Origin of the sequence: Methylorubrum rhodesianum (genome assembly GCF_014199985.1) — a bacterium.
Classification (GTDB): Bacteria; Pseudomonadota; Alphaproteobacteria; order Rhizobiales; family Beijerinckiaceae; genus Methylobacterium; species Methylobacterium rhodesianum.
On the sequence record NZ_JACHOS010000018.1, the window covers coordinates 57,245 to 113,296 of the forward strand.

50 protein-coding genes and 1 tRNA gene (1 of these 51 running past the window's edge) are annotated in these 56,052 nt (G+C 69.4%); 24 read left to right on the top strand and 27 right to left on the bottom strand.

Going from position 1 to position 56,052, the window contains the following annotated elements:
• The 5 genes from HNR01_RS22230 to HNR01_RS22250 form a co-directional block, all read left to right on the top strand.
• A protein-coding gene (locus HNR01_RS22230) for an ammonium transporter (protein WP_183669888.1) crosses the window boundary here: on the top strand, positions 1–1,111 show its 3' portion. 386 nt of this gene lie to the left of the window's left edge; the window shows 1,111 of its 1,497 coding nt (coding positions 387–1,497); its start codon lies beyond the left edge, outside the window; it ends in the stop codon at positions 1,109–1,111.
• A gap of 342 nt (positions 1,112–1,453) precedes the next feature.
• Positions 1,454–2,710, top strand: coding sequence for an outer membrane beta-barrel protein (locus HNR01_RS22235; protein ID WP_017485449.1), 1,257 nt, complete (start codon positions 1,454–1,456; stop codon positions 2,708–2,710).
• Positions 2,711–2,962: 252 nt separating this feature from the next.
• Complete coding sequence (locus tag HNR01_RS22240) at positions 2,963–5,575, top strand: DNA translocase FtsK (protein ID WP_183669890.1); 2,613 nt, start codon at positions 2,963–2,965, stop codon at positions 5,573–5,575.
• A gap of 149 nt (positions 5,576–5,724) precedes the next feature.
• Positions 5,725–7,875 (top strand): TonB-dependent receptor, encoded by a 2,151-nt coding sequence (locus tag HNR01_RS22245; protein WP_183669892.1) that lies wholly within the window; start codon positions 5,725–5,727, stop codon positions 7,873–7,875.
• A gap of 453 nt (positions 7,876–8,328) precedes the next feature.
• A complete protein-coding gene (locus HNR01_RS22250) occupies positions 8,329–10,296 on the top strand; it encodes a PAS domain-containing HWE histidine kinase family protein (RefSeq protein ID WP_183669894.1) in 1,968 nt (655 codons plus the stop codon).
• A gap of 19 nt (positions 10,297–10,315) precedes the next feature.
• Here HNR01_RS22250 and HNR01_RS22255 read toward each other — a convergent pair whose 3' ends face one another.
• The 4 genes from HNR01_RS22255 to HNR01_RS22270 form a co-directional block, all read right to left on the bottom strand.
• Positions 10,316–10,639, bottom strand: coding sequence for a hypothetical protein (locus HNR01_RS22255; RefSeq protein ID WP_183669896.1), 324 nt, complete (start codon positions 10,637–10,639; stop codon positions 10,316–10,318).
• Complete coding sequence (locus HNR01_RS22260; RefSeq protein ID WP_183669898.1) at positions 10,636–12,951, bottom strand: FdhF/YdeP family oxidoreductase; 2,316 nt, start codon at positions 12,949–12,951, stop codon at positions 10,636–10,638. The genes HNR01_RS22255 and HNR01_RS22260 overlap by 4 nt, the downstream gene beginning before the upstream one ends.
• Positions 12,952–13,348: 397 nt before the next feature.
• Positions 13,349–14,425, bottom strand: a complete 1,077-nt coding sequence (locus tag HNR01_RS22265; protein WP_183669900.1) for a quinone-dependent dihydroorotate dehydrogenase — start codon at positions 14,423–14,425, stop codon at positions 13,349–13,351.
• Positions 14,422–14,772, bottom strand: a complete 351-nt coding sequence (locus HNR01_RS22270) for a DUF952 domain-containing protein (protein WP_183669902.1) — start codon at positions 14,770–14,772, stop codon at positions 14,422–14,424. Before HNR01_RS22270 ends, HNR01_RS22265 begins: the two co-directional genes overlap by 4 nt.
• A gap of 223 nt (positions 14,773–14,995) precedes the next feature.
• Here HNR01_RS22270 and HNR01_RS22275 point away from each other — a divergent pair, with 223 nt between their 5' ends.
• Positions 14,996–15,628 carry a S24 family peptidase gene (locus tag HNR01_RS22275; protein WP_017485457.1) on the top strand — a complete coding sequence of 211 codons (633 nt, stop codon included), beginning with the start codon at positions 14,996–14,998 and terminating at the stop codon, positions 15,626–15,628.
• Between the two features lie 12 nt (positions 15,629–15,640).
• On the opposite strand, the gene HNR01_RS22280 is transcribed toward HNR01_RS22275, so the two are convergent.
• The 9 genes from HNR01_RS22280 to HNR01_RS22320 form a co-directional block, all read right to left on the bottom strand.
• A complete protein-coding gene (locus HNR01_RS22280; protein WP_183669904.1) occupies positions 15,641–15,970 on the bottom strand; it encodes a DUF6949 family protein in 330 nt (109 codons plus the stop codon).
• Between the two features lie 148 nt (positions 15,971–16,118).
• A complete protein-coding gene (locus HNR01_RS22285; protein ID WP_017485459.1) occupies positions 16,119–16,334 on the bottom strand; it encodes a DUF3126 family protein in 216 nt (71 codons plus the stop codon).
• Positions 16,335–16,469: 135 nt separating this feature from the next.
• Positions 16,470–17,330, bottom strand: a complete 861-nt coding sequence (gene cysE, locus HNR01_RS22290) for a serine O-acetyltransferase (RefSeq protein ID WP_183669906.1) — start codon at positions 17,328–17,330, stop codon at positions 16,470–16,472.
• A gap of 257 nt (positions 17,331–17,587) precedes the next feature.
• Positions 17,588–18,535 (bottom strand): helix-turn-helix transcriptional regulator, encoded by a 948-nt coding sequence (locus tag HNR01_RS22295; RefSeq protein ID WP_017485461.1) that lies wholly within the window; start codon positions 18,533–18,535, stop codon positions 17,588–17,590.
• Between the two features lie 246 nt (positions 18,536–18,781).
• Positions 18,782–20,443, bottom strand: coding sequence for an ABC transporter substrate-binding protein (locus HNR01_RS22300; RefSeq protein WP_183669908.1), 1,662 nt, complete (start codon positions 20,441–20,443; stop codon positions 18,782–18,784).
• A complete protein-coding gene (locus tag HNR01_RS22305) occupies positions 20,440–22,725 on the bottom strand; it encodes a sensor histidine kinase (protein ID WP_183669910.1) in 2,286 nt (761 codons plus the stop codon). The genes HNR01_RS22300 and HNR01_RS22305 overlap by 4 nt, the downstream gene beginning before the upstream one ends.
• 121 nt (positions 22,726–22,846) lie before the next feature.
• Positions 22,847–23,050 (bottom strand): hypothetical protein, encoded by a 204-nt coding sequence (locus HNR01_RS22310; RefSeq protein WP_153876053.1) that lies wholly within the window; start codon positions 23,048–23,050, stop codon positions 22,847–22,849.
• Between the two features lie 11 nt (positions 23,051–23,061).
• The gene (locus HNR01_RS22315) at positions 23,062–23,379 is read right to left on the bottom strand and encodes a hypothetical protein (RefSeq protein WP_153876054.1); all 318 of its coding nucleotides are present in this window, start codon (positions 23,377–23,379) and stop codon (positions 23,062–23,064) included.
• Positions 23,380–23,552: 173 nt separating this feature from the next.
• On the bottom strand, positions 23,553–24,314 hold the full coding sequence (locus HNR01_RS22320; protein WP_017485466.1) for a response regulator: 762 nt from the start codon (positions 24,312–24,314) through the stop codon (positions 23,553–23,555).
• 373 nt (positions 24,315–24,687) lie between these two features.
• Between HNR01_RS22320 and HNR01_RS22325 the strand changes: the two genes are divergently transcribed.
• Positions 24,688–26,514 carry an ATP-binding response regulator gene (locus HNR01_RS22325; RefSeq protein WP_183669912.1) on the top strand — a complete coding sequence of 609 codons (1,827 nt, stop codon included), beginning with the start codon at positions 24,688–24,690 and terminating at the stop codon, positions 26,512–26,514.
• A 19-nt stretch (positions 26,515–26,533) separates the two neighbouring features.
• Here HNR01_RS22325 and HNR01_RS22330 read toward each other — a convergent pair whose 3' ends face one another.
• The 3 genes from HNR01_RS22330 to HNR01_RS22340 all read right to left on the bottom strand — a co-directional run bounded on the left by HNR01_RS22330 (position 26,534) and on the right by HNR01_RS22340 (position 30,936).
• Positions 26,534–27,277, bottom strand: a complete 744-nt coding sequence (locus HNR01_RS22330; protein ID WP_183669914.1) for a Crp/Fnr family transcriptional regulator — start codon at positions 27,275–27,277, stop codon at positions 26,534–26,536.
• A 128-nt stretch (positions 27,278–27,405) separates the two neighbouring features.
• Positions 27,406–28,623, bottom strand: coding sequence for a PepSY-associated TM helix domain-containing protein (locus HNR01_RS22335; RefSeq protein ID WP_183669964.1), 1,218 nt, complete (start codon positions 28,621–28,623; stop codon positions 27,406–27,408).
• A 99-nt stretch (positions 28,624–28,722) separates the two neighbouring features.
• Complete coding sequence (locus tag HNR01_RS22340) at positions 28,723–30,936, bottom strand: TonB-dependent siderophore receptor (RefSeq protein ID WP_183669916.1); 2,214 nt, start codon at positions 30,934–30,936, stop codon at positions 28,723–28,725.
• Positions 30,937–31,240: 304 nt separating this feature from the next.
• On the opposite strand from HNR01_RS22340, the gene HNR01_RS22345 reads away from it, so the two are divergent.
• The 3 genes from HNR01_RS22345 to HNR01_RS22355 all read left to right on the top strand — a co-directional run bounded on the left by HNR01_RS22345 (position 31,241) and on the right by HNR01_RS22355 (position 33,300).
• Positions 31,241–31,741, top strand: coding sequence for a hypothetical protein (locus tag HNR01_RS22345; protein ID WP_017485471.1), 501 nt, complete (start codon positions 31,241–31,243; stop codon positions 31,739–31,741).
• A gap of 213 nt (positions 31,742–31,954) precedes the next feature.
• Positions 31,955–32,560: a sulfite oxidase-like oxidoreductase gene (locus HNR01_RS22350; protein ID WP_183669918.1), complete on the top strand. Its 606-nt coding sequence runs from the start codon at positions 31,955–31,957 to the stop codon at positions 32,558–32,560.
• Positions 32,561–32,565: 5 nt separating this feature from the next.
• Entirely contained in the window at positions 32,566–33,300 is a 735-nt protein-coding gene (locus tag HNR01_RS22355) for a ferredoxin reductase (protein ID WP_210313522.1), read from the top strand.
• Positions 33,301–33,519: 219 nt separating this feature from the next.
• Here the strand turns inward: HNR01_RS22355 and HNR01_RS22360 are convergent, their stop codons facing one another.
• Entirely contained in the window at positions 33,520–33,894 is a 375-nt protein-coding gene (locus HNR01_RS22360; protein ID WP_183669923.1) for a TIGR02300 family protein, read from the bottom strand.
• 158 nt (positions 33,895–34,052) lie between these two features.
• Positions 34,053–34,319, bottom strand: a complete 267-nt coding sequence (locus tag HNR01_RS22365) for a hypothetical protein (RefSeq protein ID WP_153876082.1) — start codon at positions 34,317–34,319, stop codon at positions 34,053–34,055.
• A gap of 426 nt (positions 34,320–34,745) precedes the next feature.
• Here HNR01_RS22365 and aroA point away from each other — a divergent pair, with 426 nt between their 5' ends.
• Both aroA and cmk read left to right on the top strand, forming a co-directional pair.
• The gene (aroA, locus tag HNR01_RS22370; protein WP_183669926.1) at positions 34,746–36,107 is read left to right on the top strand and encodes a 3-phosphoshikimate 1-carboxyvinyltransferase; all 1,362 of its coding nucleotides are present in this window, start codon (positions 34,746–34,748) and stop codon (positions 36,105–36,107) included.
• On the top strand, positions 36,104–36,769 hold the full coding sequence (gene cmk / locus HNR01_RS22375) for a (d)CMP kinase (RefSeq protein ID WP_153876060.1): 666 nt from the start codon (positions 36,104–36,106) through the stop codon (positions 36,767–36,769). The genes aroA and cmk overlap by 4 nt, the downstream gene beginning before the upstream one ends.
• A 13-nt stretch (positions 36,770–36,782) precedes the next feature.
• Here the strand turns inward: cmk and HNR01_RS22380 are convergent, their stop codons facing one another.
• Positions 36,783–37,103, bottom strand: coding sequence for a DUF167 domain-containing protein (locus HNR01_RS22380; protein WP_183669928.1), 321 nt, complete (start codon positions 37,101–37,103; stop codon positions 36,783–36,785).
• 447 nt (positions 37,104–37,550) lie between these two features.
• On the opposite strand from HNR01_RS22380, the gene HNR01_RS22385 reads away from it, so the two are divergent.
• The 4 genes from HNR01_RS22385 (at position 37,551) to HNR01_RS22400 (ending at position 42,876) form a co-directional block, all read left to right on the top strand.
• Positions 37,551–39,665, top strand: coding sequence for a putative bifunctional diguanylate cyclase/phosphodiesterase (locus HNR01_RS22385; protein WP_183669930.1), 2,115 nt, complete (start codon positions 37,551–37,553; stop codon positions 39,663–39,665).
• Positions 39,666–39,931: 266 nt separating this feature from the next.
• Positions 39,932–40,007, top strand: a tRNA-Thr gene (locus tag HNR01_RS22390).
• A gap of 269 nt (positions 40,008–40,276) precedes the next feature.
• Complete coding sequence (locus HNR01_RS22395) at positions 40,277–41,560, top strand: alpha/beta hydrolase (protein ID WP_183669932.1); 1,284 nt, start codon at positions 40,277–40,279, stop codon at positions 41,558–41,560.
• A 50-nt stretch (positions 41,561–41,610) separates the two neighbouring features.
• The gene (locus HNR01_RS22400; protein WP_183669934.1) at positions 41,611–42,876 is read left to right on the top strand and encodes a glycosyltransferase; all 1,266 of its coding nucleotides are present in this window, start codon (positions 41,611–41,613) and stop codon (positions 42,874–42,876) included.
• A gap of 42 nt (positions 42,877–42,918) precedes the next feature.
• Here the strand turns inward: HNR01_RS22400 and HNR01_RS22405 are convergent, their stop codons facing one another.
• Positions 42,919–43,695 (bottom strand): creatininase family protein, encoded by a 777-nt coding sequence (locus HNR01_RS22405; protein WP_183669936.1) that lies wholly within the window; start codon positions 43,693–43,695, stop codon positions 42,919–42,921.
• Positions 43,696–43,859: 164 nt separating this feature from the next.
• On the opposite strand from HNR01_RS22405, the gene HNR01_RS28175 reads away from it, so the two are divergent.
• Entirely contained in the window at positions 43,860–44,279 is a 420-nt protein-coding gene (locus tag HNR01_RS28175) for a PAS domain S-box protein (protein WP_246417610.1), read from the top strand.
• Complete coding sequence (locus tag HNR01_RS28180) at positions 44,201–44,794, top strand: GGDEF domain-containing protein (RefSeq protein WP_375373203.1); 594 nt, start codon at positions 44,201–44,203, stop codon at positions 44,792–44,794. Before HNR01_RS28175 ends, HNR01_RS28180 begins: the two co-directional genes overlap by 79 nt.
• Here HNR01_RS28180 and HNR01_RS22415 read toward each other — a convergent pair.
• Positions 44,778–45,161 (bottom strand): CsbD family protein, encoded by a 384-nt coding sequence (locus tag HNR01_RS22415; protein ID WP_183669938.1) that lies wholly within the window; start codon positions 45,159–45,161, stop codon positions 44,778–44,780. The genes HNR01_RS28180 and HNR01_RS22415 overlap by 17 nt on opposite strands.
• A gap of 135 nt (positions 45,162–45,296) precedes the next feature.
• Entirely contained in the window at positions 45,297–45,500 is a 204-nt protein-coding gene (locus HNR01_RS22420) for a CsbD family protein (protein WP_183669940.1), read from the bottom strand.
• 291 nt (positions 45,501–45,791) lie between these two features.
• On the opposite strand from HNR01_RS22420, the gene oxlT reads away from it, so the two are divergent.
• The 4 genes from oxlT to HNR01_RS22440 all read left to right on the top strand — a co-directional run bounded on the left by oxlT (position 45,792) and on the right by HNR01_RS22440 (position 50,599).
• Positions 45,792–47,102, top strand: coding sequence for an oxalate/formate MFS antiporter (gene oxlT / locus HNR01_RS22425; protein WP_026105675.1), 1,311 nt, complete (start codon positions 45,792–45,794; stop codon positions 47,100–47,102).
• A gap of 11 nt (positions 47,103–47,113) precedes the next feature.
• Positions 47,114–47,890 (top strand): fumarylacetoacetate hydrolase family protein, encoded by a 777-nt coding sequence (locus HNR01_RS22430; RefSeq protein WP_017485487.1) that lies wholly within the window; start codon positions 47,114–47,116, stop codon positions 47,888–47,890.
• Positions 47,891–48,008: 118 nt separating this feature from the next.
• Positions 48,009–49,016, top strand: a complete 1,008-nt coding sequence (locus tag HNR01_RS22435) for a 2-dehydropantoate 2-reductase (RefSeq protein WP_017485488.1) — start codon at positions 48,009–48,011, stop codon at positions 49,014–49,016.
• A gap of 2 nt (positions 49,017–49,018) precedes the next feature.
• Complete coding sequence (locus HNR01_RS22440; protein ID WP_183669942.1) at positions 49,019–50,599, top strand: acyl--CoA ligase; 1,581 nt, start codon at positions 49,019–49,021, stop codon at positions 50,597–50,599.
• 575 nt (positions 50,600–51,174) lie between these two features.
• Here HNR01_RS22440 and HNR01_RS22445 read toward each other — a convergent pair.
• From HNR01_RS22445 to HNR01_RS22460, 4 genes are all read right to left on the bottom strand, one after another.
• Positions 51,175–51,456, bottom strand: coding sequence for a hypothetical protein (locus HNR01_RS22445; protein WP_017485491.1), 282 nt, complete (start codon positions 51,454–51,456; stop codon positions 51,175–51,177).
• Entirely contained in the window at positions 51,457–51,684 is a 228-nt protein-coding gene (locus HNR01_RS22450; RefSeq protein WP_153876070.1) for a hypothetical protein, read from the bottom strand.
• Positions 51,685–51,827: 143 nt separating this feature from the next.
• A complete protein-coding gene (locus HNR01_RS22455) occupies positions 51,828–52,193 on the bottom strand; it encodes a hypothetical protein (protein ID WP_026105676.1) in 366 nt (121 codons plus the stop codon).
• Positions 52,194–52,302: 109 nt separating this feature from the next.
• Positions 52,303–53,523 (bottom strand): MFS transporter, encoded by a 1,221-nt coding sequence (locus tag HNR01_RS22460; RefSeq protein ID WP_183669944.1) that lies wholly within the window; start codon positions 53,521–53,523, stop codon positions 52,303–52,305.
• 118 nt (positions 53,524–53,641) lie between these two features.
• On the opposite strand from HNR01_RS22460, the gene HNR01_RS22465 reads away from it, so the two are divergent.
• Positions 53,642–54,544: a LysR substrate-binding domain-containing protein gene (locus tag HNR01_RS22465; protein ID WP_183669946.1), complete on the top strand. Its 903-nt coding sequence runs from the start codon at positions 53,642–53,644 to the stop codon at positions 54,542–54,544.
• On the opposite strand, the gene HNR01_RS22470 is transcribed toward HNR01_RS22465, so the two are convergent.
• A complete protein-coding gene (locus HNR01_RS22470) occupies positions 54,528–54,917 on the bottom strand; it encodes a tautomerase family protein (RefSeq protein ID WP_183669948.1) in 390 nt (129 codons plus the stop codon). The genes HNR01_RS22465 and HNR01_RS22470 overlap by 17 nt on opposite strands.
• 179 nt (positions 54,918–55,096) lie before the next feature.
• Here HNR01_RS22470 and HNR01_RS22475 point away from each other — a divergent pair, with 179 nt between their 5' ends.
• Positions 55,097–55,987 carry an HpcH/HpaI aldolase/citrate lyase family protein gene (locus HNR01_RS22475; protein WP_183669950.1) on the top strand — a complete coding sequence of 297 codons (891 nt, stop codon included), beginning with the start codon at positions 55,097–55,099 and terminating at the stop codon, positions 55,985–55,987.
• Positions 55,988–56,052: the final 65 nt, after the last annotated feature.

Consider the following 56,052-nt stretch of genomic DNA (forward strand, 5'->3'; position numbering starts at 1 on the left):
CTCGGTCGCCGCCACCTTCTCCAACGGCGTCGTGATCCCCGAATACGTCTATATCTGCTTCCAGATGACGTTCGCGATGATCACGCCCGGCCTCATCGTCGGCGCCTTCGCCGAGCGGATGAAGTTCTCGGCGCTGGTCGTCTTCACGATCCTCTGGGTCACCCTGATCTACTTCCCGATGGCCCACATGGTCTGGTACTGGGGCGGTCCGGACGTCTTCGCCGACGCGGCCCGCAAGCTCGCCGCCGCCGGGGGCGAGGCCAATGCCGCGGCCAAGGCCGAGTACGATGCGGTGATCGGCGATGCCGGCATGCTGTTCAAGTGGGGCGCCCTCGACTTCGCCGGCGGCACCGTCGTTCACATCAACGCGGGTATCGCTGGCCTCGTCGGCTGCCTGATGCTCGGCAAGCGCATCGGCTACGGCCGTGACCTGCTCGCCCCGCACTCGCTGACCATGACCACGATCGGCGCCTCGCTCCTGTGGGTCGGCTGGTTCGGCTTCAACGCCGGCTCGAACCTCGAGGCGAACGGCACCACCGGTCTGGCGATGATCAACACCTTCGTCGCCACCGCCGCCGCCGCCGTGTCCTGGCTGTTCGTGGAATGGGCCGCCAAGGGCAAGCCGTCGCTGCTCGGCATGCTCTCGGGCGCCATCGCCGGCCTCGTCGCCGTCACCCCGGCCGCGGGCTTCGCCGGCCCGATGGGCTCGATCGTGCTCGGCCTCGTCGCGGGCGCCGCCTGCTTCGTGATGTGCTCCACCGTGAAGAACGCGCTCGGCTACGACGACTCCCTCGACGTGTTCGGCGTGCACTGCATCGGCGGCATCATCGGCGCCCTCGCCACGGGCATCCTGGTCTCGACCGACCTCGGCGGTGCCGGCATCCCCGACTACACCACCAAGCCCGGCGAGCTGACCCTCGGCGCCTACGACATGATGGCTCAGCTCATCGTTCAGGCGAAGGCGGTCGGCTTCACCATCCTCTGGTCGGGCATCGGCTCGGCGATCCTCTACAAGCTCGTCGATCTGACGATCGGCCTGCGTGTGACGCAGGAGGAGGAGCGCGAGGGTCTCGACATCGCCGATCACGGCGAGCGCGCCTACAACTACTGAGTGCTGGCCCGCCAGTACGGCGGATCCCGGTGAAAGGAGGCCTCGGCGCGTCGCGCCGGGGCCTTTTTTTGGCCCGGTCAGCTGAGTCGGGCTTGGCCGTCATATGTCGCCGCCTCGGCGTCCCGTGGCCTTTTGGTTAATTGATCGTGAAGATGACAGCCGATTTTCGCGGAAAAGTTGACACCCGCCGGCCCCGAAAATGTTGCCTCAACGCAACATTTTCCGCGCACAGGTTGCTGTGGCTCGAAACTGATTAAAAATTGGGCACTTGCGCAAAACTTCATTTTGCGGCGCGGCGTCGAGTTCGGCACCTTGGCCGTATCGAACTTGGGGCTGACCGCAATGACAATCAAAACAAAGCTTCTGGCCGCGGGCGCGGCACTCTCCACGCTGAGCGCCACCGCACTGCCGGTTCTCGCCGCCGACATGCCCGCCGCCGCACCGGCGCCTGTTGTCGTCGAGGAGCATTGTAAAGCTGCGATCTCGACCCCGACCTTCGGCGGCCTCATCAAGGCGAACCCGAACCCGGCCTGCTTCGTCACGGGACTGGGCGACATCTATGTCGGCGGCGCGATCACCGGCTTCGCCTATTCCCAGACCAACGCCTTCGGCATTCTCTCGCCGAGCGCCGAGCAGGACCGCTACGGCCGCGTCGATTTCACGAACCTCCAGGGCTGGATCCAGAAGGCCGACGGCCCCCTGCAGTTCTACGTCCATGCCGGCCTGTACTCGATTCCGGCGCTCGGCCTGCCGCTCTACTCCTCGTTCGAGCAGACCCAGTCGCTGTTCGGCCCGGTGCCGGTCGCCTTCGGCAAGTGGCAGATCAACGATGAGTGGTCGATCCAGGCCGGCCGGATGTTCACCAACATCGGCTCCGAGCTGCTGTTCTCCTACCAGAACCTCAACATCTCCCGCGGTCTGGTCTTCAACCAGGAGAACTTCATCAACCAGGGCGTTCAGGTGAACTACGCGAGCGGTCCGTTCGCGGCGGCGGTCTCGGTGAATGACGGGTTCTACTCGGGCGAGCTGAACTGGGTGACCGGCCTTGCCACCTACAAGATCGACGACTCGAACACGATCGGCATCAACGGCGGCACGCATTTCAGCGACTTCGATTCCTCGACCCGCAGCCCGCGCTTTCAGTTCGCGACGATCAACTCGCTGCAGAACAGCAGCATCATCAGCGTGAACTACACCTACGCCAACGGGCCGTGGATCATCTCGCCGTACTTCCAGTACACCAACGTCGCGCGCAAGGATAACTACTTCAGCCCGATCATCGGTGGTGAGACCTGGGGCGGCGCGCTGCTCGCCGGCTACGCCTTCAACGAGAACTTCGGTCTGGCCGGCCGCGTCGAGTACATCGCGCAGTCGGGCACTCGCTTCGACACCCTGAGCGCGACCAGCCTCCTGTACGGCCCGGGCAGCTCGGCCTTCTCGTTCACGATCACCCCGACCTTCACCTGGGACCGCTACTTCGTCCGCGGCGAGTTCGCGACGGTGCAGGCCTACGACGTCACCCCCGGCTTCGGCTTCGGACGCGACGGCACCAAGCGCTCGCAGGAGCGCTACCTGGTCGAGACCGGCTTCACCTTCTGAGGGACGCGCCGATCCGCCTGCGGAAGCCGGATCGCACGAAACCGGACTTGGTCCAATCTGGGAAGCCTCGGAGAAATCCGGGGCTTCCTGCATTTCCGGGCAGGGCCGGACGATCGCCTGAAGACGTCGCGCACCGGCAGACGGGCGATGTCGAGCGCTGCGGGCGGTGTCCGCTTTGTGGGACCCACTTAGCCCGCCGTTAACCGCCCCGCATTAGCCTTACCGGATCGTTGACACCGGACCGGTTTGCGCATGCGTTCCCTCCGCCGTTCCGCGTCGCCCTATGACACCTTCGTCGACAGCCTGCGGCCCTTCCTGGCCAAGCGGCTGACGGAGTGCGGCGGCCTGATCCTCTTCACCGGTGCGGTCGCTCTGACCGTCGCTCTGGCGACGTGGTCGATCGACGACCCGAGCCTCAACCACGCCACCGACCAGCGGGCGCACAACGTGCTCGGGCGCCCCGGCGCTGTCGTCGCCGATCTCGCCATGCAGCTCCTCGGGCTCGGCTCAATAATGCTCGCGCTGCCGCCTGTGCTGTGGGGCATGCGGCTGATGCGCGAGCGCGACCTGCCGCATGGGGGCGTGCGCCTCGCGCTGTGGATCGTCGGCGTGCTCTGCGCGAGCGCGGTCGCGAGCGCGGTGCCGGCCACGGCCCGCTGGCCTCTGCCCACCGGCATGGGCGGCGTGGCCGGCGACGCGCTGCTTGCCGGCACGCGGATGCTGGTCGGGCCGCTGGCGAGCTTCGCCGGCTTCCTGTTCGCGGCGATCGCCATCCTCAGCCTCACCGCCGCCTGCCGCGTGACCAAATCGGACTTCGAGGAGGACGAGGAGGAGCCCTACGCTGCGCCGCGCTCCGCGCCCCGTGCCGGCCGGGCCGCGGCCCACGAGGAGCGCCACGATTCCGACGAGCCGAGCCTCGGCATCCTGTCGCTGGGTGCGCTCGCCCAGGCCGTCATGCGCGGCCGGGCCTCTCTGCGCACCAAGCTCGAATCCTGGCAGGCGCCAGCCGACGAGGGCGAAGGGCTCGCCTATGCCGGCGCCTCGCCCGCACTCGCCGCCCGCCGGGCCTTCGCCGACGCGGATGACGCGCCCTGGGCGCCGCAGGCGCGCGAGCGCGCCGCCGCAACGGGCCGGCACGAGCCGCAATTCGAGCCGGAGGACGATGACGCCGACGAGGTGCCCGTTCGAACCGCTCCGCTGCGGGCCGCACCGGTCGCTGGCGAGACCGACGATCCCGCCGTCGAGCCGCCCACCCGCGTCTCGCGTCCGCTGCCGCAGACCCCGGCGGCGCGCCCGCGTCCGGCCGACCCCCGCCCGGAGGCCGGCGAGTACCGGCTGCCGGCTCTGGAACTCCTCGCCCGTCCGCGCGACCCGGCGCCCGGCTCCGAGGTCTCGGCGGAGGCGCTGGAGCAGAACGCCACCATGCTGGAGGCGACGCTGCAGGACTTCGGCGTGCGCGGCGACATCCTGGCGGTTCGCCCCGGCCCCGTCGTCACCCTCTACGAGCTGGAGCCGGCCCCCGGCACCAAGTCGAGCCGCGTCATCGCGCTCGCCGATGACATCGCCCGCTCGATGTCCGCCGTCTCCGCCCGCGTCGCCGTCGTGCCGGGCCGCAACGCGATCGGCATCGAGCTGCCGAACACCAAGCGCGAGACGGTTTTTCTGCGCGAGCTGCTGGCCTCGGTCGATTTCGTCGAGACCAAGCACAAGCTCGCCCTGTGCCTCGGCAAGAACATCGGCGGCGAGCCGATCATCGCCGACCTCGCCCGCATGCCGCACCTGCTGGTCGCCGGCACCACCGGCTCGGGCAAGTCGGTGGCCATCAACACCATGATCCTCAGCCTGCTCTACCGCCTGAAGCCGGAGGAGTGCCGCCTGATCATGGTCGATCCCAAGATGCTGGAACTGTCGGTCTACGACGGCATCCCGCACCTGCTCTCCCCCGTCGTCACCGACCCGAAGAAGGCGGTCATCGCCCTCAAATGGGCCGTGCGCGAGATGGAGGAGCGCTACAAGAAGATGTCCAAGGTCGGCGTGCGCAACATCGACGGCTTCAACGCCCGCCTCGAAGAGGCCCGCGCCCGCGGCGAAGTGCTGACCCGGACCGTCCAGACCGGCTTCGACCGCACCACCGGCGAGGCGGTCTACGAGGACGAGGTCATGGACCTCAACCCGCTGCCCTACATCGTGATCGTGGTCGACGAGATGGCCGACCTGATGATGGTGGCGGGCAAGGACATCGAGGGCGCGATCCAGCGGCTGGCCCAGATGGCACGCGCGGCGGGCATCCACCTGATCATGGCGACGCAGCGCCCGAGCGTGGACGTCATCACCGGCACGATCAAGGCGAACTTCCCGACCCGGATCTCCTTCCAAGTGACGAGCAAGATCGATAGCCGCACGATCCTGGGCGAGATGGGCGCCGAGCAGCTGCTGGGCCAGGGCGACATGCTGTTCATGGCCGGCGGCGGGCGCACGACGCGCGTGCACGGGCCGTTCTGCTCCGACTCCGAGGTCGAGACCGTGGTCGCCCACCTCAAGCGCCAGGGCCGGCCCTCCTATCTCGAGGCCGTCACGGCGGAAGAGGGCGAGATCCCGGCCGGCGCCGCTTCCCCCGAGGACGGTCCCGTCTTCGATGCCGGCCAGTTCGGCGGGGGGGAGGGGGCCGACCTCTACGAGCAGGCGGTGGCCGTGGTGCTGCGGGATAAGAAGGCCTCGACGAGCTACATCCAGCGCCGCCTGCAGATCGGCTACAACCGGGCCGCCTCTTTGATGGAGCGGATGGAGACCGAAGGTCTCGTCGGTCCGGCCAACCACGCCGGAAAGCGCGAGATCCTGGTGGAGGCCGAGCCGCAGGACTACTGACGCGACGCTCACCATCACATCGAATCATCGCCCGGCGCGCCGCCCTCGAACGAGGGCGGCGCGCTTTCGCGTTTCGGCGGCGCGTTCTCCCTCGACAACGGCTACGCTTGAAAATATAGCATCAGCTATAAGTTCGAGTGAGAGGTCTTATGTCGAGGAAGCGCTATGGACTCGGCTGCTGGACCGGGATCGGTGCCGGGCTGGGCATTGCCGGTCTCGCCGCGTCGCCGCTCCAGGCCGAGGAGGTATCCCTGGACGAGATCAGTGTGACGTCTGACAAGCCGGCAGGGCGACAGGGCACGGGCTCGGCACGGGATCCGGCCGGCTCGGCCGGCGTGCTTCCGGTGATGACCGACCGCTTCTCCACCGTGACCGTTGTTTCCGGGGCTGAGCTCGCCCGCTCGCAGCCGACCTCGCTCGGCGAAGCCCTGTTCGACAGACCGGGTCTGTCGGCGACCACCTTCGCGCCGGGCTCGGCCTCGCGGCCGATCATCCGTGGCCTCGACAATCACCGCGTCCGCATCCTTGAGAACGGCACCGGGGTGCAGGACATGTCGGATCTCGGCGAGGACCACGCCGTTCCGATCAACCCCTTGATCAACGACCGGATCGAGGTGATCCGCGGGCCGGCCGGCCTGCGCTACGGATCCCAGGCGGTCGGCGGCGTCGTCTCGGTGGAGAACAACCGCATTCCGACGAGCATTCCGCCGGGTGGTAGCGCCGGCCGGGTGACGACCGGCTACTCGGCCGTCGATAACGGCCGCAACGTTGCCGCGACCGTCGATGCCGGCAGCGACCACGTCGCCGTCCATGCGGATGCCTTCAGAAGCGCGGCGGACGACTACAACACGCCGCTCGGCATCCAACGCAACTCCTTCAACGAGTCCCAGGGCGGGGCCTTCGGCACCTCCTACCTGTTCGACCGCGGCTTCGTCGGCCTGTCCTTCAGCCACTTCGATTCGGTCTACGGCATCCCCGGCCTCGGATCCGCGTCGCAGCGGACCCGTCTCGATCCGGTGCAGGACAAGCTGCAGGCGCGCGGCGAGTACCGTCCGCTGGACGGGCCTTTCGCGGCGATCCGGTTCTGGACCGGCGGCTCGAACTACCGGCACAACGAATTCGGCACCGGTCCGAACGGCGTCGAGGGGATCGAGGCGGTGTTCAAGAACCGCGCGGTCGAGGGGCGGATCGAGTTCGACCACGTGCCGGTCGAGACAGCTCTCGGCACTTTGACGGGCCAGCTCGGCATCCAGGCCGACCGGCGCAAGCTTCGCATCTCGGGCGCGGAAGGGGGATTGCTGCGCCCCACCGATACGCGGGTCCAGGCGGCCTATCTCTTCGAGGAACTGGCGCTCGGCGGCGGCCTGCGCTTCCAGGCGGCGGGCCGCGTCGAGGGCAACCGCGTCGCCGGTACTCAGGCGCTGTTCCCCTCGGACTTCCTGCCCGATGGTCCCGGCGACGAGCCGGTGGAATCGCGCCGCACCCGCCGCTTCGCCCCGAAGAGCGCGAGCTTCGGTGCGCTTCAGGACTTGCCCCACGGCTTCGTCGCGAGTCTGACCGGCTCCTATGTCGAGCGCGCGCCGACCTCGCCCGAGCTGTTCTCGCGCGGGCCGCACGAGGCCTCCGCCACCTTCGAGATCGGCGACCCGAACCTCAAGCTGGAGCGCGCCCGCACCGTCGAGGTGGCGATCCGGCGGGCCGACGGGCCGTTCCGCCTCGACGCGACCGGCTACGTCACGCGCTACACCGGCTTCGTCTACAAACGCCTGACCGGCTTCACCTGCGGCGACACCTTCGGCAGCTGCGGCGTCGGCGGCGGGGATCTGCGACAGGTCGCCTACTCGCAGGCCGGCGCCACCTTCGCGGGCGCCGAGATCGCCAGCCAGATCGACCTCGTGCCGGTCGGTGACGGGTTCGCCGGCCTCAGCGCCCAATACGACTTCGTGCGGGCGCAATTCGACGACGGCAGCTTCGTGCCCCGCATCCCGCCCCACCGCGTCGGCGGCGGCGTCTTCCTACGGGCGGACGGCTGGTTCGCCCAGGTCAGCCTGCTCCATGCCTTCGCACAGACGCAGACGGGCGCGCTGGAGACGCCGACGCCCGGCTACAACGACCTCAAGGCGGAGATCGCCTACAGCCGCCCGCTCGATCCCGCGGTCCACGGCCTGAGCGAGGTGACGCTGGGCCTGCGCGGCACGAACCTGCTCGACGACGTGATCCGCAACGCCGCCTCCTTCCGCAAGGACGAGGTGGTGCTACCAGGGCGCAACCTGCGGCTCTTCCTCACGGCACGGTTCTGACGGAGGCGATCGGACGATCGGTGCCGGCGCATCGGCCCGAGGAGTACCGGCTTTCGAACGGGACGATGCGGCAACCCGAGGCGAGCATGCCGTCGCATCAGACGAGCGACCCGGTCTCGCCCGGGCGCCGCCACGTCGAGCGGTCAGCCTTCCCTGTAAGAGCGTAGAAGACCGAGAGCTGGCGGCCGTGCGGTACGGTCATGAGCGTTTGCTGGGATACTCTCGCCGATTATTTTCCTCATACGTCGTCGATGTGTGGTATTATTCTTCGATCGCAGGCAAATCGCTTCACCATGCCGGAGGCTGTCGAGGGTATACGGCGCCGTCGTGCCTCGCGAACATATTGCCTCTATTGGACGATTGTGGAATGCGGTGGTGGTCTTGGTGCGACTCAGAACGTCGTCACCCTCCCACGCGCGGAATTCGGTGTCGGCAATTGTGCAGGGGTGCAGGATGGATGGGGATGGCAGCCCACCTGCGCAGCCGATCCGCGGCGAGATGGCCGAGCGGATCCGGGCGTATGACTGGACGGCGACGGCTCTGGGGGGCGCGGAGACGTGGCCGCCGAGCCTGAAGGCCACGATCAGCCTGATCCTGGGATGCGGCTTTCCGATGATCGCGCTCTGGGGCCGGAATCTGATCCAGGTCTACAACGACGGTTATCGCGACCTGATGGGGCTGAAGCATCCGGCCGGGCTCGGACAGCCGACCCGCGCGTGCTGGCCCGAGGTCTGGCACATCAACGGACCGATCTACGAGCGGGTCTGGCGAGGCGAGACCTTCACCTTCGAGGACGCGGTCTACCCCCTGACCCGTTCGGGGAGCCTCGAGGACGCGTGGTTCACCCTGACCTACAGCCCGCTGCGGGACGATTCCGGCGAAGTGGCCGGTATCCTAGTCACCCTGTTCGAGACCACGGCCCGCGTGCTGGCGGACCGCGCCCTGCGCGAGAGCGAGGCGCGCTTCCGGGCCGAGCTGGAACGGCAGGTCCAGGAGCGCACGGCGGAGCTTCAGGCGAGCCGCGACCTGCTCAAGGCAACCATGGACAGCTCCATGGACATGATCCAGGTCTTCGAGGCCGTGCGCGATGCCTCGGGCGAAATCGTCGATTTCCAGTGGCTCCTCAACAACCATACCTCCGAGAGCCGCTACGGCGAGGTGTCCGGGCAGAGCCTGCTGGAGCGGAATCCGGGTGTGGTGCAGGAGGGCATCTTCGACACCTTCAAGCGCGTGACCGAGACCGGCCAGCCATCGATGGCGGAGCGCCGCTACGTCCACGAGCAGTTCGACGGCTGGTTCTTCCAGTGCGCGGTGAAACTCGGCGACGGGGTCGCCACCACCACCAAGGAGATCTCGGCCTGGAAGGCGGCGCAGGAGGAGGTGTTTCGGCTTCGCGACGAGATCGCCCAGGCGGCCCTGCACGAGAGCGAGGAGCGCTTTCGCGCCCTGGCCCGCCTCATCCCCGTTCTGCTGTGGCGCTCCGACGAGACGGGGCAGCACAACTCCCTCAACGAGGCCTGGCTCGCCTATACCGGACAGACCTTGGAACAGTCGCAGGCCGGCGGCTGGATCGATGCGATCCATCCCGACGACCGCGCGAAGGCGGGCCAAGTCTTCCGCGCCGGGCGCGAGCAGCAGCGGCTGATCGAGGTGCAGCAGCGCATCCGCCGGCACGACGGACATTACCGCTGGTTCCTCGTGCGGCAGGCGCCGATCGTCGATGCGGAGGGGCAGGTCACGCAGTGGATCGGTGCGGCCATGGACATCCATGATCTGCACGATCTGCAGGAGCGCCAATCCGTCCTCGTCGCCGAGTTGCAGCACCGCACCCGCAACCTGCTCGGTGTCGTGCGCTCGATCGCACACCAGACCATGGTGCAAACTGGCCCGACCGAGCGCTTCCGCGAGCAGTTCAACGATCGGCTGGCCGCTCTCTCGCGGGTCCAGGGATTGCTGTCGCGCTCCGAGCAGGAGCCGATCACCCTGCGCACGCTGATCCGGACCGAGCTGGAGGCGCTCGGCGGCGGTGACTTCGCCGACCGGATCCATGTCGCCGGCCCGCTGGTGCGCCTGCGCAAGGCGTCGGTCCAGACCCTCGCGCTCGCCGTGCACGAACTCGCCACCAATGCCCGCAAGTACGGCGCCCTGACGACCGAGAACGGCCGTCTCTCGGTGACGTGGCGCGCCGACAGGGATGCGTTCGGAGGCGGAAGCCTGCTGGTCGAGTGGATCGAGGAGGGTATCCGCCGGCCGCGCGACGCGCAGAGCCGGATGCGGCGCGGTTACGGACGCGAGTTGATCGAGCGGGCAATGCCTTACGCGCTCAACGCCAAGACCCGCTACGAACTCGGCGAGACGCGGCTGCTCTGCGCCATCGAACTGCCGCTGGGCGAGCGGTTCGGCGAAATGAGCACGGCGTAACCGCGGCCTGCGCCGGGCCTCAAGCCGCGAGCGCCGTCAGCACCGCGCTGCCGGTCGCGCTCGCCTCGTAGCGGGTGCGCTGGGTGCGGGGGTCGCGGGCGGTCACGGTCAGTAAGGCGTCGCCGGTGAGCGTCTCCACCGCGCGCAGCACAAGGGCGTGCTCGACACCGAAGATGCGGGCGAAGCTCCGGCTGTCCGCGGCGAGCTCGAGATGCAGGCCGGCGAGGATGCCGGCCTCCAGCAGGCTCAGCTCCGGACGCAGGGCCGCGATCGTGTCGGTCGCGGCGAGGAAGGTCTCGGCGTCGGCGGCCGGCTCGCTCGCGCGGCCTTTCCCCTCGCTCACGCCGCCTTGCCCACATCATTCGCGGCGCGGGCGCGCACCTGGACCAGCACCGACTTGGAAGTCGGTGTGTCCGAGAACTCGCCGAAGGCCGAGAGCGGAACCAGCACATTGAGTTCCGGATAGTAGCCGGCGAGCGAACCGCGGGGCATGTCGAAGGGCACGAGTCGGAAATCCTCCGCCACCCGCTCGACGCCGTCCTCGGCATGGACGCAGACGAGATCGACCCGCTCGCCCGCCCGCGCCTTCAGTTCGGCGAGGTCGTCCGGATGAGCGAACACCACCCGGCGCTCGCCGTAGACGCCGCGGTAGCGGTCGTCGAGGCCGTAGATCGTGGTGTTGTACTGGTCGTGGCTGCGGAAGGTCTGCAGCACGAAGGTGTCGCCCTGCCGGCTCGCGCGCTGGTGCTCTGTGGCGACGGGGAGCGGCCCACTCGAAAAGCCCGCGCGGCCGGTGGCCGTCTCGAACACGCGCTCGGCGGCGAGGTTGCGCAGCATGAAGCCGCGGGGACGGCGCACGCGGGTGTTGAAGCCGGCAAATCCCGGGATCGTCCGCTCAATGAGGTCGCGGATCAGGTCGTAATCGTCGGCGAGCGCGGCCCAGTCGATCCGCTCCGAGCCGACGGCGGCGGCGGCCATGCCGGCGATGATGCCGATCTCCGAGCGAAGCTGCGGCGAGGCCGGCTTGTTGATGCCGCCCGAGCCGTGGACCATGCTCATCGAATCCTCGACGGTCACGATCTGCACCTTGCCCCGGCTGTTGCGGTCGATCTCGGTGCGGCCGAGGCAGGGCAGCAGATAGGCGACCCGGCCCGGCACGAGATGCGAGTGGTTGAGCTTGGTCGCGATGTGGACGGTGAGCTCGCACCCGCTCAGCGCCTTCTCCACCAGCCGGGTATCCGGCGTCGCGCGCACGAAGTTGCCGCCGAGCCCGATGAAAGCCTTGGACGAGCCGTCGAGCATCGCCCCGATGGCGCCGAGCACGTTGTGGCCGTGCTGGCGCGGCGCGTTGAGCCCGAATTCGCGGTCGAGTGCTTCGAGGAGCGCGACGGGCGGCTTCTCGTTGATGCCGACGGTGCGGTCGCCCTGCACGTTGGAATGGCCGCGCACCGGGCACAGGCCCGCGCCCGGCCGGCCAATATGGCCGCGCAGGAACAGCAGGTTGGCGATCTCGCGGATCGTCGCCACCGAGTGGCGGTGCTGCGTCACGCCCATCGCCCAGGTCGCGATCACCTTGTCCGCCCCGAGGTAGACGTCGGCGGCGGTCTCGATCTCTTCGCGGGTCAGGCCGGACTGATCGAGGATCGCGTCCCATTCCGTCGCCTCGACCGCGGCGCGATAATCGGCGAAGGCGCTGGTGTGGGCGGCGATGAAGGCGTGGTCGAGAAGCGAGGGCCTGCCTGCCGCGAGCGCCGTCGCATCGCGGGCGAAGACGGCCTTGGCGATGCCGCGGAAGGCCGCCATGTCGCCGCCGGGCTTGGGCTGGTAATAGTGGCTGGCGATGGGGCGGCTCGCGCCCCGCAGCATCTCGACGCTGTTCTGCGGATCGGCGAAGCGCTCCAGGCCGCGCTCGCGCACGGGATTCAGCACCACGACCCGGGCACCCCGCTCGGCGGCCCGGCGCAGGTCGCCCAGCATACGCGGATGGTTGGTGCCGGGGTTCTGGCCGACGACGAAGATCGCGTCCGCCTTCTCGAAGTCCTCGAGCAGCACCGTGCCCTTGCCGATGCCGATCGCCTGGGTGAGGGCGATGCCGCTCGCCTCGTGGCACATGTTCGAGCAATCGGGGAAGTTGTTGGTGCCGTAGGCCCTAGCGAAAAGCTGGTAGAGGTAGGCCGCTTCGTTCGAGGCGCGGCCGGAGGTGTAGAACTCGACGCGGTCGGGGTCGAGGCCGCGCAGGATCGCACCGATCTCGGCGAAGGCTTCGTCCCAGTCCACGGGGCGGTAGGTGTCGCTCTGCGCGTCGTAGCGCATCGGATGGGTGAGGCGGCCCTCGCTCTCCAGTGCGTAGTCGGTCCAGCCCCGCAGCTCCGCCACCGGATGCTTGGAAAAGAAGCGCGGCGTCACGCGCTTGTCGGTGGCCTCCCAGGAGACCGCCTTCACGCCGTTCTCGCAGAACTCGAACGAGGAGCCGTGGGCCGGGTCGCCCCAGGCGCAGCCGGGGCAGTCGAAGCCGTCGGGCTGGTTGGCGCTAAGCAGGGCCCGCGCGCCGGAGAGCGGGGCGCGGCTGCCGAGCAGGAACTTGCCGCAGCTCTTCAGCGCACCCCAGCCGCCCGCGGCGGAAGAGCGCTTGGGTAAGCCTTGCGAACGGTCCATCCGAGAGCCCGATCTTCGCGATGTGGGAGATGTTTCGGACGATCCGCTGCCGCCGCCTCGCCCCCCGGCGGGTGCGCGGTCTCGGACCCCGTCGCAATGACGTAACATCTCGCAGATGCGAGTGGATGCGTGGCTGATGATGGGGGAGGTATTCTCTCCGCGCAAAGCAATTTAGCTCAATTCCAGAAGGTGCCTATTTCTGGAATGGCTCAAGGATCATTCTGTCGAGAGCGAGATGCGATCGCTCGGAAATTTGATGCGTTGCAACAAAATGCCGAGAGCAAGAAACTGCGTCAGATCGTGCTCGCACGGCGCGGCAGGACGCGATCTCGCCGTGCTCCCCAACCCGCTTCGCCGATGCCTCGCGAGACGGGTCGAGACATCGGCCGATCCCGGGTCAGGCGGTCCGCGCGAGTTCTGCCGCGTCCCGCCCGACGACCGGCGCGAGGCGCGTCAGGCCTTCCGCCCGGAGCCGCTGGCTCAGGCCGCGCTTGATCGTGCCGACCAGGCCCGGCCCCTCGTAGACGAGGGCGGAATAGAGCTGGACGAGGCGCGCGCCGGCCCGAATCTTGGTCCAGGCGGCCTCGGCCGAATCGATGCCGCCGACGCCGATCAGCGGGATCCGGTCGCCGACGCGGAGATAGGTCTGGGCGAGGAGCCGCGTCGCCGGACCGAACAGCGGCCGGCCGGACAGGCCGCCGGTCTCCTTCGCCAGCACGGATTCCGTCAGCGTCGCGGGCCGCGCGATCGTGGTGTTCGAGACGACGAGGCCCTGAATGCCGCGCCGGAGCGCCGTCGCCGTCATGGCGTCGAGACCTTCGAGGGCGAGGTCCGGGGCGATCTTGAGCAGCACCGCCGCGCTCGATCCGCTGGCGTCGCGGGCGGCGACGACGCGGGCCAGCAGGTCGTCGAGAAAGGCCTCGCCCTGAAGGTCGCGCAGGCCCGGCGTGTTGGGCGAGGAGACGTTGACGGTGATGAAGGCGACATGCGGCGCGAGCCGCGCGGTGCAGGCGACGTAGTCGGCGAGCCGATCCCCCGATTCCTTGTTGGCGCCGATATTGACTCCGACGATCCCGTCGCGGCCGGCGCGGGCCTTGAGCCGGTCGGCCACCACGTCGAGCCCCTCGCTGTTGAGGCCGAAGCGGTTGATCACTGCCCGGTCGCGGGAGAGCCGGAACACCCGCGGGCGCGGGTTGCCGGGCTGAGGACGCGGCACCACTCCGCCGACCTCGACGAAGCCGAAGCCGAGACCGAGCAGCGCGTCGGCCACCCGCGCGCCCTTGTCGAACCCGGCGGCGAGGCCGACCGGATTGGGAAAGCGGCGCCCGAACAGCTCGACGGCGAGCGCCGCATCGTCGGCCGGCGGCCGGCGCGGCGGCAGCAGCGAAAGGCCGCGAATCGTCAGATCGTGCGCCGTCTCGGCGTCGAGCCCGTGCAGCAGCGGCCGGGCGAGGGGAAAGAGCGCGTCGATCATGCCTGCGGAACTTCTGCCGGGAAGACGTGCCGTCCGTCGGGGCCGAGATGCAGGACGGCCACGGATCGCACGGCGCTCAAAGGAAGGTCGGCGTAGAGGTGCGGGAACAGGGCGCCGCCCCGCGACGGCTCGAAGCGCAGCGCCGGCCCGAGCGCATCCGCCTCGACCGCCACGAGCAGGAGGTCCTCCTGGCCCGCGAAATGGCGGGCGGCGGTCTCGGCAACCTGATCCGCGGTCGAGAAGTGGATGAAGCCGTCGGCGTGATCGACGGGCGCGCCGGTGAAGCGGCCGAGCGCCTCGGCCTCGCGCCACAGGTCGCGCGGACAGATTTTGTAGACGAGGGCCATCCGGTCTCCGGGAGTAAATCTTCCGGAGCGATAGAACGCACGCTTCCGCGCGGCAACCAATGCGGAGTGATACCAGATACAGGCCTTTCCGCCTTCTCCGCGGGGCGATCAGATGCGACACTGCCCTCTCCGGATGCTCCGATTGCGTCCGGGTTCGGCGGGTTCTAGTTTCCTAACTTTAGGCCGTATGTCTCAACGGCACACGCGCCGGTTTGAGGCCGCTATGCTGTCGCACGAGCAGATCTGGACTGCGATCGACCGATTGGCCGAGCGCCACGGCTTCTCCGCCTCGGGCCTCGCCCGGCGCGCGGGCCTCGACGCCACGAGCTTCAACCGCTCGAAGCGGATCGGACCCGACGGGCGCAAGCGGTGGCCTTCGACCGAATCGATCGCGAAGGTGCTGGCCGCGACCGGCGCCAGCCTCGACGACTTCCTCCACCTGGTCGATTCCGGGCAGCCGCAGGTCCGGACGATGGTGCCGCTGATCGGCCTGACCCAGGCCGGATCGGGCCGCCTGTTCACCGAGGAGGGCATTCCGACGGGCGGTCCCGGCTGGGACGAGATCGAGTTTCCCGATCTCGGCGACGACCGCGCCTTCGCCCTGGAGGTCCAGGGCGATTCGATGCTGCCGCTCTACCGCGACGGTGACGTGCTGATCGTCGCCCCGAATGCCGGCATCCGCAAGGGTGACCGGATCGTCGCCCGGCTCACCAACGGCGAGGTCGTGGCCAAGGAATTGCGCCGCCGCACCGCGCGCACCATCGAGTTGGCCTCGCTCAACCCCGAGCACGAGGACCGTATGGTGCCGCTCGCCGAGGTCGCCTGGATGGCGCGGGTGATGTGGGTGCGGCAGTAGGGAGCCGGCCGTCTACAGCCCGGCCAGCCGGTGGGCCATGCCGAGGGCGACCTGCCCCGAGAGCAGGCTCCAGCCACAGGCGATCATCGTCGCGACCATCACGAATGGGATCGGCCGGTGCTCGAAGCGGCGGCCCCGCAGGGTGTTGCGCAGGATGATGAAGGGCGCGACCACCGCGATCATCGGCAGCGCGGCCAGAGCGGTGATGCCGCCGGCCTCTAGCAGGCGGAAGCTCGCCCGCCGGTTCGTCGCGTATTCAAAAGCACTCGCGAGCAGCCCCGCCAGGGCGAGGCCGACGATGAGCGCCTGGATGGATTCGAGGGACGACGGGCTCAGGGTCATGACGCGACGCTCCTTCTCAGGATGTGACGCGCAGTCTGACCGATGGTTTACGTCTTGTTAAGAAAGACGTTCTGTTAACGCTAACGCCGCCCACAGGCTCGAAGCCCGGGACGGCGCGGAAACGGATCTCGAGGCGGCTTGTCGCGCCTCAGGCGTCCTCTTCCAGGTCGATATCGAGGATCGCCATCCGGAAGGTGAAGGAATCGTCGCCGTCCTCCTTGTCGTCGGCGAGCACGCCGATCGACTCGTCGCCGATGAACACCTCGGCGGAATCGCCGGTCTTCATCGCGACCACGCGGATGTTGGCGTTGGCGAACTTGCGACGCAGATAATCCTGCAGCTTGGCGACTTCGGTCTTGGTCACGCCGTCAACCTTCTTGCGAGGCGCCGCGTGCCGGGACGCGCGATCCCGGCGGCAGCGCTGAGGGGATTGTGATGGTGGTCGGCGGCTTGCCACGTCGGGGGAGGGCAGGCAACCCGCCGCGGGCATGGAGCGGCTTCAGATCCCGCCGGCGATATCGACGAACTCGCTCATCGCCACGAGCTGGTCCATCGAGCGGGCCGGCTCGGCGCAGCCCGCCGCCCCCACGACGCGCGCCGGCACGCCGACGACGGTGGTGTGCGGCGGCACCGAGCGGAGCACGACGGAGCCCGCCGCGACCCGGGCGCAGGCCCCGACCTCGATGTTGCCGAGGATCTTGGCGCCCGCGCCGATCATCACGCCGCGGCGGATCTTCGGGTGACGGTCGCCGCCATGCTTGCCCGTGCCGCCGAGGGTCACCGCGTGCAGGATCGAGACGTCGTCCTCGATCACGGCGGTGGAGCCGACCACGAGGCCGGTGGCGTGGTCGAAGAACACGCCGCGCCCGATCCGGGCCGCCGGGTGGATGTCGGTCTGGAACACCTCCGAGGACCGACTCTGGAGGTAGAGCGCGAGATCGCGCCGGCCCTGACCCCAGTACCAGTGGGCGAGCCGATGCGCCTGGATCGCGTGAAAGCCCTTGAAGTAGAGCAGCGGCTCGATCGCCCGGGTCGTCGCGGGGTCGCGGTCCATCACGGCGAGGATGTCGGCGCGCATGCTCTGGCCGATGCGCGCATCGTCTTGAAGCGCCTCGTGGAAACCGTGGGCGACGAGTTCGGTCGAGAGCGAGGCGTGGCCCAGCCGGGTGGCGACGCGATGGGCCACCGCCGCCTCCAGACTCGGATGGTTGAGGATGGTCGCCACGAAGAAGGAGGCGAGCTGCGGCTCGTCGCGCACCACCGTTTCCGCCTCGGTGCGCACGCGCGTCCAGAGCGGATCGACGATTCCGGCGATCCCTTCGCGCCCGGAGGCCGGGTTGAGCGACGGACTGGCGGACATGCATTCCTCCTCGACAGCCTGGGCTGTCCATTCGGCCTGAGGCCGCGGCGCGGGGCGCGGCCTTCAGCGTGTTCGAGCCCGACCTGCCCGGGCGGGACGGATTATGCCGCCAGATAGGAGCGGCGGATACGACTCGTATCGTGCATGCGGCGAGGAGGAGAAGCGTCTTCGTCCACGCCGGGGCAAGCCTTACAGCTTGGTGTCACCCGGCGCCGCATCAAGGGCCGTGCCCAACCCTGCGGCGGATCGCGCCGCCGTCAGGCGGCCGGGCGCTTGCCGCCGTTGTCGTTGCCGCTGAAGCGGTCCTCGATCACCTCGATCAGACGCTCGGCCATGACCTCGACCGGCACATCGGAGGTATCCACCACGGCCGATGCGCGGGCATAGAGCGGCTCGCGGCTGAGCAGCACGGCGCGCAGGTCCTCGAGCACGGAGGTCGGGTCGCCCTTGCCCTCGACATGTCCCTGATCGCGCACCCGCTGCAGGTGCTCCTCGGGCCGGGCCTGGAGCCAGATCGTGTAGAAGGAGGAGAGGAGCAGGTCGTAGGTCAGCGGCTCGGCGACGATGCTGCCGCCGGTGGCGAGCACCATCGGTCCCGGCTGCTCGGCGAGGCCGCGCAGGGCCTTCTGCTCCAAGCGCCGGTAGCCCTCCTGGCCGTAGATCGCGAAGATTTCGCGCACCGACAGGCCGTTCTCGCGCTCGATCTCCGTGTTGAGCTCCACGAAGCGCCAGCCGAGATGGGCCGCCGCCATCCGGCCCAGCGTCGATTTGCCGGCGCCGCGCAGGCCCACCAGCGCCACGCGCCGCCGGACCGTGCGCGCTTCCACGCCGGTCGAGCCCGCAAGCGCCGATTTGGCCAGAGCGATCTGGTCCGGATTCGCCTGATCCAGCAGGTCGCGGATGACGCGCCAGTCGGAGGAGGCTTCCTGGGTCGAGACGAGGTCGTCGAGCCGCATTCCCATCGCGTTGGCGACGCGCCGCAGCAGGATGATCGACACGTTGCCCTGACCGCTCTCGAGCTGGGCGATGTAGCGCTCGGACAGGCCGGAGGCCTGCGAGAGCAGCTTGCGCGACAGCCCGCGAACCGTCCGGGCGTGACGCACCCGTCGGCCGAGTTCGTTGAGGAAACTCGCCTCTTGTTCGGCCGCGTCGGTCATGGCCTCACTCACCTCATCGTCCTTTCCGACGCCCGCCTCGATCCGCATCCATGCCGGCCCTCCGCGACGAGGCCCCCACCCCTCGCCCAGGATGCCGTCCGCTCGTCCGGGTTCTCGGCCGAACGCTACCTACTGCAACGCGCGGGCCAGGGCGCGCAAGGTATGGCGGGGTCGGCGCACATCTGGAGATTGGCAGGCTGCAGCGCAACCCACCCTGCAAGCGTGGCATCCATGCGAACTCGCCGGTGGATAATATATGCTATCCCGCAATGCGAGATATGGCGCTGCAAAACATTACTCCGTGAACGTCACACCCTCGAACAGGGTGCGGCCGAGCGGATCCGTCCGGAAGCCGCTCACCGTGCGCCGGATCGCCATGTGGACCACGGTGTGGGCGAGCGGCACCCAGGGAGCGGCCGCGCGGAAGCGGGCCTGTGCGTCGCGGTAGAGCCGGGTGCGGACCTCGCGGTCATCGGTGCGGCGGGCGGCCTGGACCGCCGCGTCGTAGCCGGGATCGCACCAGCGGGCGAGGTTGGCGCCCCCCGGCGCCGCCGCCCGGCAGCCGAGCAGCACGTTCATGAAATTGTCCGGGTCGCCGTTGTCGCTGGTCCAGCCGTAGAGCATCATCGTCGGCGTGCCGCCGTAGAGGGCGGCCCGGTACGCGTTCCAGTCACGGGTGACCAGCTCGGCGCGAATGCCGATGCGGGCGAGGTCGGCCCGGATCATATCGGCCACGCGCCGTCCGTTGGGGTTGTAGGGACGGCTGACCGGCAGGAACCAGAGATCGGTCTCGAACCCCTCGGCGTAGCCGGCCTCGGCGAGCAGGCGGGCGGCGGCCTCGCGGTCGAAGGCGAGTTCGGGCAGCCCGCGGTCGAAGGCCCAGCTCGACGGCGGCAGCGGGTTGTGCGCCACCGTGCCCGCCGGCCCGTAGACGGCCTCCACGATGGCGCGGCGGTCGATGGCGAGATTGACGGCACGGCGCACCCGCGGATCGCTCATGGGCGGGCGCGCGGTGTTGAGCGCGAGATAGGCGACGTTCAGCTCCTCGCCCGAGACCAGGGCGAGGTCGGGATCGGCTCGCACCGCGTCGAGATCCGCCGGGCCGGGAAAGGCCATCACGTGGCATTCGCCCGCCTTGAGCTTGGTCAGCCGCACCGCCGTGTTCGGCGTGATCGAGAAGACGAGTGTCTCGATGGTACCCGCCCCGGCTTCCGCCGGCCTGCGCCAGTAGTCCGGGAAGCTGCGGTAGCGCACGGCCACGTCCGGGCGATAGTCGACGAAGCGGAACGGGCCGGTGCCGACCGGCGCGCGGGCGAGCGCCTCCGGCGTTCCCCGGCGGGCGAGATGCTCGGCATATTCCGCCGACTGGATGCCGCCGAAGGCCTGGGCGAGGTTGAGCAGGAAGGTGGCATCCGGCTCCTTGAGCCGGAATCGGACCCGGCGCTCGTCGAGCCGCTCGATCCCCTCGATAAGGCCGGAGAGGCCGAGATCGTGGAAATAGGCGAAGTCGCCGCCGACCCGGTGATAGGGATGGTCCGGCTTCCACTGGCGGAGGAAGCTGAACAGCACGTCGTCGGCGTTGAGCGGGCGGCTCGGCGCGAAGCCGGCATTGGCATGAAAGCGCACGCCCGCCCGCAGGGTGAAGTCGTAGGTCCGCCCCCCGTCGGAAACCTGCCACGATTCGGCGAGCGCCGGCCGCAGGTCGGTGGTGCCGGGCGCGAACTCGACCAGGCTGTTGAACATCTGCCACGTCGCGCTCATCGCCGTCGTGGTGGTGACGAGACCGGGATCGAGGGATTCCGGGTTGCCCTCCGAGCAATAGACCAGGGTCCGGTCCTGCCCCGGCGGCCCGCCCGCCCGAGCGATGACGGCGGCCCAGGGAGCGGTCGCCAGCGCGGCAGCGAGGGCGATCAGGAGAGTGACGACGAGTCCCTCGGGGCGGGCGCGGCGTCTCATGAGGCCTGCGCCCCGGCCGGCCGGCGGGCCGCGCCCGGCCGCTCGGCATCGCCGGGCGCGCGGGGAAATTCGAGGCGCACGAGGGTGCCCCGGCCCGGCTCGCTCTCGACGGCGATGCGGCCCTGGAGCCGGGCCGTCACGAGGTTGTGGACGATGTGCATCCCCAGTCCGGTGCTGCCGTGGGAGCGGGCGGTGGTGAAGAACGGGTCGAAGATCCGTCCGAGGTGCTCCGGTGCGATGCCGCTGCCGTCGTCGCTCACCTCCAGCCGCACGAGAGGTCCGGTGCCCGAGGCCCGCACCGTGATGGTTCCGGGCCGCTCGCCACCGGCGAAGCCGTGCACCACGGCGTTGGCGACCAGATTGGTGACGACCTGCGCCAGCACGCCGGGATAGGTGTCCACGACGATGCCGGAGGGGGCGTCGCGCTCGATCCTGTGGCCGCCCTTGCGCAGCATCGGCTGCAGGCTCGCGAGCAGTTCGCCGAGCCAGACATCGAGGTCGAAACGCCGACGCTCGTCGCTCGCCCGGTCCACCGCCACCTGCTTGAAGCCGTGGACGAGGTCGGCGGCGCGAGTCAGGTTCGCGCAGAGCAGTTGCGTCCCTTCGCCGACGCGATCGACGAAATGGGTCAGGCGCGAGCGCGAGAGCGTGCCCGCGGCGACCAGCCCCTGGAAGGCCCGCGTCTCGTCGCGCACCAGCGTGGCGGTGGTGAGCGCGATGCCCAGCGGCGTGTTGATCTCGTGGGCGACGCCGGCCACGAGCTGGCCCAGGGAGGCGAGCTTTTCCGCGCGGATCAGGTCGTCCTGGGCCTGATGCAGATCGTGGAGGGCATGGTCGGCCTGATCCTTGGCCCGCCGCAGCGCCCGCTCGCGCCGGCCGATCTCGGTCACGAAGAAGTTCGTCGCCCGCGCGATGTCGCCGAGCTCGTCCGTGCGCTGCGTCCCCGAGAGCCCTTCCGCCTTCGGATCGGCGGCGAGCGCGATCATGTCGCCCTGGAGCTGGCGCAGCGGCACGAGGATCGAGCGCGCCACCGCCAGCGCCACGAGCGCTCCGAGCAGCAGGCCGGCCGCCGCACCGGCGAGGAGGAGCTGGCCCAAGAAGGTGCCGAACCGGTCGGCCTCCTCGACCGCGTCGTCGTTGAGGGCGCGGGCCGCCTCGCTCAGGCCCGCGGCGAGGCCGTCCATCTCGGCGATCATCGCGTTCTGCCGGGTGAGCCCGTCGACGGTGGTGGCGAGCCGGGCGCGCCAGCCGTCGATGGCCTCGATCATCTCGGATTGGATCAGCGGCGAGATCGGCAGGGCGGACGCGCTCGCCGAGAGCCGCTCACCCTCGCCCAGCATGGCCGAGGCGGCCTCCGCGTCCCGGCGCGTCAGCGCCTCGGCGGTGCGCTGTCCGAGCTTGAGCGTCGTGATGCCGATGTTCTGCGTCGCCTGCTCGGTCGCGTTCGCCTCTCCGGCATAGGCGAGGAGCTGCGCCACCTCGTCGTCGAGCGTGCGCTGCTCGGAGGTCACGATCTTGAGGAGGCGCTCGCCCCACTCGGTCAGCCGATCGCCTGCGTCGAGGCTCGTGTCGGCGGCGGTCAAGCGCTCGGCCTCCGCGGCCTCCGTCTCGCGGGAGGTGGCGCGCAAGGCCGCCGCCAGATCGCGGCCGGCATGGACGAGGCGGGTCCGCTCGGCGCGCCCGGCCTCCGGCGACCCGCCGCGTTCCCGGGCGAGGGCGAGCTGCCACGCGCCGGCCAGCACGGCGTTGAGCCCCGTTACCGCGTCCCGGGTCGCGCGCAGCCGGTTCACCTTTCCCGTCAGCGTCCAGGCGAGATCGACGTTCGAGGCCTGCTGCCGCCGGCGAGCCTGCTCGGCGAGGTCGGTCAGGCGGCCCGCGCGCTGGCCCATCTCGGCGATGAGGCCGTCGTTCTCGCGGGCGACCGCGGAGAAATCGCGCATCCGCGCCACATAGCGGTCGAGGGACTGGCGCGCGGCGGCGGCCCGCTCGGCCTGCCCCCGGCTGCGGGCCTGCTTCTGGAGGGTCTCCAGGCCGCTTCCCGCCTTGTCGGTCAGGTCGAAGAACCGCTTCTCGATCGCGGCGCGCGCGTCGGCGCGGGCGGCGACGAAGTCGTCGCGGACGGATCGCGCCAGGGTGAGGTCGTGATAGACCCGGGCGGCGAGCAGGGCTCCGGCCCGGGCCCGCTCGCCCTGGGCGAGCAGGAACCAGCCCGCGGCGGCGATGGCGGCGGCGACGAGGATCGGGACGCCGCCGACCAAGGCAATCTTCCGGCCGACCCGCATCCTCGCCCCGTCGCGGACTCCCTCGGGAGCATCCTTCGTCGCAGCAAGATCGTCGCCGGAAACGCCTTGCCCATCAAGAGCCTCGGCCGGTTCTTGATGGGGACGACGGTGGCGGCCGCCCTCACGCCACCACGGTGGCGGTCTGGCGCCGCTTGCGCACCGGCGCCCCACGGCCGCCGGAGGGGCCGAAACGGCCCTCCTTGGCTGGTGTCGTCTGGGCGGTCCGGCCGGTGCGGCCGCCTTGCTGACGTCCGTGCAGGATCTCCCGCAGCTTGGCCAGCGTCTCCGGCGAGGCCTCGAGGGCCTCCTTCGAGAAATGCGGCATGGCGGCCCTCCTCACTGAGCGGTGAGAGCGATGATGCGCACCTTGCGCCCGTCGGCGGCGCAGGCGGTCGGGGTGTAGGGCCACGCGGCGGCACAGGCCGCGATCGATGACGCGCTCTCGGGAGCCGTGGAAGTCTTCACCGTGGAAGAGTTGACCGCGGGAGTCTTGGCCGTGGGAGTCTTGGCCGCGGGAAGCTTCACCGCGGGAACCTCGACGGCCGTTGCCCCGATGTCTTCCGGGCTCGCGGCCGGCTTCGGGCGGGCGGCGGCATCCGTCGTGGCCAGGCCGGCGACGAGCCCGGCGGACAGGATCGCGCTCGCGGCGATCATCGTAACCAATCCCTGCATGACATCCCCCTGCGGCTTCGCCGTCGTCGATGGGGATGGTTGTAGGGAGGGAGCGTGTCCGGCGTTTTGCGTCGCCGGTCACAGGATCACCGGATCAGAGGCCGTTTGTTGCGTCGAGGACCGCACCGACGAAACATTCGCCGGCGGAGGAGCCTCTAATCCCCTTCGGGCCGGAAGATGTAGCCCAGGCCGCGCACGGTGCGGATGTAGCGCGGGTTGGCCGGATCCGGCTCCACCTTCTTGCGGATGCGGTTGATTCGCACGTCGATCGCCCGGTCGAACGCCTCCGGATCGCGGGCATCGGCGAGGTCGAGCAGCCGCTCCCGGGACAGGGCCCGCTTCGGATGGTCGGCAAAGGCCTTGAGCAGATCGAATTCCGAGCGGGTGAGCGGCTGCTCCACCCCCGCGTCGTCGCGCAGGCGCAGGGCGTCGAGTTCGAGCCACTTCGTTCCGAACCGGATGGTTCGCGAGGCAGCCGCCGATTCGCCCGCGGGAGCCGTAGCCGGCGCCTGGACAGGCGGGGGGACATGGGAGGGCGGCGCCACCTGCGCCCGCCGCAGCACCGAGCGGACCCGGGCCACGAGTTCGCGCAGTTCGCAGGGCTTGGGCAGGTAGTCGTCCGCGCCGAGTTCGAGTCCCACCACCCGGTCGATCGGGCTCGCGGTCGCCGTCAGCATGATGATCGGGATCGGGCTCCTCGCCTTCAGATCCCGCACGATGGAGAGGCCGTCCTCCTCGGGCATGTTGAGGTCGAGCACGATCAGGTCCGGTTTGCGGGTCTGCAGATGGGCCCGCAGCGCTCGCCCGCCCTCGCACAGGGCCACGTCGAAGCCGTGCAGTCGCAAGTAATCGCCGACCATGGCGCGGGCATCCGCCTCGTCGTCGACGACGGCGATGTGGGGGCCGGTCGCCGTCATGGGCGGTTACCGATCCAAAGGGGTGAAGAGAATCGTGTCGTCACCTCGATCTTCCCTCGAATCGAAAGACGCGCCCCGCCGCCTCGACAGCTTTCGCTGTCACCATGCCCGATCGCGCCTGACTTGGCGACGCCGCCGGGGCGGCCGTCAACGGCTCTTGCGGAGTCGGTGTCGGCAGCCTCAAGTGCGATCACTGGGGCCGCTCGGCGCTTGCCGGTGAAAGGTGTGTTGAGACCATCCGTCTTTCGCTGGGATTTCTTCGCAGGTTCTCGCTAAACATTGCGGTGTGTGCTTTCGGACGGCACAACCGCATGCGCCGCCTCACCAAGAGCGTCGAGAGGGTGCTCGTGACGCTGATCCGGTCAGCGAAGGCATGCGGGCCGCCTCGAACAGCGCGAAAGGCCTTCACGCGATGAACGACGCGACCGACGACGACTGGCTCGAACTGATCCCCGACGAGGCGGCGGAGGCGCCGACCCGTGCCGGCTCCTGGACGATCGCCGTGATCGACGACGATCCGGCCGTGCACGAGGGCACGCGCTACGCCCTCGCCGGCTACAGCCTCGACGGACGGGGCCTCGACATCCTCTCCGCCCATTCGGCCCAGGAGGCGCGGGTGCTGCTCGCCGAGCGGCGCGACGTCGCCATCGTGCTGCTCGACGTGGTGATGGAGACCGACGACGCGGGCCTCAAGCTCGTCGACTACATCCGCCGGGACCTGAAGGAAGAGACCGTCCGCATCATCCTGCGCACCGGCCAGCCGGGGCAGGCGCCCGAGCGGCGCGTCATCGTCGATTACGACATCAACGACTACAAGGCGAAGACCGAGCTCACCGCCGACAAGCTCTTCACCAGTCTCACCGCGGCGCTGCGGGCCTATCAGCAGCTCCGGCGGCTCGACGAGACCCGCCGCGGCCTCGAGATCATCATCGACGCCGCGCCGATGCTGCTCGACCACAAGTCGATGCAGCGGCTGGCCGAAGGGGTGCTGACCCAGGTCGCCTCGCTCCTCAACGTCGATTGCGCCGGCATCCTCGTCCTGCGCGAGGACGAGTCCGGCGAGCGGCGCGAGGGCGGTTTCTGCGTGCTCGCCGGCTCGGGGCTCTACGGCGGCTATGTCGGCCGCGACCCCGCCTGGCCGCTCGACCCCGGCATCCAGCCCCTGGTCGAGCAGGCCTTCGCCGCCCGTCGCCACAACTTCGGGGACCACTTCTCCACGCTCTACGTCCAGACCGCGAGCGGCAGCGAGATCGTCGCGCTGATCGACACCGACCGCCCGCTCTCCGACACCGACCGCGCGCTGATCACCCTGCTGGCGGGACGGCTCTCGGTCGCCTTCGACAACGTGATCCTCTACGAGCGGCTGCAGCGCGCCAACGTCACCCTGGAGCAGAGGGTCGTCGAGCGCACCGCCGAGCTGATCCGCGCCAACCGCCGCCTCGACATGCAGCGCTCGGATCTGCGCCGCGCCAACAGTCTCAAGACCGAGATCCTGGGCACCATCGCCCACGACCTGAAGAACCCGCTCTCGGTCATCCTGGGCCGATCCGAGATGCTGGCCGACCTGATCGGCCTCGATCACGGGGAGACGTCCGGCTCGGAGCAGGCGCGGACCGCGATGCGGACCCAGGTCGATCACATCCGCACCTCGGCCACGCGCCTGATCGACATGATCGACAGCCTCATGGCCGACGCCATGAACGACGCGCTCGATATCACCCTGCGGCGCGAGCCCGTCGATCTGGCCGGCCTCGCCCGCGAGGTCTGCGAGGCCAACCGGCCGCTCGCCGATTCGAAGGGCCAGAGCCTGACCACGGATCTCACCGCTCCGCTCCATCTCTGCGGCGACGCCGAGCGGCTGCGCGAGGCGCTCGACAATCTCGTCTCGAACGCGATCAAGTATTCCTATCCCGGCGGCGCGATCACGGTGCGTGTCCGGGAGGAGGGGGGCGATTACGTCTGCGCGGTGACCGATCAGGGCCCCGGCCTGTCCCCGGAGGATGCCGGCCGCCTGTTCGGCCGCTACCAGCGCCTCTCGGCCAAACCCACCGGCGGCGAGGGATCGACCGGGCTCGGCCTCTCCATCGTCAAGCGCATCGCCGAGCTCCATGGCGGCCGTGCCGAAGCGTTCTCCGGCGGACCGGGACAGGGGGCCGTCTTCTCGATGCGGTTCCCCAAGGAGGCGGTGGGGTTGGTATAGGCGGTGTCGCCGGGCGCCCTCAGCCGGAGGATGCGGATGCCGTCGGCCGCATCCCCTTCCGGAACGGGCCGATCTGGCGCTCGTACTCGGCTTCTGCCGGACCGTAGCTGTTGCCCGCCAAGTCGCAGAGCATGTCGCGATCGCGGACGATGATCAGGGCACGCCTCGCCTGGATCGCGCCGTAGCCCTCCAGCGCCTGGATCGCGAGCGTCACGGTCGATCGCTGGGTCGCCAGCATGATCGACAGGAAATCGTGGGTGAGCGAGAGCTCGTCGCCCTCCAGCCGGTCGTGCGCCATGAGGATCCAGCGGGCCAGCCGTTCCTCGACGGAGTGGGCCCCGTTCGACATCGCGGTCTGGCTCACGGTCATCATCACCGTGTGCGTGTAGCGCAGCATCAGGTCGTGCAGGGCCGGGCTGCTCCGGAGGGCGTCGCGGAACGGCCCGACCCCGATCCGCAGCCAGGGACCGCCGACTTGAACCAGAAGCTCGTGGGGCGCGCGATCCACGTTCAGGACGCTCGCGGTGCTGATCATGCCCTCGTCGCCGAAGCAGCCGACCTCGATCCGCCGCCCCTCGCTGGTAACGGCCACGTTCGACGACAATCCGGCTTCCGGGAAGTAGACGGAATCCAGAAGATCACCGACGGACCAGAGGATGTCGCCCTTCTGGACCTGCACACGCTCGAAGCGCGGCATGAGGTCTTCCAACTCCTCCGGCGGCAGGGTCTGGAGAAGGCGGTTTCGCGGTGATGATACGCCCATCTCTGGCCTCGGCCACTCTCGTCTCCCTGCATGAACGCCAAGCATAAACCGGGAGTTCGATCGTTCAGGGAAGCGCGAAGGTCGGAACGGCGCTCCTCAGGTCGCGTCGAAAGTGTCGGAGCGCGTCGTCATCCCCGCCCCGTTGCCCCGGCCGGCTGCGGCAGACGGCCGGGTCTGCGCCGCCGCCCGGCACGGCGGCGTAGAAGATAGAGCGTCAGCCCGGTCGCGAAGAAGCCGGGAAGCGCGAGTGCCGCGAGGCAGAACAGCAGGGCGACGGGTGCGCCGAAGAAGCGGCCACGATGCACCTCGAGCATGTTGTCGGCGATGCGCTGGCCGAGATCCGCCTCGGCGGCGCGCTGGTCGCCGAGCGGGGCACCGGTGCGGGCGTCGTAGCTGGCCTCGTTGCGGAGCGGCGCATCCGGGGCGTACCAGCGGATGCGGATCGACGATGCCTCCGGGCCCGGCAAAGTCAGGGTCGCGAGGGCCGCCTCATGCGTGGCCGTGAACGCGGCCCAGGCCGCGTCGATCGCCGGCCGGCCCTCGGGGGGCTTGCGATCGGCGGCGCGCATTTCCGATTGCCCGACCGGCCGTTCTATCGGCGCTTGCCCCGTCATTGGCCCTGCGACCTGCGCCTTGGCCTGCCCCGTGAGAAGCCACGTCGCCCCCGCGCGATACCAGTCGTAGGACCACCAAAGGCCTGACAGGGCGCTCACCGCGTAGACCGGCAGCAGCCACGTCCCGGCGACCGCGTGCAGCGACCACCAGCGGGCCCGGCCGGGCCGGCCGAGGTTCGGCCGCAGCCAGACCCGCCAGCCGTGCCGTCCGGGCCAGCGCAGGTACAGGCCGCTGCCGAGGAAGACGAGGAGGGCGATGGCGCAGGCGCCGGTGATCGGGCGGCCCCAGCCCTTGCCCTCGCCGGGAAGCAGCAGCCAGCGGTGAAGCGCCCGCACGGTGCCGAAGAACGTCTCCAGCCGCACCGGGCCGAGCACAGTGCCGTCGGAGGGGTCGGTGTAGAGGGACGGGGGCCGCTCTCCGCCGGCGCGATTGCGGGCGAAGCGAACGACCGCGCTGTGGCCGGGTTCGCCCGACAGGGTCAGAGCGGCGATCCGCTCGCCGGGTCGCTGCGCCTCGATCCGTGCGGCCAGGAGCGACGGCGCGAGCGGCGGACGGTCCGGTGCAGCCGCGACCTGCATCCGGTCACGGTTGGCCCGGGCGGTGATCGCCTCCTCGTAGCTCATCAGTGCGCCGGTCAGTCCGATCAGCGCGAGCACGAGCCCGGCGCTGAGGCCGAGCGCCCAATGCAGGCGGAACAGCACGGTGCGGGTGGGGGAGAAGGCGGAGGGCATGAGGCTCCGGGTGTGGCGCATTCGGTTCTTCGTCGGGCCGTCCGCATCGCCCGATCCGGCGGATCCCCGCGCGAGGGCGGATCGGGGGAGGGCGGCGTTTCAGTAGCGCGCCGTCAGGCTGGCGAGCACCGTGAGCGGGGCGCCGGGCAGGTTGTTGAAGGGGTTGAACGGCTGCTCGATGTAGCGCCGGTCGGTGAGGTTTCGGCCGTTCACGGCGAGGCGCCACGTCGGATCGATCTCATAGAACAGAGCCGCGTCGAGGCGGGCATAGGCGCCGACCTTGTAGGTGTTGGTGATGTCGCCGAAGCGCTCCCCGACATAGGTGATGCCGCCGCCGAAGCCGAAGCCCCGGAGGGGGCCGCCCTGGAACTGGTAGGTCGACCACACGCTGGTGCTGAAGACCGGCGCCGCGGGCAGGCGGTTGCCGACGGGGATGAAGCGATCCTTCGTGACCTCCGCGTCGAGGTAGCCGATGCCGCCGATGATCTTCCAGCCCGGCAGGATCTCGCCGGCGATGTCGCCCTCGAAACCCTGTGACCGCTGCTCGCCGGTGATGATCGAGAAGCCGGTATTGACCGGGTCGGAGGCGGCGACGTTCGCCCGCAGGATGCGGAAGGCGGCGGCGCTCACCGTGAGCTGGTCGGGGATCAGGTCGAAGCGGGCGCCGACCTCCACCTGCTCGCCGGTCTCCGGAGGCGGGCTCGCGACGTTGAGGATGTTGGCGCTCTGGGGGACGAAGGAGGTGGTATAGCTGCCATAGAGGGTCAGCGGCTCCACCGGTCTCCAGACGATCCCGACCCGCGGCGAGACCCCGGTGAGGTTCTGCTCCGGCGGGATCGTCCGGGTGGTCGGCGTGCGCTGGAAGTAGAGCTGGTCGGCCGTGTCGAACCGAACGCCGAGCACGAGCTGCAGGCCCGGGAAGAACTCGATCTGATCCTGCATGTAGACGCCGAACAGGCTGAGCTTCTGCCGCAGGTCGCTCTGCAGGGCGAGCGTGCCGACCTGCGGCACCGAGCCCCGGATCGGGTTGAGGAAGGAGACCGAGGTTGCCGTCCCCTGCGTCGTGTCGGGGTGGCGGTAGCCGTCCACGATCTCGAAGCCGGCCAAAGCCGTGTGGCGGAACCCGAACGGATCGACGAAACGCCCGACCGCCTCGGTGCGGCTGTCGATGGAGTGATAGAGCGAATCGCCCTCGGTCAGGCGCCGCGCCACCGTGGTGCCGGCGGCGTTGACGCCCGTCGCCCGGGTCGCGAGCAGGTTGAACGTGCCCCACTGGCCGTTGATCGCCTGCCGCAGGGTCAGGCTCTCGTTGACGTCATGCTCGGCCAGGAGCGTGATCGCGTTCGCTTCGCCGTAGTAGCGTGACCACGGTTCGCCGTAGAAGCGACGCACATTGTCGAGCGGCACCCGGCCGCGGAAGGCGATCAAGCCCTCATCGTACTGGCTATGCTGACGGGTGAACTCGGCGTTGAGAAACACCCGCGTCGAGGGATCGGGCGTCCAGACGAGGGCCGGTGCGAAGAAGTGCCGGGAGTTTTCCGGTCCGCCGAAATCGCGGAAGGTCGCCTCGTCCTGCGTGGCGAAGCTGAAGCGGGCGGCGAGCCCCTCGACGCTCGGGATCGCACCCGAGACGGAGCCCTGCACCCGCCGGAAGCCGAACGAGCCGCCCTGAACGGTCACGTCGGCGGACGGGGCGAGCGTGGGCTGGCGCGTGACGATGTTGATCAGACCGCCGGGGTCGCCCTGGCCGTAGAGCACGGAGGCCGGACCCTTCAGCACCTCCACGCGCTCGACATTGGCAAGGTCGCGCTGGGTCGGCTGGAACGCGTTGGCCGGGTTCAGCACGAGGCCGTCGACGGCGTAGGTCTGGGTGCGGAAACCGCGCAGGATGTAGGTGTCGGAGCGGCCCTGGATGGTCCCACCCGGCTGGACGTTGCTGACATTGGTGAGCGCGTCGGTGAGGCGGACGTCCTGCTGATCGACCAGGACCTCCCGCGGGACGACCTGAATCGATTGCGGCGTGTCGCGAAGCGCCGTGTCCGTCCGCGTCGCGGTGCCCGATCGCGCGGCGCGGTATCCGACGACGGGGCCTCCCGCCCGCTCGCCGCTCCCCGTGACCGAGAGTTCGGACAAGACGGTCTCGGTACCCTCCGCCGGAACGGCTTGTGCGTGAGCGCCGAGGGGCCAGGACGGGACGAGCAAGGCCAGGATGATCCAGGACAAGCTGGGGGCGAACACGACATTCGAGCCGGCGAAGCGGATGATCGCTCCGCTTCCGTCAAGACACGCTTTTCCCTGCGCCGCGCCGTACATCGCCGTTCCATGTCGAGGACCGGTTCTTCGAGGCCGGCACGGCGCCTTTACCGACATTACTCCGAGGGCGGCAAGCTGTTGCTCTGGCCTTTTACAGAATTCTTCTGAGGGTCCGCTCGTCGTGGCGGCGGAACAACAATTTATTCCAAGTCTAAACTGGAGCTGTCTCCTTGCTATTCGGCCGGCGCGAAGGGCACAGCCGAAAGTCCCGCAGGTCGTCCCGGCCCGGTTCGGGGATGCTCGCGCTGCGACGGCTTTCGTGTCTACAATCCACGGAGGTTTGCCGCGGCGGGGGCGCACCGACATGCGACGCCTTCTCAAGTTCCTTCATACGATGGGAGCGATCGGGCTGATGGGGGCGATGGCTTGCCTCATCGTCCTCCTGAGCCTCACCCCGCCGCCCGACGCGCTCGCCGGCTACGCCCTGATGCGCGGGGCGATGGGAGCGGTCGCGACATGGATCTTCCTGCCCTCCCTGGCCCTCACGCTGGTGGCGGGGTTGCTGGCTGTGGCGTTCCATCCGGGTTTCCGGGAGGCGGGCTGGGCCTGGGTCAAGCTCGCCACCGGTGTGCTGGTGTTCGAGGGGGGCTTCGTCGGCATCCAGGGGCCGATGCAGGAGGAGGCCCGGCGCAGCGCCGCCGCGCTCCGGGGTGAGATCGATCCCGCCACCCTCACGGGTGCGCTCGCGGCCGAGCGCAACACGCTCTGGGTGATCCTCGCGGTCGCGATCCTCAACGTCGTCCTCGGCATCTGGCGGCCGCGCATCCTGCGGCTTCCCCGTTCCGACCTGTCCCGGCCGGCCTGACGCATTCCGACTGCACGCCTGAGGGATCTCGCGGATCAGCCTGGCCATGGGGAACGGTTTCAAGCCAAGCCTCGTTGCCGCCGCTGGGGTTGGTACCCTGGGGCTCCATCGGATGTAGGTTCGATGCGGGGCGCTGTGCATCGGTCCGGCGGCAGGACGACCAGAGGCAGGACCACCAGGCAGGACTACCAGGCAGGACGGCGGAGGAGCGTGATGGCGACGCGAGGCTTTACCGGGCGGCCCCCTGCCGCGGCGATCCGCGAGCGGCTTCCGCCGGGGCAGTATCTCACCGACGACTTCCCCGTGCTCCAGCTCGGGCCGACGCCTCGGGTCTCGACCGAGGGCTGGCGCTTCACCCTGCGCCAGGGGGCGCGGCCTCTGGCGAGCTGGACCTGGGACGAGTTCGCACAGCTGCCGCGCACCCGCTGGAGCGGCGACATCCACTGCGTGACCAAGTGGTCGAAATTCGACACCGCCTGGGAGGGCGTCAGCTTCGACGACCTCCTCGCGGCGGCCGGCCTTGAGGCGCCGACGGGATTCGTCCTGGCGGAGGGCCATGACGACTACACCACCAATGTCCCGGTGGCGGATCTCACCGGCGGCAAGGCGATGGTGGCCACCCTCTACGACGGCAAGCCGATCCCGCCCGACCATGGCGGCCCGGCGCGCCTCCTCGTGCCGCACCTCTATTTCTGGAAGAGTGCCAAGTGGGTGAAGGGCCTGCGCTTCACCGAACGGGACGAGGCCGGGTTCTGGGAGCTGCGCGGCTACCACATGTACGGCGACCCCTGGCGTGAGCAGCGCTTTACCGGCGACTGAAAGGATTGCCCGACGTGAGCGGCACCGCGTTCTCGCCGTCACCCTGGCGCACCGCGACGATCCGGGCGATTAAGCCCGTGACGCCGCGGGTGAAGAGCTTCCGCTTCGCCCCCCTCGACCGGCCGCACCGGGCCGGCCAGCACGTCGATGTGCGCCTGACCGCGCCCGACGGCTATCAGGCGCAGCGCAGCTACTCCATCGCCTCGGCACCGGGCGATCCCGCGGGCATCGAGCTGATGATCGAGGGGCTGGAGGCGGGTGAGGTGTCCGGCTTCTTCGACACGGTGGCCGAAGTCGGCGACGCGATCGAGCTGCGCGGACCGCTCGGCGCCTTCGATTGGGGGCCGGGGGACGGCGGCCCGGTGCTGCTGATCGGCGGCGGCTCCGGCCTCGTGCCGCTGCTTGCGATGGTGCGCGAGCGGGCCGTGCGGGCGCCCGAAGTGCCGATGCTGCTGATCTACTCGGTGCGCAACGCCGCCGAGGCCATCGCCCGGGCGGAACTCGCCGCCCGCTCCCGCGACGAGACCGGCTTCGATCTGACCCTGCTCCTCACCCGCGAGGGCGCGACCGCGGGCCGGCGCATCGACCGCGTGATGATCGGTACGGCGATCGAGTGTCTCGGCATGCCGCGCCACGCCTTCGTCTGCGGCGGCGATGGCTTCGTCGGCACCGTCGCCGACCTGCTGGTGGATGCCGGCGTCAAGCCGGGCGTCGTCCGCACCGAACGCTTCGGCGGCTGACCGTGCTCAGCGGCCGCCGCTCGGGCAGGAGCGGGCGAAGCGCCTAGTCCAGAGGCGGGGCTGCCGCCGGCATGGCGTCCGGGCTGTCCGAACGAACAGGAGCCGATCCCGGCCGCTTTCGGCGGGGATCGGCTCCTGGGGTTTCATAGGGTGTCGAGCGGCTGGGCGACGGGCGAGGGCCGTTGCCGCCGAACCGAACGTCGATCCGGCGCGGCGCGCTCAGCCTTCCTCGTCGCCGTCCGAGTCGTTGTCGATCAGGTCGGAAACGTCGTCGTCTCCGTCCTCTTCCTCTAGGAAGGTGTCGTCGTCCGCTCCGCCGCTGGCGTCGTCGCCGCCCTCGTCGTCGTCCACGTTGATATCGGTATCGTCCTCGCTGGCCTCGGCCTCGTCGAGCGAGACGATCTCCGGACCGCCCTTCTCCTCCTCGTCCTCGTCGTCATCCGAGCGGCTGGCGACGGGCGGGGCGACGCGGGAGGTCGCGACTTGGTAGACCGTGCCGCATTTCGGGCAGGTCGCCGGATCACGGTCGAGATCGTAGAACTTGGCACCGCAATTCATGCACTGGCGTTTGACGCCGAGTTCCGGTCTAGCCACGGCTGCAAACCTCTGGGGACGGAGAGGGGAAAAGGATCCGGGAGAGCGGCCCCGTTAGTCGCAGCCTCCGCCCATGTCAAACGGCATGTCGCGCGCCGTATCGCATCCTGCGAGGGGGCGTTCGGCAAGGTTGGCCGTAAGCGGCGTGGAGAACCGTGTCAGGCGTGGCGCGACCACTTGTTCTGCCGCCGCTCGACGGCGACGCGCAGGAGACGGTTGAACGGTGTGCCGTTCACCCGGCCAGGGCGGTCGAACTCATGCAGGACGGCTTCGAGGGCGACGATGCGCTCGCTGGGCCGTCGATAGGCGCTTTCCAGTTCGTTCAGGGCTTCGAGGACGCGTTGGCCCACCGTTGAATCGGCAACGGCGGAAGCATGATCGACCTTGCGCAGGCACTGGATCACGGGCGTCATGGCCTGCACCATAAACTTATGTTGCGATTTGTCGAGGGGCTGGAGCCACGCGAGCGCCCATCCGATGCGCCGTCCACACAGGATCGGCCGTTGGTGGCGGGTTGCGGTCACGATCGAGCCGAGGGATCGCAGCCGGGGCAGCTGCCGCTTGCGGTCCGATGTCGGCTGACGATGGCTCGGAGCCAGGTTGCCAGGTGCGAGTGGTGCCGCCTCAGGGATCTAGCGGGCGTGGCTGGCTCCGAACGTCCCCGAACTTCGGCCTGTCCCGTACTCCGAGACGTGCGACCTGCCCCCACCCAGCGTCCACCGGGTGCGCGGATGACGCGGGCGGGCCCGCATGGTAACGGGCGCCGGTCGCGCCGGGTCGTCCGGCGGGCGGCCGTGGTGCCCCTTCGGGCGCCGACACAGCGCAGCGCTCGAGTGAGACGTCAGATCCCCGTGTCGCACGATTCCGAACCGCAGCCCGTCACCGCCTATCCCGGAGGCCCCCTGAACGGGGCCCTGAAGCCGCCGGGTGACAAGTCGATCTCGCACCGGGCGATGATCCTGGGTCTGCTCGCCATCGGCGAGACGCGGGTCGAGGGGCTTCTGGAGGGGGACGACGTGCTGCGCACCGCCGCCGCCGCCAAGGCGCTGGGGGCTCAGGTCACTCGTGAAGGCGAGGGCCGCTGGCGGATCGTCGGCGTCGGCATCGGCGGGATGCAGGATCCGGCCGACGTGCTCGATTTCGGCAATGCCGGCACCGGCTCGCGGCTGATGATGGGCGTGGTCGGGGGGCAGCCCGTCACCGCGACCTTCGACGGCGATGCCAGCCTCCGCAAGCGGCCGATGCGGCGCATCCTCGATCCGATCCTGAAGATGGGCGCGCAGATCGTGTCCGAGGCCGAGGGCGGGCGCGTGCCGCTGACCTTGAAGGGCCCGCGCGAGGCGATCCCGATCCGCTACGAGCTGCCGGTCGCCTCGGCGCAGATCAAGTCGGCGGTGCTGCTTGCCGGGCTCAACGCGCCGGGCACCACCACCGTCATCGAAAAGGCCGCCTCGCGCGACCATACCGAGCGGATGCTGCGCCTGTTCGGGGCGGAGGTCGGCGTGACGCCATCGGGCGAGGGCGGCCATGGCCGGACGGTGACGCTGACCGGCCAGCCGACCCTGCGCGGCACCGACGTGATCGTGCCCGCCGATCCGTCCTCGGCCGCCTTCCCGCTGGTCGCGGCGCTGGTCGTGCCGGGCTCGGAGGTGACCTTGCGCGGCGTGATGATGAACCCGCTGCGCACCGGACTCATGACCACTCTGATCGAGATGGGCGCCGACATCGAGCGCCTCGACGAGCGCGAGGAGGGGGGCGAGACGGTGGCGGACCTGCGGGTGCGCGCGAGTCGCCTGCGCGGCGTCGACGTACCGGCCGAGCGGGCCCCTTCGATGATCGACGAATATCCGATCCTTGCGGTCGCCGCGGCCTTCGCCGAGGGCACGACCCGGATGAACGGATTGCACGAATTGCGGGTCAAAGAATCCGATCGGCTCGCGGCGGTCGCGGCCGGCCTCGCGGCCAACGGCGTCACTCACGCGGTGGAGGGCGACGACCTGATCGTGACGGGCCGCGGCGAGCCGCCCGCGGGCGGCGGCACGGTCGCGACCCATCTCGATCACCGGATCGCCATGGCTTTCCTCGTCATGGGCCTCGCCGCGAGGCGGCCCGTCGCCGTGGATGACGGGGCGATGATCGCCACGAGCTTCCCGAGCTTCCGGCCGACCATGCTGGCGCTCGGCGCCCGCATCGAGGACGGGGCCGCGGCATGATCTCGGATGATAGCGCCGTGCAGCGAAACGGCCCCCTCGTCATCGCCATCGACGGCCCGGCCGCCTCGGGCAAGGGCACGCTCGCAAAGCGCCTCGCCCTGCATTACGGGCTGCCGCATCTCGATACCGGCCTGCTCTATCGCGCCGTCGCGCTCACCCTGATCGACGAGGGCACCGACCTCGACGATACGGCGGCGGCCGCGCGGGCCGCCTCCGCCCTCTCGGCCGAGCGGCTCTCCGATCCCCGCCTGCGGGAACGGGCGATGGGCGAGGCGGCCTCGCGGGTCTCCTCGGTGCCGGAGGTGCGCGCCGCCCTGCTGTCCTGGCAGCGGCGCTTCGCCGAGGGCGCGGAGGGCGCGGTGCTCGACGGGCGCGACATCGGCACGGTGGTCTGCCCCGAGGCACGGGTGAAGCTGTTCATCATCGCCGCGCCGGAAGAGCGGGCGCGGCGGCGGCATCGCGAACTGCTCGGACGCGGCGAGGAGACGACGCTCGCCGCGATCCTTGCCGACATTCGGGCCCGCGATGCCCGCGATTCGAGCCGCGCCGCCGCCCCGCTGAAGGCCGCCGAGGATGCGGTCGTGCTCGATACGACCGAACTCGATGCCGAGGCCGCCTTTGCCGAGGCGGTCGCCATCGTCGAGCGCCTGAAGGCCGCCTGACGGACTCCTCGCCTCACGTCTCTGCGCCCAGCCACGCGTCGACGCGCGCGGCCAGCGCCTGCGGATCACCGGACAGGTGCAGCCGCTTGGTGCGGGAGGTCTCGCCGGAGACGAGCGTCACCTCGGTCCTGCGCAGTCCGAGGCTCTTGGCGATGAAGGCGGTGAGGGCCGCATTGGCGGCACCCTCGACCGGCGGCGCTGCCACGCGCAGGCAGAGGACCGGACGCCCGTCGGGCTCCGTGCGAACGCCGTCGAGGCCGGTGCGGCTGGCCCGCGGCGTCAGTCGCACCGCGAGAACGAGGCCGTCCGGATCCGGGGTGAAGGGCTTGTGCATCGGAAGGTCTCGCCGACGCCGTCTCCCGACTGGCACCGAGACGGCTGTCGCCCCCTCTGCCCTCCGTCGCGCCCGGATACCAGCCGGACGCCGACCGTCTCGGCCCCTTTGGCTCCGTTCTCGCCGTATCGGAACGGTCGTGACGAGCGGAAGTCAGCGGTGTGCCGGTGACGCCTCCGCCGAACGTTCGCTTCGCCAGCGAAGCGGTTCACGCCATCGTGATATCGAGCTGGCCGCCGCCTCAGGCCGGTGGGCGTCTTATGCCTTTCGTGCTGTTCCTGGCATCCGGGTTGCGCTCGCCCGAGACAGCGCAACTTGAGGGCAGAAAATCCTGCATCGCATGGACGATGTCCCGAATTTTTCCCTGAGTTGGGTGCGGGCCCATCGTAGCAAGATTTAACTTTTGTGGTTTTTGGATCGTCCCAACGCGTTTCGTTGGAACCGACGATGCCCGACCGCCGCCACGACGCCGACATCATGTACCGCCTGCTCGTCCAGGGGGTGACGGACTATGCGATCTACATGCTGTGTCCGGACGGCACCGTCGCGAATTGGAACGTGGGAGCGCAGCGCGCGACGGGCTACGCGGCCGACGAGATCGTAGGGCACAACTTCGCCTGCTTCTACACACCGGAGGATCGCGCCGCGGGCCTGCCCGAGCGAGGTCTCCGGACGGCGCGGCAGGACGGCCGGTTCGAGGCGGAGGGCTGGCGCCTGCGCAAGGACGGCTCCCGCTTCTGGGCCCACGTCGTCATCGATGCGATCCACGACGACGATGGCCGTTTCATCGGCTTCGCGAAGGTCACGCGCGATCGCACCGAGGGGCGGGCCAACACCCTGAAGCTCGATTCGGCCCTCGACAACCTCGACCTCGCCATGTCCAACATGGCCCAGGGCCTGTGTCTCATCGACGGCGACGAGCGCATTGTGCTCGCCAACCAGCGGATGCACGAGATGCTCGCGCTTCCGGGCAGCGAGCCGCTGTCGGGGGCTGGGATACGGGCTGTGCTGTCCGAGGCGCTTGGCGAGACGGCCGCTCTTCTCTTCCTGCGCGACCACCTGCGACCCGACCTCGACCTTCAGGCGCCCGCGATGTCCGAGATCGTGCATCAGGAGCAGGTCCTGTCCGTCACGACCCGGCGCCTCGCCGCCGGGGGATGGGTCTCGACCTTCGCCGACGTCACGGAGCGACGCCGGTTCGAGAACCAGATCCGGCACCTCGCCCAGCACGATCCTCTGACAGATCTCGCTAACCGCGCGACGCTCCAACACGCCCTGACGGAGACGCTCGCGTCCGAGGCATGGGGGAACTGCGCCGTCTTCCACATCGACCTCGACCGCTTCAAACCGATCAACGACACATTCGGGCATGCGATCGGTGATCAACTCCTCCAAGAAGTCGCGCGGCGCCTGCAGCGGACGGTGCGTGCGCAGGACGTCATCGCGCGCCTCGGCGGCGACGGGTTCGCGCTGATCCTCAGACCCGTCGACCCCCTTCGGCTACCGGACACGGCCCGGCAGCTCCTGGAGGTTCTCAACCAGCCTTACACGGTCAAGAAGCTGCCGATCCGGATCGGTGCCAGCATCGGCATCGCCGTCCCGGCACTGGGCGAGCGCGATCCCGACATCCTTCTGCGCAACGCCGACCTCGCCCTCTCCGACGCCAAGAACGAGGGCCGGAACCGCTACAGCTTCTACGACTCGGCGATGGGGGAAAGCGCCGCGGCCCGGGCGAGCCTGGAGGCCGACCTGAACCGCGCCGTCGAGCGGCGGGAATTCGTCCTGCACTACCAGCCGATCGTGCGCGCCCGCACCGGCGCGACCATCGGCTTCGAAGCGCTGCTGCGCTGGCCCCAGCCGGATGGGAGGGCGATGTCGCCGGCGGACTTCGTCCCGGTGGCCGAGGAGGCCGGGCTGATGCTCGAAATCGGCGCGTGGATCCTGGTGGAGGCCTGCCGCGAAGCGGCGACCTGGCCCGCGCATCTCACCGTGGCGGTCAATGTCTCGGCGACGCAGCTGCGCAGCGGGCTCTTCATCGACGCCGTCGAGCGGGCGCTCGCCGCGAGTGGTCTGCCGCCGCACCGGTTGGAGATCGAGATCACCGAGACGGCGGTGCTCCAGAACCGCGAATTGGCCCTCAGCCTGCTCCAGCGTCTGAGGGCCCTGGGGGTGATGATCGCGCTCGATGATTTCGGCACCGGCTACTCGTCGCTGAGCTTCGTCCACACCTTCCCGCTCACCCGCCTCAAGATCGACCGGAGCTTCGTCCGGGGGCTCGGACTGGATCCGCAATCGACGGCGATCGTGCGGGCGATCATCGGCCTGTCGCGCAGCCTCGGCCTCGCGGTGACCGCGGAGGGCGTGGAGACGGAGGAGCAGCGCCGACTGCTCGCGAAGGAGCGGGGTCTCGACCTGCAGGGCTACCTGCTCGGCCGCCCGGAGCGCGTCGCGCGCCTCCCTCATCGTCTCGAGCCTGGCCTCGAACGGCGCAGACCCGCACGGCGGGTTGCGTCGCCCGAAGACGGCGCGGCCAAGGTCGAGGACCATCCGGAGGCGGCCTGACGGCGGCCGTTCCCACGCCTTCACACGCGAAGGGCCCGTCGCCCATTTGATGGGTCGGCGCCGACGCCGTCACATCGCTTCCTGACGTGCGACTTACCGGACTTGGCACGAATGACCTGAAGCCGGCCGAGCCCGAATGCTTGAACTCGGCCGTCGAGATGAAGATCAGTTGTGCGCAATATACGGTGCAAGGCCTGTCAAGGCGCGGAGAACGGACTTGGATGCGCTTGCGCCGTCCGGGACGGGCTGATAGCGGATGGTACGCTGCCGGTTTAGCTCAGTTGGTAGAGCAACCGCCTTGTAAGCGGTAGGTCGCGAGTTCGAGTCCCGCAACCGGCACCATCGGACTTCCCCGACAGAGTGATCGAACCCGAAGCCTCACCACAATCGTGATCGGTGGTGGACCGCCTGTCCGTGCTGCGGGCGGAGACTTCGGTCACAGCCAATCCCCTGACACGGCATTGGATTCGAAAGACGCACCCCGCTTTTCACAGTTCTAAAGTTTGTAACGAATGATAGTGCATTCGAAGGGGCTTTGAGGCTCTGTTTCATTGCAGCGGACCTGCCCAGCCTTGAGTGAGGGCAGTCATCCGGATGGGGCATTCGGGCGTATGCACACTTCGCTGAGTTTCACGCCGCCCGATCTGCAGGAGGCGCGGCTCGGAACAGTGCGCCACCGCTACGTTTTCTATATTCCCGGTTACGATCCCGAGGCGCGGACGCGCTACCGGTTGCTGTTCGTGCGGGAATGGGCCCGATACACCAAGCGGTTCGGCGGCGGAAAGCGGGACATCTCCTGCGCCCGACTGAGCCAGGACGGGCTGGTCCAGAGCTGGACCGTGAGTGCTCCGGAGCAGGGCGAGGGGGCCGAGACCCGGTACGACGTGCTGCTGTGGGACGATCTCGTCGCCCGCGACTTCGCCCGATCCCGCTTCGTCAGCGTCGCCCTGCTCGTCGTGGGCACGCTGCAGACGATCCTGAACGGATTGATGTTCCGCTTCTACCGGCTGAACTGGAAATACGGGAACGTCATCCTCTACCCGTTCGTGATGGTCATCCTCCTCGCGGCGTTGTCCGTCGCCATCGGGCTCACGGTGCATGCCTATCTCGGCGACCGGTTCGGCCACAGCCTCGGTCTGCCGCTCTGGCTCTCGCTGCCGCTGGGCGTCGTCGCGGGCATCGTCTGGATCAAGGCGATCGAAGCCTTCCTGAACCGCGTCTTCTTCTGGCAGCTCCTGAACGATTGGGTGTTCAACTGGCAGCATGGCCAGGGCTGGCGGCCGGATTACGAGCGGCGTCTCGACGCGTTTGCCGAACACGTCCTGTCCTCGCTCGCGGCACGGGCAGAGGCCGGGCAGCCGACTGACGAGGTGATGATCGTCGGCCATTCCTCCGGCGGGCTGACCGCGGCCGAGGTCGCGGCCCGGGTGCTCGCCCGCGACCCGTCGATCGGCGCCTCGGGCCCGAACCTGTCGCTGGCGACGCTGGGGTCCGGATTGCCGCTCGTGGCGATGCAGCCCGCCGCCGCGCGTCTGCGGGCCGAGATCGCGCGCCTCGTCACGGAACGGCGCGTCGTGTGGTGCGACTTCCACGCTCCCCAGGACTGGATGAATTTTCCGGGCTTCAATCCGCAGCACGATCTCAAGCTCCGCCTGTGCGGGCAGCCGGTCGCCAATCCCCTCGTGCGCTCGGCCCGCTTCCGCGACTTGCTGTGTCCGGAGACCTACGAGCGGGTGCGCTTTCGCCCGTTCCGGATGCATTTCCAGTTCCTGCTCGCCAACGAGCGGCCGGGCGCCTACGATTTCTTCGCGATGACCCTGGGCCCGCGGCGGCTGCGCGAGCAGGTGCTCGCCCCCGTCGCGTGCCACGAACCTGAGCCCGCCGTTCCGCTCTGATCCGAACGCTCGTCTCCGCGGGTGACGAGCGCGAACCGGTCGTGAGGTCGATGCGCGTCTTAGCCGTTGCCGTCGGCAGCCACGGAGATGTCCTGCCGCTCCTCGCCATCGCGACCGAGTTGCGGCGGCGCGGGCACGCGGTCACCCTGGCGGCGCCCGCCCCCTTCGCCGCCATGGCGGCGCGGGCAGACCTCCCGTTCTTTGCCCTCGGAACGGAGGAGGATTACCGCCGCGCCGCGGCCGAGACCGGCCTCTGGCGTCCCTGGCGCGGCGTCAGGCTGATGTTCCGCCACGTCTCCGTCCTCACGGAGCCGACCTATGCCTGGCTCGCCGGGAACGCGCGGCCCGGCGAGAGCGTCGTGCTCGCCTCGACGCTGGCGCTCGGAGCCCGGGTGGCGCAGGAGAAGCTCGGGCTGGACGTCATCACCGTGCATCTCATGCCGCTGCTCGCCGGCAGCCGCACCGATCCTCCGATCCTGCCCGGTCTTCCGCTTCCCGATAGCGTGCCGGCGCGGTTTCGGCACTGGATCGGGCGCGGCGCGGACCGCTTCGTCATCGGGCCCGCCGCCCTGCCGGCCCTGAACGCATTTCGTGCCAGCCTGGACCTGCCGCCGGTGCACCGCCTCCGCCGCTGGTGGAGCAGCCCGCAACGCGTCCTGTTCACCTTCCCCAGATGGTACGCCGCGCCGCAGCCGCACCGGATTCCGCAGGCGCAGCAGGTCGGCTTCCCGCTCGCCGATCGCTTCGGCGACGTCGCCGAGCCGTCGGCGGCCCTGACCCGCTTCCTCGACGAGGGGCCGCCACCGCTCGCCTTCACCTACGGTTCGGCCATGTCCCGGAGTCAGGCCTTCTTCCGCACCGCGCTGCGGGTCTGCACTGGGCTCGGGCGCCGCGGCATCCTCCTGGCGCCGCAAGGCGGGCAGGTGCCGACGGACCTGCCCGCGAGCGTGCTGCACGTGCCCTATGCCCCGTTCAGCCGGGTGCTGCCCCGTTGCGCCGCGCTCGTCCATCATGGCGGGATCGGCACCGTCGCGCAGGCGCTTGCGGCCGGCATCCCGCAACTGGTCGTCCCCGTCGCCTACGATCACTTCGACGAGGCGCGCTGGCTGCGGCGGCTCGGCGTCGGCGCCGCCCTGAGCCAGCGCCGCTTCACTCCGGCCCGCGCCGCGCCCACGCTGCGCCGGTTGCTCAGCGATCCCCGTGTCGCCCAGGCCTGCACCGCCGCCAAGCTGCGGATGGCGCAGGAGGACGGCGTCGTCGAGGCCTGCGACGCGGTGGAGACCTTCATCCGGACGGCTCGGCGGCCGGACGGTTGACCCCGGCGACGATCCACCCGAGCCTCGGGCGGGAATGGGTCGTCACAGCGAGAACCGATCCACTTCCTCCAGCAGCCGTACGAAGGTGCGCGCGCCATGGTCGAGCGCGGCCTCGCCCGCTTCCGCCGTGCCGAGGCGGGCATCGCCCAGGGCGCCGGACGCGTGGAGGTCCTCCGTCTTCCAGGCGAAGGCCGCCGGACGGCCGGCGCGCAGGAGCGAGAAGTCGTCCGCCATCGCCACCGTGCGGGGCGCGAAGTTTTCGATCCGGCCCTGCCGCACGAGGTCGGGTCGCAGCGCCAGCATCAGCGCGGTCTCGAGGCCACCCGCATGGATGCCGTGACGGATCTCGTCGGCCGGGAACAGGCCCTCGGGCAGGCCGAGGCGGCTCCACGAGGTCGTCACCGCGACCATGCCGTGGCGGCCGCGCAGCTCGCCCGCCACGAGGTCGATGAGGGCGCTGTTGCCGCCGTGGGAGGAGACGATCACGAGCTTCGTGCAGCCCGCCCGATGCAGGCTCGCGCCGATCTCGGTCCAGGCGGCGAGCGCGGTCGCGGCGGTCAGGGTGAGGGTTCCGGGAAAGGAATCGTGCTCGTCCGACTTGCCGATCGCCTGGACGGGCAGGAGCAGCACGTCGAGCGCCGCCGGCACCAGCCGCGACACCCGCTGCAGATAGCCCTCGGCGATCAGGGTGTCGGTGCCGAGCGGCAGGTGCGGTCCGTGCTGCTCCACCGCGGCGACCGGAAGCACCGCGATGGCGCGGCTCATGTCGCGGGCGCGGACCTCTGCGGTCGTGAGGTCGAGCCAGGATCGCGCCGGCATGCTGTCGTCTCCGTTGTCGCAGTTATCGCAGGCCCAGGGGTGCGCGGGGCCCTGACGCTTCCGGTCTCAACCGCTCGTTAGTCAAGATGTCTCATGTCTTGGCGGACCATGTCCGTGGCGGGCGTCGAACCTCCGTGAACGAAAATCCTCCGAATCGGCCCCCCATGATGCCGCCCGTAGCGTCTGCTGCGGACGGGGATCCGGCCGAGGCGATGCGCGCGGAACTGGCCCGCCTGCGGGAGATGCTGGAGCAGAACTCGGACTGGATCTGGGAGGTGGACGCGCAGGGGCGCTACACCTACGCCTCGCGCCAATGCATCGCCCTGCTCGGCCGCGAGCCGGAGGAGGTGCTGGGCTGCACGCCGTTCGATTTCATGCCCCCCGACGAGGCCGAGCGGATCGGCCGGATCTTCGGCGCCATCGCCGCCGAGCGGCGGCCTTTCGCCCAGCTCCTCAACCGCAACCTGCGCAAGGACGGCAGCCTCGTCGTCCTGGAAACCAGGGCGTGCCGCTACTCGACCGGGACGGCACCTTGCTCGGCTATCGCGGCATCGATCGCGACGTCACCGAGCGGGAGTCGGTGAACGAGCGGCTCCGCCACATCGCCCGGCACGACGACCTCACCGGTCTGCCGAACCGGATGTACCTGCGCGAGCATCTCGCCGGACGCCTGGCCGCCGGGCAGCGGCCCGGCGTCATCAGCCTCGATCTCGACGGCTTCAAGCCGATCAACGATCGTTTGGGCCACCCTGCGGGCGACTGCGTCCTGACGGAGATCGGCCGCCGGCTTGCGGATTTGGCGGCCGAGCACAGCGTGTTCGCCGCCCGGCCCGGGGGCGATGAATTCGTCCTGATCCTGCCGGAGAGTGCGGCGCTATCGTCCGTGGCGGTTCGTGCGGCTCTCGCCGCGCCCATCGCGCTGGCTGCCGGGACCGTGCGCGTGAGCGCCAGTCTCGGCCTCGCCCGCCCAGAGGGACCGCACGACACGGTCGATGCCGTGCTGGCGCGAGCCGACCGTGCCCTCTACGACGCCAAGGAGGCGGCGAAGAACGGGGCGATAGAGGCCGCCCGGCAGACCTCCGTCAGCGGCGACGGCTGAAGAGCCAACCGAGCCCGAAGGCGGTCGCCGCGACCAGGGCCAGCGTGGTGCCGCGGTTCTCGTCGGCCCGGATGGCGAGTTCGCGGCCGCGTCGGTTCGCCTCGTCACGGAGATGACGCCCGCGGGTACGGGCCTCCTGATGCAGGCGGTGGCCGCGGGAGGCCGCCTCGTCGGCGAGGCGGTAGCCGTCCTCGTAGAGGTGTTCGGCCCGGTCGCGGGTCCGGCCGTAGGCCGCCTGCGCCACGCCCGCGACCTGCTCGTAGGCGCCCTCGACCTGGGGACGGGCGCGGCCCTTGACGGCACCGAGCGCGGTGCGGCCGCGGCCCTTGAGGTTGCGCAGACCGCCCTCGATCTGGTCCCGGTTCATGAGACATTCCTTTTGAGCGAAATGGTTGTGTCGAGACCGCCTTTCGGTCCTGTCCCGAAACGAAGAAGCCGCACCCGGTCGGGTGCGGCTCCGGCCGTCGGATTCCGGTTGGAAAGGTCCTTGCGGGGTGGCTCCTTAGAGCTTGCGCTTCACCGCATCCGCGGCGTCCTTGACACCCTGCTTGGCGCCGCCGACGGCGCGCTGGGCCTGGCCTTCCACTTCCTGCGCCTTGCCCTCGGCCTGCAGCTTCTCGTTGCCGGTCACCTTGCCGACGCTCTGCTTGACGTTGCCGGCGACCTCGTTGGTGGCGCCCTTGATCTTGTCGGTCGTGCTGCTCATGGCGTCTCTCCGTTCCTTGACGCGCGCCGGTTCGCGGCGCTCTCGGCAAGCTGAACGGATCCCCCCGGCGCTTGGTTCCACTCCTATGATAAGGCGTGTCCGTCCGCACACGTCCCTCAAAATGCATTCATTTTGCCCGGACGTTCAAAAAATATCTGCGCAACGGCCAAATATTTTCCTGTCAGAGCTTAGGCCGCGAGCGGTTACGTATGCCGTATCCAAAATTACAATATGGCAAAGCCGGGCAGCCGTCCCGGCCCGCCAAGAAAATGTGAGATCAGGGACCGCTTCATGGCCGTTCAAGCCGCCGATCCATTGCCGGGTGCCAGTGCCTATTCCGCTTCGCGAGCCGATTCGCCCGTAGGCGGGCGCTGGGGACAGCTCATCCTCGGCGTGCTGTGCATGTCGATGATCGCCAACCTCCAGTACGGCTGGACCCTGTTCGTCAACCCGATCAACGACAAGTACCAGTGGGGCAAGCCAGCGATCCAGGTCGCCTTCACGATCTTCGTCCTGACGGAGACCTGGCTCGTTCCGATCGAGGGCTGGTTCGTCGACAAGTACGGCCCGAAGGTCGTCACCCTGTTCGGCGGTGCGCTCTGCGCCATCGGCTGGGCGATGAACTCGGTCGCCGACTCCCTGTGGTTCCTGTATCTGGCCGCCGCCATCAGCGGCATCGGCGCGGGCGCGGTCTACGGCACCTGTGTCGGCAACGCCCTCAAGTGGTTCCCGGACCGCCGTGGTCTGGCCGCCGGCCTCACCGCCGCGGGCTTCGGCGCGGGCTCGGCGCTGACCGTCATCCCGATCGCCGCGATGATCCGCGACAGCGGCTACGAGCAGACCTTCCTCGCCTTCGGCCTCGGCCAGGGCATCGTCGTGATGGTCGCCGCCCTGCTGCTGTCCTCGCCGAGCGCTGCCTACAAGGACCGGATGCTCGCCGGCCGTGTCTCGCCGAATGCGACGAGCCGCCGCCAGTACTCCTCCGCCGAGATGGTGCGCACACCGATCTTCTGGCTGATGTACGCGATGTTCGTGATGATGGCCGCCGGCGGCCTGATGGCGACCGCCTCGCTCGCCCCGATCGCCAAGGACTTCCAGGTCGACACGATCCCGGTCTCGCTGATGGGCCTGACCCTGCCGGCACTCACCTTCGCGCTCACCATCGACCGGGTGCTCAACGGCGTGACCCGGCCGGTCTTCGGCTGGATCTCCGACCGGATCGGGCGTGAGAACACCATGTTCTTCGCCTTCATGATCGAGGGTGCGGGCATTCTGGCGCTCGGCATGTTCGCCCACTCGCCGATGGCCTTCGTGCTGCTCACCGGCCTCGTCTTCTTCGCCTGGGGCGAGATCTACTCGCTGTTCCCCTCGACCTGCGCCGACACCTACGGCGACAAGAACGCCACCGCCAATGCCGGCCTGCTCTACACCGCCAAGGGCACGGCCTCGCTGATGCTGCCCGCCTTCCTGGCGATCCAGACCGCGACCGGCTCCTGGCAGAACGTGTTCTATCTCGCCTCCGGCATGGCCTTCGTCGCCGGCTTCCTCGCGATCTTCGTGCTGAAGCCGATGCGCGCCCGCTTCGTCGCCCGCAACCAGTGAGGAGTGAGGCCGTGACGCACTGGATCGGCTTCACCCGCGACGGCGAGACCGGCTTCGGCCGGCTCGACGGCGAGCGGATCGAGGTTCGCGAGGGGGACCTCTTCGGCGAGAACAGGCCGACGGGGCAGGTGTTGCCGCTCGCGGAAGTGAGCGTCGGCCTGCCCTGCCGCCCCTCCAAGATGATCGCCCTGTGGAACAATTTCGGGGGGCTGATGGAGAAGCAGGGGCTGTCCCGACCCGAGGCGCCCCTGTTCCTGATCAAGCCCGCCAATACCTATCGTCCCTCCGGCGCGGTGGTGGCGGTGCCGGAAGCATCCGGCCGGGCGCTCTACGAGGGCGAGCTCGGCATCGTGATCGGCCGGGTGCCCGGCAAGACCGCCCGCGACCTCACCGAAGAGGAGGCCGCAAGCCACGTGTTCGGTTTCACCTGCGTGAACGACGTCACCTCCGCCGCGATCCTCAAGGCGGATGCGAGCTTCACGCAGTGGACCCGCGCCAAGGGCCTCGACGGCTTCGGCCCGTTCGGCCCGGTGATCGCCACCGGGCTCGATCCGGAGGCGTTGACCGTGCGGACCCTGGTGAACGGGCGCGAGCGGCAGAGTTTTCCGATCAGCGACATGCTGATCCCGGTTCCCCGGCTCGTGGCTCAGCTCTCGCAGGGGCTGACGCTGGAGCCGGGCGACGTGATCGCCTGCGGCACCTCGGTGGGATCGGGACCGATCCCGAAGGGTGCCACGGTCGAGGTCGTGATCGAGGGCATCGGAACGCTCAGCAATCGTTTCGAATAGGCGAAACTCAAGCAAAAGCGGTCTCCGCGGGCGGACGAAATCGGCCGGATCGGCGTTCTAGGAAGCGACGTTTCAAGGCTTGGCCGGCGGAGCGGTAACGGCAGCACGGGTGAGAGACATGAGCATCGCGATCGTCGGCGCCGGCGCCATCGGCGGTTATCTCGGAGTCAGGCTGGCGGAGGCCGGCGAGGACGTCACCTTCATCGCCCGCTCCAACGCGGCGGCGATCCAGGCGGACGGCATGCGCCTGATCGAGGAGGACGGCACCGAGATTCACTCGAAATCGGTCAAGGCGACCCGCTCCATGCAGGAGGCGGGCGTCCACGAGGTCGTCCTGCTGACCGTGAAGGCGCACCAAGTCGGCCCGATCGCCGCCGATCTCAAGCACCTGATCGGTCCCGATACCGTCGTGGTGACGATGCAGAACGGCATCCCGTGGTGGTACTTCATGGGCGGTCACGGCGGTGAATATGCCGGGACGCGGCTGGAGAGCGCCGATCCCGGCGGGCTCATCGCCGACAACCTCGACCCCAAGCACGTCATCGGATCGGTGGTCTATCCGGCCACCGTGCTGACCGATCCCGGCACGGTGAAGGTGATCGAGGGCAACCGCTTCGGTCTCGGCGAACTCGACGGTTCGAAGTCGGAGCGGGTGCTCGCCCTGTCGCAGCGGCTGGCCAAGGCGGGCTTCCGTGCGCCGGTGACCAGCGACATCCGTGCCGAGATCTGGCTCAAGCTGTGGGGCAATCTCAGCTTCAACCCGATCTCCGCGCTCACCCACGCGACGCTGGAGGACATCTGCCGCTTCCCCGACACCCGGGCGATCGCCGCCGAGATGATGCGCGAGGCCGAGATCATCGCGAACCGGCTCGGCGTCACCTTCCGGCTCGGCATCGACAAGCGCATCGCCGGCGCCGAGAAGGTCGGCCCGCACAAGACCTCGATGCTGCAGGACGTCGAGGCCGGCCGCCCGATCGAGTTGGAGGCGCTGGTCGGCTCGGTGATCGAGCTCGGCCGCCTCACCGGCACGCCGACCCCGCACATCGACACCGTCTTCGCCCTGATGCGGCTGCTGGCCCAGAGCCTGGAGCGCGCCCAGGGCCGCCTCGCGATCCAGGGAGCGTGAGGATGCTTCTGCCCGAGACTTCCGCCCTTCCCCCCACCGACTCCAAGGAGGCCAGCGTGGCCGCGACGACTCTTCACGAGCTGATCCAGGCCGGCGCCGACGCGGCTCCCGCCTTGTCGAGCCCCGGCGGCGTGCCGCTGACGTTCCAGGCCCTGCGGGCGCTGACCGAGCGCACGATCGCCAGTCTCAACGCCCGCGGCATCGGGCGCGGCGACCGGGTTGCGATCGTGCTGCCGAACGGCCCGGAGATGGCGGCGGCCTTCATCGCGGTGGCCGCCGGCACCACCTCGGCGCCGCTCAACCCGAGCTACAAGGCCGACGAGTTCGAGTTCTACATGAGCGACCTCGGAGCCAAGCTCCTGCTGGTCGTCGAGGGCTCCGATTCTCCCGCGGTCGCCGTCGCGGAGAAGCTCGGCGTGTCGGTGGCCCGCCTGCGGCCGACGCCGGAGGAGGGCGCCGGCAGCTTCACGCTGCACTTCGCCGACGACGCGACGGGCGAGCCCGCTCGCGGCGGCCGGGCCGAAACGGATGACATCGCGCTGGTGCTGCACACCTCGGGCACGACCTCCCGGCCGAAGATCGTGCCGCTGACGCAGGGCAATGTCTGCGCCTCGGCGCGCAACATCCGCACCGCGCTCGCCTTCACGGCGGAGGATCGCGGCCTCAACATCATGCCGCTGTTCCACATCCACGGCCTGATCGCCGGCATCCTCGCCCCGCTCTCGGCAGGTGGCCAGGTGTCCTGCACGCCGGGCTTCAACGCGCTGAAGTTCTTCGGCTGGATGGATGAGGTGAACCCCACCTGGTACACCGGCGTGCCGACCATGCATCAGGCGATCCTGGCCCGGGCAGCGCGCAATGCGGAGATCATCGCGCGCAATCCCCTGCGCTTCATCCGCTCCTCGTCCTCGTCCCTGCCGCCGCAGGTGATGAAGGAGCTGGAGGAGACCTTCGGCGCTCCGGTGATCGAGGCCTACGGCATGACCGAGGCCGCTCACCAGATGGCCTCGAACCCGCTGCCGCCCCGGCCCCACTATGCCGGTTCGGTCGGACTCGCGGCCGGTCCCGAGATCGCTGTGGTGGATATCGACGGCGAGCCGCTGCCCGCGGGCGAGACCGGCGAGATCGTCATCCGCGGCGACAACGTGATGAAGGGCTACGAGAACAACGACAAGGCCAATGCCGAGGCCTTCACGCGGCAGGGTTGGTTCCGCACCGGCGACCAGGGCGTGCTCTCGCCGGAGGGCTACCTCTCGATCACCGGGCGCCTCAAGGAGATCATCAACCGCGGCGGCGAGAAGATCTCTCCGCGCGAGGTGGACGAGATCCTGATGGACCACCCGGCGGTCTCGCAATGCGTCACCTTTGCGGTGCCGCACGACAAGCTCGGCGAGGACGTCGCCGCCGCGATCGTCCTGCGCGAGGGCGCCGAGGCGATCGAGAAGGAGATCCGCAGTTTCGCCTCGGAGCGGCTCGCCGCCTTCAAGGTGCCGGCCAAGATCCTGATCCTCGACGAGATCCCCAAGGGCGCGACCGGGAAGCTCCAGCGCATCGGGCTGGCGCAGAAGCTCGGGCTCGCCTGAGCTTTCAGCCGGTTCCGTTGCCGGATCGCTTCGCCGACGCTCGCGACGACGGTGTGGTTTGCTTTCGCTGCAACCGCACACCATAATACGGGTGAGAGCCCGCGGGCGGCTACCCGCGAGCCCTCTTATTGGACGACGTTAGATGACGAGCCCGAGCGTGATGGTCACGGACCACTCACCGCTCGGGTTTTTCGTGACAGTGATCCGCAGGAGCGGAAACATCAGCACATCGCTCACCCCCCTTCCCGTCTGCCTACTCACGGACGGCGATCGGCTAAGTCGCCGTAAGCCCCGTAGCCGCAGGGTCGTCGTGACAGGAAGGCTCGGCGTCCAACGCCACGACTATGAGTGTGGCGAGCGGAAGTGCAATCAAAACGTTTTTTGGTTGGCTGGCGCTCGCGGAGAGTGTGCTTGTGAGCGTCTCATCCCCCAGGCCGCGATCGGGGAGGACGAGGTTGGTCGACTGCGACGGCGCTATCTGTAATGGTCCGGCGAATGGCCGACATCCTGACAGCAAAAAGGGAGCGGCACACTGGGCGCCGCCCCTCATTTGTATCGAAGCAGTGAGGAAAAATTCAGTTCCGCGCGGCCATCATGTCGTGGGACAGCACCGTGAGTTTGCCGATCAGGCTCGCCACGTCGCCGTGGGCGCAGGACCATTGCGTGCCGATGGCGCTCCCGTCGTTCGAGACCGAAACCACCGCGACCGAGCGCAGCTTGCCCTCGCGGGCGAGCTTCAGCTGATCCTGAAGCACCTCGATGATCGAGGCGACGTTCTCGTCGGCGACCGCCTCGGCGGCGGCGGCGGGGAAGGGAACCACGGTGGCGTCGTTGAGGGCGCGATCGAACTTGGACATTCAGGCAACTCGACGATGCTTGAGGGAGGTGCGGCCGAGAGGTCCGGCCTGGAGGCGGTCAACGAGAAAGGCGAGGCGATCGGGCAGAGCGCCGTCCTGATCGACGGAGAGGCGCTTGCCGATGGCGGAGGCGACACCCTTGGTCACCCGGCTGACGGTGGACCGCTCGAGGCGGGACACCGTTTGCAGTCGGTCCGTTCGGTTCGGGTCGGCGCTCGGATCAGCCATCGCTTCCTCGCTCTCGGACGATTGCACGAGGCTGATCCTGCGCGCCGCATCGCGTCATGAAAATGGCACTGCACCGGTCACGCTTGCGCATTTCCCTGGCTGTGACGTGAAAGCGACAGTCCCGACGGGCGGCCGAGCCCGGTTCAGCGCGGATCCTGCCAGCCGGAGCGCACCGGCGTGGCGGTGCCCGTGCCGCCCGTATTCATGGCGCGGGGCACCTCCGAGCGGGCGGATGCCGGCTCGGCCATGGCTGCGCGGCGCGGCGCCCGGACCGACCGGCGCAGGGCGGCGCGCCGCTTGCGGGTGGAGCGGGGACGTGCGCCGCTGTTCGAGCCGATGACGCCGCCGGCCACCGCCCCCACCACGGCACCGACCGGTCCGGCCACGAGCGCACCGGCCACGGCGCCGGCACCGACCCCCATCGCGGTCCGGTTCTCGGCCTGCGCGGGCGCGGACAATCCCGCGAGCAACGCGAGGCCGGCGCAGGCGCCGAGGCAGGTCTTTCGCATCCGGTTCGTCCCTTCGAAACGCATTTCGGGGACGCCCTTGGCCTTCGATCTTGACGAAACGTTGACCTGAATCGGCGGGATGACTTGGCCGTACAAAGAAAATCGGCCGTCAAAGTCTCGCTTGTTCTTGTTCAATCTCTCGCTCGATCCGGGCGAGCGGCCGGCGCAAGCGAAGCACCAGCGGAACGATGGTCAGTGCCGTGGCGGCTCCCGCCAGCAGGCCGACGCCGGAGCCGGCCCAGTCGCCCAGCGCCCCGTAGGCGATCGGCGCGAGCCCGCCCGACCCGATCACGGCGGTGTAGAACAGGGCGAAGGCCCGGCCGACATCGCCGCGCGGCGCCAGATCCGGCACCGTCCCGTAGAGCACCGAGGACGTGCCGTTGAGGACGAGGCCGACGAGCGGCAGCACGACCAAGGTCGGACCGAGCGGCAGGACGAGGAGTGCCGCGACCAGCAGGGCGGTGGCGGTCTCCGTCGCCACGACGCAGGGCACGACCCCGACGCGTTCGCCGAGCCAGCCGCACACGGCCTTGCCGAAGGCGCCGCCGGAAAAGACCAGGGCGAGGGCGAGCCCGGTCGTCGTCCCGGTGCCGCCCTTCGCCTCCAGCAGGAAGGGCAGGAACAGCAGGGTGCCCATTCGCGTGGCGGTGTCGAGGGCGCCGACCGTCATCAGGAGGGAGAAGCCGCTTCCCTCGCCGCCGGTTCGATGGGTCTGCACCGGTGCCGCGGCGAGCGATCCCCGCGGCAGGACGAGGGCAAGTGCGACCGTCGCGGCGAGACCGATTCCCGCCATCAGCCCGGCGACCGGTCGCCAAGCCAGCACGCCGAGCAGCAGCGCGACGGCGACCGGAAACAGCGCTTTCCCGAGATCACCGGCAAAGTTGTAGATCCCTAACGGCCCCCGCGCCGAACCGCCGTAGGCCTGCGCGACGAGGAGCGAGGCGCGCGGGTGCTGGATACTCGCGCCGATTCCGGCGAGCACCAGCCCGGCGCAGAGCCCGAACAGGCCCGTGCTCAGCGCCATGACGGAAAAGCCCGCGGCAGCGACCAGCGTCGAAACGGCGAGGGCCGTGCGGATCGGCCACCGCGCCGCCAGCCGGTCGGCAGGCACCTGCAGCCCACCCATGGTGGCGTAGTAGAGGCTGCGCAGAACGGCGAGTCCGGCATAGCCGAGGCCGAACTCCGTCTGCCAGACCGGCAGCATCACGTAGAGCAAATCGGTGTAGCCGTCGTGCAGAGCGTGGGCGAGGCAGGCCCCGCCAAGACTGCGCCGCTTGAGCTCACGGCTGTCACCCCGCATCGATCCGTCGAGTCGAACGGCCTGATTCACACCAAAAATCCCCTGCTGACGCTTGCGCAGGGAATCTACACCTGTGAGCTTTGTGGGATGAGAACCTCTCACTGCACGGGTTCCGTACGGTTTCCTCACGGGTCGGAGAGAAGAGGAAATGCGCCGGCTGCCGCCGCTCCACGCGCTGCAGGTGTTCGAGGTGGCAGCCCGGGCCGGCAGCTATGCCCAGGCCGGTCTCGAACTCGGGCTGACGCACGGAGCGGTGAGCCGTCAGATCGCTACCCTGGAGGCGTGGCTCGGCCAGCGTCTCTTCGTGCGGGTCGGGCGGCGGATGGTGGCGACCCCGGCAGCCCGCGTCTTCGCGGAGGAAATCAGCCTGTCGTTCGACCGGCTCACGGCGGCGGCGGAGGCCTGCGGGCGGCCCCAGGCGCCGCGCGTCCTGCGCGTCAGCGCACCCGCGACCTTCGCGATGCGCTGGCTGATCCCGCGCCTCGATGATTTCCACGCGGCCCGTCCCGGGACGGAAGTCAGGGTCACCACCACGACCACTCTGCAGGACGCGCTGCGCGGCGGGTTCGACCTCGCGGTCCGGCGCGGCCCCGAGCCGTGGCCGCAGCACCACGCGGTGCCGTTCCTGACGGAGGCGGATACCCTGGTGGCCAGCCCCGCCCTGCTGCGGAGCAGGCCGCTCGCGACGTTGGACGAACTCGAGCGCCACGTCCTGCTCGGCACCGAGACCCGGCCGGGCGATTGGATCGACTGGCTCGCGGCGGCGGGCATCGCGTTGCCCGGCGGCGTGCGCCGCCGGGTGTTCGACCACTTCTTCGTGACCCTTCAGGCGCTGGAGGACGGGGCCGGCCTCGGCATCGGACCGTTCCCGGTGCTCGACCGAATGACCGCCGAGGGCCGGCTCGTGGCGCCGTTTCCGGAGATCCGAGTCGAGCGGGCCGCCTACTTCGCCCTGACGCCGTTCGATGCGGACAAGTCGCCGGCGCTCACCGCGCTCATCGACTGGCTGGTGACGGAAGGAGGCCGGCCGGGATTCACAATTCCCCGGTGAGGAACTGCGCCCGGCCGTGCCCGAACGACCAATCCTTATCGGTGTTCTCCACCGTCGAGACCATCACGTCGGCCGGGGCGATGCCGCAGGCAGCCTGCAGCTTCTCGGTCAGCAGCCGGTAGAACAGCTCCTTCTTTTCACGCCCTCGCGGCCGGGTGATCATCTGCACCACCACCACGTCGCGCGTGCGGGGGATATCGAGACCGGTATCCTCTACGATCATCCGCGACGGCTTGTGCTCGGTGACGATCTGGTAGCGGTCGCCGGGCGGCACCTGGAAGGCTTCAAGCATTGCCTCGTGAGCGGCGTCGAGGAGGGCCTTCAACTCCGCGTCGCTGCGCCCCTCGATCAGGTCGAAACGCATCAAGGGCATCTGAAACTCTCCAAGGCACGAGGCGGGGGCGCGCCCTCTGGCGGTTGCCGGGCGCCCGCGGTTAAGTAGCCTCGCTTCCGGCCGCTTCCAACCGATCGGGATCTTTCGTATTATGCATTCAAATGAGGGAGGGAAGCGGCGTGCGGCGCCCCTGACCCGCCCCCAGGAGGAGACGAAACATGTCCGATTTGCGGTTGCGCCGCAGCGTTCTCTACATGCCGGGGTCGAACCCGCGCGCCCTTGAAAAGGCGAAGACGTTGCCGGCCGATTCCCTGATCCTTGATCTGGAGGACGCCGTCGCCAACGATGAGAAGGAGCGCGCCCGCGAGCAGGTCTGCGCCGCCGTGAAGAGTGGCGGCTACGGTCATCGCGAACTCGTGATCCGGGTGAACGCGCCGCAGACGCCCTGGGGCGACGGCGATCTGCGCGCCGCGATCCAGGCCAAGCCCGATGCGATCCTGATGCCGAAGGTCTCCTCGCCGGCCGTGCTGGAGAGCGTCGCCGATGCGCTCGAGGCGCTGGACGCGCCCGATTCGATCGCGGTCTGGGCGATGATCGAGACGCCGGCGGCGATCCTGAATATCCACGAGATTGCCAAGGCACGCCGCGACCGCCGCAACCGGCTCACCGGCTTCGTGCTCGGTACCAACGATCTGGCGAAGGACACCTGGGCGCAACTCGTGCGCGGGCGCGTGCCGATGCTGCCCTGGATGATGCTGACCCTGGCTGCCGCGCGCGCCGAGGGACTGATCATCCTCGACGGCGTGTGGAACGACATCGCCGATCCCGAAGGCTGTCGCGAGGAGTGCCGGCAGGCGCGCGACCTGGGCTTCGACGGCAAGACGCTGATCCACCCCAATCAGATCGAACCCGCCAACACCTCCTTCGCCCCGACGGAGGAGGAGGTGCGCCGCGCCCGCCTCGTGATCGAGGCCTTCAACCTGCCGGAAAACGCCAAGCGCGCGGCAATCAAGGTCGAGGGCCGCATGTACGAGCGCCAGCATATCGGCATGGCCCGCCGCGCCGTGGTGTGGTCCGAGACGATCGCTGCCCGCGACGCCGCGGCCTGAAACGCGAAACGGCCGCGCCCGAGCGGGCGCGGCCGTGCCGTCATGAGAGGCGATGACGGCAGGAA

What these genes read in the sequence shown, in the direction of transcription:
- HNR01_RS22280 (WP_183669904.1), bottom strand. Translation starts at nt 15,970, where the DNA reads ATGACCCTGAGCCCGTCGTCCCTCGAATCCATCCAGGCGCTCATCGTC.
- HNR01_RS22445 (WP_017485491.1), bottom strand. Translation starts at nt 51,456, where the DNA reads ATGTCCAAGTTCGATCGCGCCCTCAACGACGCCACCGTGGTTCCCTTC.
- HNR01_RS22265 (WP_183669900.1), bottom strand. Translation starts at nt 14,425, where the DNA reads ATGATCGACGCGCTCTTTCCCCTCGCCCGGCCGCTGCTGCACGGGCTC.
- HNR01_RS22300 (WP_183669908.1), bottom strand. Translation starts at nt 20,443, where the DNA reads ATGAGACGCCGCGCCCGCCCCGAGGGACTCGTCGTCACTCTCCTGATC.
- HNR01_RS28175 (WP_246417610.1), top strand. Translation starts at nt 43,860, where the DNA reads ATGATGCCGCCCGTAGCGTCTGCTGCGGACGGGGATCCGGCCGAGGCG.
- HNR01_RS22275 (WP_017485457.1), top strand. Translation starts at nt 14,996, where the DNA reads ATGCTGTCGCACGAGCAGATCTGGACTGCGATCGACCGATTGGCCGAG.
- HNR01_RS22330 (WP_183669914.1), bottom strand. Translation starts at nt 27,277, where the DNA reads ATGGGCGTATCATCACCGCGAAACCGCCTTCTCCAGACCCTGCCGCCG.
- HNR01_RS22475 (WP_183669950.1), top strand. Translation starts at nt 55,097, where the DNA reads ATGTCCGATTTGCGGTTGCGCCGCAGCGTTCTCTACATGCCGGGGTCG.
- HNR01_RS22240 (WP_183669890.1), top strand. Translation starts at nt 2,963, where the DNA reads ATGCGTTCCCTCCGCCGTTCCGCGTCGCCCTATGACACCTTCGTCGAC.
- HNR01_RS22340 (WP_183669916.1), bottom strand. Translation starts at nt 30,936, where the DNA reads ATGTACGGCGCGGCGCAGGGAAAAGCGTGTCTTGACGGAAGCGGAGCG.
- HNR01_RS22270 (WP_183669902.1), bottom strand. Translation starts at nt 14,772, where the DNA reads ATGGCCCTCGTCTACAAAATCTGTCCGCGCGACCTGTGGCGCGAGGCC.
- HNR01_RS22380 (WP_183669928.1), bottom strand. Translation starts at nt 37,103, where the DNA reads ATGCACAAGCCCTTCACCCCGGATCCGGACGGCCTCGTTCTCGCGGTG.
- HNR01_RS22345 (WP_017485471.1), top strand. Translation starts at nt 31,241, where the DNA reads ATGCGACGCCTTCTCAAGTTCCTTCATACGATGGGAGCGATCGGGCTG.
- cmk (WP_153876060.1), top strand. Translation starts at nt 36,104, where the DNA reads ATGATCTCGGATGATAGCGCCGTGCAGCGAAACGGCCCCCTCGTCATC.
- HNR01_RS22415 (WP_183669938.1), bottom strand. Translation starts at nt 45,161, where the DNA reads ATGAACCGGGACCAGATCGAGGGCGGTCTGCGCAACCTCAAGGGCCGC.
- HNR01_RS22320 (WP_017485466.1), bottom strand. Translation starts at nt 24,314, where the DNA reads ATGACGGCGACCGGCCCCCACATCGCCGTCGTCGACGACGAGGCGGAT.
- HNR01_RS22310 (WP_153876053.1), bottom strand. Translation starts at nt 23,050, where the DNA reads ATGCCGCATTTCTCGAAGGAGGCCCTCGAGGCCTCGCCGGAGACGCTG.
- HNR01_RS22295 (WP_017485461.1), bottom strand. Translation starts at nt 18,535, where the DNA reads ATGCGGATCGAGGCGGGCGTCGGAAAGGACGATGAGGTGAGTGAGGCC.
- HNR01_RS22250 (WP_183669894.1), top strand. Translation starts at nt 8,329, where the DNA reads ATGGATGGGGATGGCAGCCCACCTGCGCAGCCGATCCGCGGCGAGATG.
- HNR01_RS22315 (WP_153876054.1), bottom strand. Translation starts at nt 23,379, where the DNA reads ATGATCGCCGCGAGCGCGATCCTGTCCGCCGGGCTCGTCGCCGGCCTG.
- HNR01_RS22235 (WP_017485449.1), top strand. Translation starts at nt 1,454, where the DNA reads ATGACAATCAAAACAAAGCTTCTGGCCGCGGGCGCGGCACTCTCCACG.
- HNR01_RS22450 (WP_153876070.1), bottom strand. Translation starts at nt 51,684, where the DNA reads ATGGCTGATCCGAGCGCCGACCCGAACCGAACGGACCGACTGCAAACG.
- HNR01_RS22325 (WP_183669912.1), top strand. Translation starts at nt 24,688, where the DNA reads ATGCGGGCCGCCTCGAACAGCGCGAAAGGCCTTCACGCGATGAACGAC.
- HNR01_RS22365 (WP_153876082.1), bottom strand. Translation starts at nt 34,319, where the DNA reads ATGGTGCAGGCCATGACGCCCGTGATCCAGTGCCTGCGCAAGGTCGAT.
- HNR01_RS22420 (WP_183669940.1), bottom strand. Translation starts at nt 45,500, where the DNA reads ATGAGCAGCACGACCGACAAGATCAAGGGCGCCACCAACGAGGTCGCC.
- HNR01_RS22385 (WP_183669930.1), top strand. Translation starts at nt 37,551, where the DNA reads ATGCCCGACCGCCGCCACGACGCCGACATCATGTACCGCCTGCTCGTC.
- HNR01_RS22465 (WP_183669946.1), top strand. Translation starts at nt 53,642, where the DNA reads ATGCGCCGGCTGCCGCCGCTCCACGCGCTGCAGGTGTTCGAGGTGGCA.
- HNR01_RS22245 (WP_183669892.1), top strand. Translation starts at nt 5,725, where the DNA reads ATGTCGAGGAAGCGCTATGGACTCGGCTGCTGGACCGGGATCGGTGCC.
- HNR01_RS22470 (WP_183669948.1), bottom strand. Translation starts at nt 54,917, where the DNA reads ATGCCCTTGATGCGTTTCGACCTGATCGAGGGGCGCAGCGACGCGGAG.
- HNR01_RS22395 (WP_183669932.1), top strand. Translation starts at nt 40,277, where the DNA reads ATGCACACTTCGCTGAGTTTCACGCCGCCCGATCTGCAGGAGGCGCGG.
- cysE (WP_183669906.1), bottom strand. Translation starts at nt 17,330, where the DNA reads ATGTCCGCCAGTCCGTCGCTCAACCCGGCCTCCGGGCGCGAAGGGATC.
- HNR01_RS22335 (WP_183669964.1), bottom strand. Translation starts at nt 28,623, where the DNA reads ATGCCCTCCGCCTTCTCCCCCACCCGCACCGTGCTGTTCCGCCTGCAT.
- HNR01_RS22400 (WP_183669934.1), top strand. Translation starts at nt 41,611, where the DNA reads ATGCGCGTCTTAGCCGTTGCCGTCGGCAGCCACGGAGATGTCCTGCCG.
- HNR01_RS22350 (WP_183669918.1), top strand. Translation starts at nt 31,955, where the DNA reads ATGGCGACGCGAGGCTTTACCGGGCGGCCCCCTGCCGCGGCGATCCGC.
- HNR01_RS22405 (WP_183669936.1), bottom strand. Translation starts at nt 43,695, where the DNA reads ATGCCGGCGCGATCCTGGCTCGACCTCACGACCGCAGAGGTCCGCGCC.
- HNR01_RS22260 (WP_183669898.1), bottom strand. Translation starts at nt 12,951, where the DNA reads ATGGACCGTTCGCAAGGCTTACCCAAGCGCTCTTCCGCCGCGGGCGGC.
- HNR01_RS22440 (WP_183669942.1), top strand. Translation starts at nt 49,019, where the DNA reads ATGCTTCTGCCCGAGACTTCCGCCCTTCCCCCCACCGACTCCAAGGAG.
- HNR01_RS22435 (WP_017485488.1), top strand. Translation starts at nt 48,009, where the DNA reads ATGAGCATCGCGATCGTCGGCGCCGGCGCCATCGGCGGTTATCTCGGA.
- oxlT (WP_026105675.1), top strand. Translation starts at nt 45,792, where the DNA reads ATGGCCGTTCAAGCCGCCGATCCATTGCCGGGTGCCAGTGCCTATTCC.
- HNR01_RS22305 (WP_183669910.1), bottom strand. Translation starts at nt 22,725, where the DNA reads ATGCGGGTCGGCCGGAAGATTGCCTTGGTCGGCGGCGTCCCGATCCTC.
- HNR01_RS22455 (WP_026105676.1), bottom strand. Translation starts at nt 52,193, where the DNA reads ATGCGAAAGACCTGCCTCGGCGCCTGCGCCGGCCTCGCGTTGCTCGCG.